Source organism: Modestobacter sp. NPDC049651 (genome assembly GCF_040659695.1).
In the GTDB taxonomy this organism is placed as follows: domain Bacteria; phylum Actinomycetota; class Actinomycetes; order Mycobacteriales; family Geodermatophilaceae; genus Modestobacter.
The window spans coordinates 225999-281233 of sequence record NZ_JBFAOG010000005.1 but is presented as its reverse complement, the minus strand read 5'-3'; the positions used below and the strand labels follow the sequence as shown (position 1 = coordinate 281233).

The 55235-nt window shown below is 74.5% G+C and carries 60 protein-coding genes and 1 other RNA gene (2 of these 61 cut by a window edge); 40 read left to right on the top strand and 21 right to left on the bottom strand.

What is annotated here, in order from left to right; translation table 11 throughout:
* Positions 1 to 1032 carry the 5' portion of an MFS transporter gene (locus tag AB0J00_RS10380; protein WP_357743765.1) on the bottom strand. 144 nt of this gene lie to the left of the window's left edge, so the window shows 1032 of its 1176 coding nt (coding positions 1–1032); it begins with the start codon at positions 1030 to 1032; its stop codon lies off the left edge, out of view.
* 44 nt (positions 1033 to 1076) lie between these two features.
* Here AB0J00_RS10380 and AB0J00_RS10375 point away from each other — a divergent pair, with 44 nt between their 5' ends.
* From AB0J00_RS10375 to AB0J00_RS10365, 3 genes are all read left to right on the top strand, one after another.
* A complete protein-coding gene (locus tag AB0J00_RS10375) occupies positions 1077 to 2201 on the top strand; it encodes an ROK family transcriptional regulator (protein ID WP_357743763.1) in 1125 nt (374 codons plus the stop codon).
* 62 nt (positions 2202 to 2263) lie between these two features.
* Positions 2264 to 3658 carry a M1 family metallopeptidase gene (locus AB0J00_RS10370; RefSeq protein ID WP_357743761.1) on the top strand — a complete coding sequence of 465 codons (1395 nt, stop codon included), beginning with the start codon at positions 2264 to 2266 and terminating at the stop codon, positions 3656 to 3658.
* 114 nt (positions 3659 to 3772) lie between these two features.
* Positions 3773 to 4105 carry a hypothetical protein gene (locus tag AB0J00_RS10365; RefSeq protein WP_357743759.1) on the top strand — a complete coding sequence of 111 codons (333 nt, stop codon included), beginning with the start codon at positions 3773 to 3775 and terminating at the stop codon, positions 4103 to 4105.
* Positions 4106 to 4115: 10 nt separating this feature from the next.
* On the opposite strand, the gene AB0J00_RS10360 is transcribed toward AB0J00_RS10365, so the two are convergent.
* Positions 4116 to 4940 (bottom strand): alpha/beta hydrolase, encoded by an 825-nt coding sequence (locus AB0J00_RS10360; protein WP_357743757.1) that lies wholly within the window; start codon positions 4938 to 4940, stop codon positions 4116 to 4118.
* A gap of 250 nt (positions 4941 to 5190) precedes the next feature.
* Between AB0J00_RS10360 and AB0J00_RS10355 the strand changes: the two genes are divergently transcribed.
* The 8 genes from AB0J00_RS10355 (at position 5191) to AB0J00_RS10320 (ending at position 10640) form a co-directional block, all read left to right on the top strand.
* Complete coding sequence (locus AB0J00_RS10355) at positions 5191 to 5448, top strand: hypothetical protein (protein ID WP_357743755.1); 258 nt, start codon at positions 5191 to 5193, stop codon at positions 5446 to 5448.
* A 29-nt stretch (positions 5449 to 5477) separates the two neighbouring features.
* Positions 5478 to 6287, top strand: a complete 810-nt coding sequence (locus AB0J00_RS10350; protein WP_357743753.1) for an IclR family transcriptional regulator — start codon at positions 5478 to 5480, stop codon at positions 6285 to 6287.
* A gap of 160 nt (positions 6288 to 6447) precedes the next feature.
* Positions 6448 to 7686 (top strand): ATPase, T2SS/T4P/T4SS family, encoded by a 1239-nt coding sequence (locus AB0J00_RS10345; RefSeq protein ID WP_357743751.1) that lies wholly within the window; start codon positions 6448 to 6450, stop codon positions 7684 to 7686.
* Positions 7683 to 8546, top strand: coding sequence for a type II secretion system F family protein (locus AB0J00_RS10340; RefSeq protein ID WP_357743749.1), 864 nt, complete (start codon positions 7683 to 7685; stop codon positions 8544 to 8546). Before AB0J00_RS10345 ends, AB0J00_RS10340 begins: the two co-directional genes overlap by 4 nt.
* A 70-nt stretch (positions 8547 to 8616) precedes the next feature.
* Positions 8617 to 9558 carry a type II secretion system F family protein gene (locus tag AB0J00_RS10335; protein ID WP_357743747.1) on the top strand — a complete coding sequence of 314 codons (942 nt, stop codon included), beginning with the start codon at positions 8617 to 8619 and terminating at the stop codon, positions 9556 to 9558.
* Between the two features lie 28 nt (positions 9559 to 9586).
* The gene (locus AB0J00_RS10330) at positions 9587 to 9793 is read left to right on the top strand and encodes a hypothetical protein (RefSeq protein WP_357743745.1); all 207 of its coding nucleotides are present in this window, start codon (positions 9587 to 9589) and stop codon (positions 9791 to 9793) included.
* Positions 9790 to 10191 carry a TadE/TadG family type IV pilus assembly protein gene (locus tag AB0J00_RS10325; protein ID WP_357743743.1) on the top strand — a complete coding sequence of 134 codons (402 nt, stop codon included), beginning with the start codon at positions 9790 to 9792 and terminating at the stop codon, positions 10189 to 10191. Before AB0J00_RS10330 ends, AB0J00_RS10325 begins: the two co-directional genes overlap by 4 nt.
* Complete coding sequence (locus tag AB0J00_RS10320) at positions 10188 to 10640, top strand: TadE family protein (RefSeq protein ID WP_357743741.1); 453 nt, start codon at positions 10188 to 10190, stop codon at positions 10638 to 10640. Before AB0J00_RS10325 ends, AB0J00_RS10320 begins: the two co-directional genes overlap by 4 nt.
* Positions 10641 to 10650: 10 nt before the next feature.
* Here AB0J00_RS10320 and AB0J00_RS10315 read toward each other — a convergent pair whose 3' ends face one another.
* The gene (locus tag AB0J00_RS10315; RefSeq protein WP_357743739.1) at positions 10651 to 10821 is read right to left on the bottom strand and encodes a hypothetical protein; all 171 of its coding nucleotides are present in this window, start codon (positions 10819 to 10821) and stop codon (positions 10651 to 10653) included.
* 187 nt (positions 10822 to 11008) lie between these two features.
* Here AB0J00_RS10315 and AB0J00_RS10310 point away from each other — a divergent pair, with 187 nt between their 5' ends.
* The 6 genes from AB0J00_RS10310 (at position 11009) to AB0J00_RS10285 (ending at position 15876) form a co-directional block, all read left to right on the top strand.
* Positions 11009 to 11761: an ABC transporter ATP-binding protein gene (locus tag AB0J00_RS10310; protein WP_357743737.1), complete on the top strand. Its 753-nt coding sequence runs from the start codon at positions 11009 to 11011 to the stop codon at positions 11759 to 11761.
* Positions 11758 to 13107: an ABC transporter permease gene (locus AB0J00_RS10305; protein ID WP_357743735.1), complete on the top strand. Its 1350-nt coding sequence runs from the start codon at positions 11758 to 11760 to the stop codon at positions 13105 to 13107. Before AB0J00_RS10310 ends, AB0J00_RS10305 begins: the two co-directional genes overlap by 4 nt.
* Before the next feature lie 70 nt (positions 13108 to 13177).
* Positions 13178 to 14431, top strand: a complete 1254-nt coding sequence (locus tag AB0J00_RS10300) for a histidine kinase (protein WP_357743733.1) — start codon at positions 13178 to 13180, stop codon at positions 14429 to 14431.
* Positions 14383 to 15024, top strand: a complete 642-nt coding sequence (locus tag AB0J00_RS10295; protein ID WP_357743731.1) for a response regulator transcription factor — start codon at positions 14383 to 14385, stop codon at positions 15022 to 15024. Before AB0J00_RS10300 ends, AB0J00_RS10295 begins: the two co-directional genes overlap by 49 nt.
* Positions 15025 to 15166: 142 nt before the next feature.
* Positions 15167 to 15427, top strand: coding sequence for a hypothetical protein (locus tag AB0J00_RS10290; RefSeq protein ID WP_357743729.1), 261 nt, complete (start codon positions 15167 to 15169; stop codon positions 15425 to 15427).
* Positions 15428 to 15561: 134 nt separating this feature from the next.
* A complete protein-coding gene (locus tag AB0J00_RS10285) occupies positions 15562 to 15876 on the top strand; it encodes a hypothetical protein (RefSeq protein ID WP_357743727.1) in 315 nt (104 codons plus the stop codon).
* Positions 15877 to 15929: 53 nt separating this feature from the next.
* On the opposite strand, the gene AB0J00_RS10280 is transcribed toward AB0J00_RS10285, so the two are convergent.
* Complete coding sequence (locus tag AB0J00_RS10280; RefSeq protein ID WP_357743725.1) at positions 15930 to 16163, bottom strand: hypothetical protein; 234 nt, start codon at positions 16161 to 16163, stop codon at positions 15930 to 15932.
* Positions 16164 to 16168: 5 nt separating this feature from the next.
* Positions 16169 to 16405, bottom strand: a complete 237-nt coding sequence (locus tag AB0J00_RS10275; RefSeq protein WP_357743723.1) for a hypothetical protein — start codon at positions 16403 to 16405, stop codon at positions 16169 to 16171.
* Between the two features lie 263 nt (positions 16406 to 16668).
* Between AB0J00_RS10275 and AB0J00_RS10270 the strand changes: the two genes are divergently transcribed.
* Both AB0J00_RS10270 and AB0J00_RS10265 read left to right on the top strand, forming a co-directional pair.
* Entirely contained in the window at positions 16669 to 18435 is a 1767-nt protein-coding gene (locus AB0J00_RS10270) for an EAL domain-containing protein (RefSeq protein WP_357743721.1), read from the top strand.
* Between the two features lie 46 nt (positions 18436 to 18481).
* Complete coding sequence (locus tag AB0J00_RS10265; RefSeq protein WP_357743719.1) at positions 18482 to 19465, top strand: hypothetical protein; 984 nt, start codon at positions 18482 to 18484, stop codon at positions 19463 to 19465.
* A gap of 1 nt (position 19466) precedes the next feature.
* Here AB0J00_RS10265 and AB0J00_RS10260 read toward each other — a convergent pair whose 3' ends face one another.
* Positions 19467 to 19793, bottom strand: a complete 327-nt coding sequence (locus tag AB0J00_RS10260) for a DUF6343 family protein (protein WP_357743717.1) — start codon at positions 19791 to 19793, stop codon at positions 19467 to 19469.
* 47 nt (positions 19794 to 19840) lie between these two features.
* Here AB0J00_RS10260 and prfB point away from each other — a divergent pair, with 47 nt between their 5' ends.
* From prfB to ftsX, 3 genes are all read left to right on the top strand, one after another.
* Positions 19841 to 20950 carry a peptide chain release factor 2 gene (gene prfB / locus AB0J00_RS10255; RefSeq protein ID WP_357743715.1) on the top strand — a complete coding sequence of 370 codons (1110 nt, stop codon included), beginning with the start codon at positions 19841 to 19843 and terminating at the stop codon, positions 20948 to 20950.
* A gap of 174 nt (positions 20951 to 21124) precedes the next feature.
* Positions 21125 to 21814 carry a cell division ATP-binding protein FtsE gene (gene ftsE / locus AB0J00_RS10250; protein WP_357743713.1) on the top strand — a complete coding sequence of 230 codons (690 nt, stop codon included), beginning with the start codon at positions 21125 to 21127 and terminating at the stop codon, positions 21812 to 21814.
* A gap of 40 nt (positions 21815 to 21854) precedes the next feature.
* Positions 21855 to 22739, top strand: a complete 885-nt coding sequence (gene ftsX, locus AB0J00_RS10245) for a permease-like cell division protein FtsX (RefSeq protein WP_357743711.1) — start codon at positions 21855 to 21857, stop codon at positions 22737 to 22739.
* 73 nt (positions 22740 to 22812) lie between these two features.
* On the opposite strand, the gene AB0J00_RS10240 is transcribed toward ftsX, so the two are convergent.
* Entirely contained in the window at positions 22813 to 23691 is an 879-nt protein-coding gene (locus AB0J00_RS10240) for a DUF559 domain-containing protein (protein WP_357743710.1), read from the bottom strand.
* A gap of 155 nt (positions 23692 to 23846) precedes the next feature.
* Between AB0J00_RS10240 and smpB the strand changes: the two genes are divergently transcribed.
* Together smpB and AB0J00_RS10230 are read left to right on the top strand one after the other, a co-directional pair.
* The gene (gene smpB / locus AB0J00_RS10235) at positions 23847 to 24323 is read left to right on the top strand and encodes an SsrA-binding protein SmpB (RefSeq protein WP_357743708.1); all 477 of its coding nucleotides are present in this window, start codon (positions 23847 to 23849) and stop codon (positions 24321 to 24323) included.
* Positions 24320 to 25243 carry an NADP-dependent oxidoreductase gene (locus AB0J00_RS10230; RefSeq protein ID WP_357743706.1) on the top strand — a complete coding sequence of 308 codons (924 nt, stop codon included), beginning with the start codon at positions 24320 to 24322 and terminating at the stop codon, positions 25241 to 25243. The genes smpB and AB0J00_RS10230 overlap by 4 nt, the downstream gene beginning before the upstream one ends.
* 42 nt (positions 25244 to 25285) lie before the next feature.
* Here the strand turns inward: AB0J00_RS10230 and AB0J00_RS10225 are convergent, their stop codons facing one another.
* From AB0J00_RS10225 to AB0J00_RS10190, 8 genes are all read right to left on the bottom strand, one after another.
* A complete protein-coding gene (locus AB0J00_RS10225; protein ID WP_357743704.1) occupies positions 25286 to 26158 on the bottom strand; it encodes a sugar phosphate isomerase/epimerase family protein in 873 nt (290 codons plus the stop codon).
* An 11-nt stretch (positions 26159 to 26169) separates the two neighbouring features.
* The gene (locus AB0J00_RS10220) at positions 26170 to 26958 is read right to left on the bottom strand and encodes an SDR family NAD(P)-dependent oxidoreductase (protein WP_357743702.1); all 789 of its coding nucleotides are present in this window, start codon (positions 26956 to 26958) and stop codon (positions 26170 to 26172) included.
* 86 nt (positions 26959 to 27044) lie between these two features.
* Positions 27045 to 27998, bottom strand: a complete 954-nt coding sequence (locus AB0J00_RS10215) for a sugar ABC transporter substrate-binding protein (protein ID WP_357743701.1) — start codon at positions 27996 to 27998, stop codon at positions 27045 to 27047.
* Between the two features lie 103 nt (positions 27999 to 28101).
* Positions 28102 to 29106 (bottom strand): ABC transporter permease, encoded by a 1005-nt coding sequence (locus AB0J00_RS10210; protein WP_357743699.1) that lies wholly within the window; start codon positions 29104 to 29106, stop codon positions 28102 to 28104.
* On the bottom strand, positions 29106 to 30623 hold the full coding sequence (locus tag AB0J00_RS10205) for a sugar ABC transporter ATP-binding protein (protein WP_357743697.1): 1518 nt from the start codon (positions 30621 to 30623) through the stop codon (positions 29106 to 29108). The genes AB0J00_RS10210 and AB0J00_RS10205 overlap by 1 nt, the downstream gene beginning before the upstream one ends.
* Positions 30620 to 31708, bottom strand: a complete 1089-nt coding sequence (locus tag AB0J00_RS10200) for a zinc-binding dehydrogenase (RefSeq protein WP_357743695.1) — start codon at positions 31706 to 31708, stop codon at positions 30620 to 30622. Before AB0J00_RS10200 ends, AB0J00_RS10205 begins: the two co-directional genes overlap by 4 nt.
* Before the next feature lie 30 nt (positions 31709 to 31738).
* Positions 31739 to 32719, bottom strand: coding sequence for a transketolase C-terminal domain-containing protein (locus AB0J00_RS10195; protein ID WP_357743693.1), 981 nt, complete (start codon positions 32717 to 32719; stop codon positions 31739 to 31741).
* On the bottom strand, positions 32719 to 33555 hold the full coding sequence (locus AB0J00_RS10190; RefSeq protein WP_357743691.1) for a transketolase: 837 nt from the start codon (positions 33553 to 33555) through the stop codon (positions 32719 to 32721). The genes AB0J00_RS10195 and AB0J00_RS10190 overlap by 1 nt, the downstream gene beginning before the upstream one ends.
* Positions 33556 to 33938: 383 nt before the next feature.
* Between AB0J00_RS10190 and AB0J00_RS10185 the strand changes: the two genes are divergently transcribed.
* The 8 genes from AB0J00_RS10185 (at position 33939) to AB0J00_RS10150 (ending at position 40845) form a co-directional block, all read left to right on the top strand.
* Entirely contained in the window at positions 33939 to 35438 is a 1500-nt protein-coding gene (locus AB0J00_RS10185) for an aldehyde dehydrogenase family protein (protein WP_357743689.1), read from the top strand.
* 161 nt (positions 35439 to 35599) lie between these two features.
* Complete coding sequence (locus AB0J00_RS10180; protein WP_357743687.1) at positions 35600 to 36076, top strand: MarR family winged helix-turn-helix transcriptional regulator; 477 nt, start codon at positions 35600 to 35602, stop codon at positions 36074 to 36076.
* 58 nt (positions 36077 to 36134) lie between these two features.
* Complete coding sequence (locus tag AB0J00_RS10175) at positions 36135 to 37025, top strand: amidohydrolase family protein (protein ID WP_357743685.1); 891 nt, start codon at positions 36135 to 36137, stop codon at positions 37023 to 37025.
* The gene (locus AB0J00_RS10170; protein ID WP_357743683.1) at positions 37022 to 37390 is read left to right on the top strand and encodes a VOC family protein; all 369 of its coding nucleotides are present in this window, start codon (positions 37022 to 37024) and stop codon (positions 37388 to 37390) included. The genes AB0J00_RS10175 and AB0J00_RS10170 overlap by 4 nt, the downstream gene beginning before the upstream one ends.
* 43 nt (positions 37391 to 37433) lie before the next feature.
* The gene (locus tag AB0J00_RS10165) at positions 37434 to 38420 is read left to right on the top strand and encodes a GNAT family N-acetyltransferase (RefSeq protein ID WP_357743681.1); all 987 of its coding nucleotides are present in this window, start codon (positions 37434 to 37436) and stop codon (positions 38418 to 38420) included.
* Positions 38421 to 38693: 273 nt separating this feature from the next.
* The gene (locus AB0J00_RS10160; RefSeq protein WP_357743679.1) at positions 38694 to 39833 is read left to right on the top strand and encodes a magnesium and cobalt transport protein CorA; all 1140 of its coding nucleotides are present in this window, start codon (positions 38694 to 38696) and stop codon (positions 39831 to 39833) included.
* A gap of 69 nt (positions 39834 to 39902) precedes the next feature.
* Positions 39903 to 40279: a transfer-messenger RNA gene (ssrA, locus tag AB0J00_RS10155) on the top strand.
* 137 nt (positions 40280 to 40416) lie between these two features.
* A complete protein-coding gene (locus AB0J00_RS10150; protein WP_357743677.1) occupies positions 40417 to 40845 on the top strand; it encodes a hypothetical protein in 429 nt (142 codons plus the stop codon).
* A gap of 25 nt (positions 40846 to 40870) precedes the next feature.
* Here AB0J00_RS10150 and AB0J00_RS10145 read toward each other — a convergent pair whose 3' ends face one another.
* Positions 40871 to 41224, bottom strand: a complete 354-nt coding sequence (locus AB0J00_RS10145; RefSeq protein ID WP_357743675.1) for a VOC family protein — start codon at positions 41222 to 41224, stop codon at positions 40871 to 40873.
* A gap of 75 nt (positions 41225 to 41299) precedes the next feature.
* On the opposite strand from AB0J00_RS10145, the gene AB0J00_RS10140 reads away from it, so the two are divergent.
* Positions 41300 to 41731, top strand: a complete 432-nt coding sequence (locus AB0J00_RS10140) for a MarR family transcriptional regulator (protein WP_357743673.1) — start codon at positions 41300 to 41302, stop codon at positions 41729 to 41731.
* A gap of 71 nt (positions 41732 to 41802) precedes the next feature.
* Positions 41803 to 42135: a PspC domain-containing protein gene (locus AB0J00_RS10135; RefSeq protein ID WP_357743671.1), complete on the top strand. Its 333-nt coding sequence runs from the start codon at positions 41803 to 41805 to the stop codon at positions 42133 to 42135.
* Between the two features lie 18 nt (positions 42136 to 42153).
* Here the strand turns inward: AB0J00_RS10135 and AB0J00_RS10130 are convergent, their stop codons facing one another.
* Entirely contained in the window at positions 42154 to 43827 is a 1674-nt protein-coding gene (locus AB0J00_RS10130; protein WP_357743669.1) for an FAD-dependent oxidoreductase, read from the bottom strand.
* A 198-nt stretch (positions 43828 to 44025) separates the two neighbouring features.
* Between AB0J00_RS10130 and AB0J00_RS10125 the strand changes: the two genes are divergently transcribed.
* Positions 44026 to 45027: an aldo/keto reductase family protein gene (locus tag AB0J00_RS10125; RefSeq protein WP_357743667.1), complete on the top strand. Its 1002-nt coding sequence runs from the start codon at positions 44026 to 44028 to the stop codon at positions 45025 to 45027.
* A gap of 61 nt (positions 45028 to 45088) precedes the next feature.
* Here the strand turns inward: AB0J00_RS10125 and AB0J00_RS10120 are convergent, their stop codons facing one another.
* Both AB0J00_RS10120 and AB0J00_RS10115 read right to left on the bottom strand, forming a co-directional pair.
* A complete protein-coding gene (locus AB0J00_RS10120; protein WP_357743665.1) occupies positions 45089 to 46585 on the bottom strand; it encodes a glycoside hydrolase 100 family protein in 1497 nt (498 codons plus the stop codon).
* A gap of 77 nt (positions 46586 to 46662) precedes the next feature.
* A complete protein-coding gene (locus AB0J00_RS10115) occupies positions 46663 to 48012 on the bottom strand; it encodes an APC family permease (protein WP_357743663.1) in 1350 nt (449 codons plus the stop codon).
* A 176-nt stretch (positions 48013 to 48188) separates the two neighbouring features.
* Between AB0J00_RS10115 and AB0J00_RS10110 the strand changes: the two genes are divergently transcribed.
* Genes AB0J00_RS10110 through AB0J00_RS10100 form a run of 3 tightly spaced genes read left to right on the top strand, consistent with a single transcriptional unit; the run spans position 48189 to position 51173 of the window.
* Positions 48189 to 49415, top strand: coding sequence for an EAL domain-containing protein (locus tag AB0J00_RS10110; RefSeq protein ID WP_357743661.1), 1227 nt, complete (start codon positions 48189 to 48191; stop codon positions 49413 to 49415).
* 26 nt (positions 49416 to 49441) lie between these two features.
* Complete coding sequence (locus AB0J00_RS10105) at positions 49442 to 49621, top strand: DUF1059 domain-containing protein (RefSeq protein WP_357743659.1); 180 nt, start codon at positions 49442 to 49444, stop codon at positions 49619 to 49621.
* Between the two features lie 55 nt (positions 49622 to 49676).
* On the top strand, positions 49677 to 51173 hold the full coding sequence (locus AB0J00_RS10100) for an adenylate/guanylate cyclase domain-containing protein (protein WP_357743657.1): 1497 nt from the start codon (positions 49677 to 49679) through the stop codon (positions 51171 to 51173).
* Positions 51174 to 51179: 6 nt separating this feature from the next.
* Here AB0J00_RS10100 and AB0J00_RS10095 read toward each other — a convergent pair whose 3' ends face one another.
* On the bottom strand, positions 51180 to 52229 hold the full coding sequence (locus AB0J00_RS10095) for an NAD-binding protein (RefSeq protein WP_357743656.1): 1050 nt from the start codon (positions 52227 to 52229) through the stop codon (positions 51180 to 51182).
* A 43-nt stretch (positions 52230 to 52272) separates the two neighbouring features.
* Positions 52273 to 53070: a thioesterase family protein gene (locus AB0J00_RS10090; protein WP_357743654.1), complete on the bottom strand. Its 798-nt coding sequence runs from the start codon at positions 53068 to 53070 to the stop codon at positions 52273 to 52275.
* Between AB0J00_RS10090 and AB0J00_RS10085 the strand changes: the two genes are divergently transcribed.
* Positions 53069 to 54019 (top strand): patatin-like phospholipase family protein, encoded by a 951-nt coding sequence (locus tag AB0J00_RS10085; protein WP_357743652.1) that lies wholly within the window; start codon positions 53069 to 53071, stop codon positions 54017 to 54019. The two genes, AB0J00_RS10090 and AB0J00_RS10085, sit on opposite strands and share 2 nt — an antisense overlap.
* Before the next feature lie 154 nt (positions 54020 to 54173).
* On the top strand, positions 54174 to 55235 hold the 5' portion of the coding sequence (locus tag AB0J00_RS10080; protein ID WP_357743650.1) for a glycerophosphodiester phosphodiesterase. The gene runs 78 nt beyond the window's last position; 1062 of the gene's 1140 nt are visible here — the first part of the coding sequence; its start codon is at positions 54174 to 54176; its stop codon lies beyond the right edge, outside the window.

Sequence of the window (55235 nt, the reverse complement as noted above, 5' to 3'; positions counted from 1 at the left end):
CAGCCCCGGTGCGGCGTCGCCGGCGTCCGGGGCCGCGCGCCGGGCCGCGGTCTGCAGCAGCGTGGGCTGCGCGCCGAACGCCACGCCCCACACCACCACGGCGACGACGACCAGCGCGGTCGCGGTGCCGGACAGCCCGATCGCGCCCAGCGTGAGCACGACGAGCAGGGCTGCCCCGACCAGCGCCGGGCGCGGGACGCGGTCGGCCAGCGCGCCGGCCAGCACCAGCCCGAGCGCGCCCGCGGCGCCGTAGCCGAACAGCACCAGGCTGACGTGGTCCTCGGCCACGCCGGCCGCCCGCAGGATCGGCGAGACGTAGGTGAACGCGGTGTAGTGCCCGAGGGTGAGCACCACGCTGATGACGGCGACCAGCAGCACCGGGCCGCGCCGCAGCACCTGGCGCACGGGCGCGGGCGCGCCGGCCGCCGGCGGGGGAGCGGCCGGCAGGAGCAGCGTCGCGAGCACGGCCAGCAGCAGCAGGACGGCGGCGATGCCGGCGACCGCCCAGCGCCAGCCGACCGCGGTGCCCAGCGCCGTGCCGGCCGGCACCCCGGCGGTGAAGGCGATCGTCACCCCGGCGAAGACCAGGGCGGTGACCCGGCCGGCGCGGGCGGGGGAGACCAGGCTGAGCGCGGCGCCGATGGCGACGGAGAAGAACCCGGCGTGCGCGAGCCCGGCCAGCAGCCGGGACACCAGGGCGATCCGGTAGTCGTCGGTGACGGCGAAGACGGCGTTGCCCGCCGCGTAGAGCACGAGCAGCGCGGCCAGGGCGCCGCGCCGCGGCCACCGGCTCAGCAGCGCGGTCAGCGGCAGCGAGCCGATCGCCACCACGACGGCGTAGCCGCTGACCAGCAGCCCGACCCGGGACTCGCTTGTGCCCAGGTCGCGGGCGATCATCGGCAGCAGGCCGACCGGCAGCGTCTCGGCGGTGACGGCGGCGAAGGTGGCCAGCGTCAGGACCGCGAGCGCGGCGGGGACCCGGGCTCCTCCGCGCGGGGGAGCCGGCGTGGTGGTCGGCGCGGCTGCGGTCACCGGGCCATTAAACTCCGACTCAGAGCAATTGGGGAGGTGGACGCGTGGACACGTTGCCGGACCGTGCGGTCGCGATGCTGGCCGCCGTCCACGCGCACCCCGGGCGCACCCGCGCGGAGGTGAGCCGGCAGCTGGGCATCGGCACCGGCGGGGCCACCGAGGTGGTCGGCCGGCTCGTCGCCGCGCGGCTGCTCGCCGAGGGCCCGGTGGCGCCGGCGGGCGGGCGAGGCCGGCCGACGCGGCAGCTGACCGCGCACCCGGAGGGGCCGCTGGTGCTGGCCGCGGTGATCACCCACGAGGACTGGCGGGTCGACGCCGTCGAGCTCGGTGGCGCCTCGGTCGGCAGCCGCACCGCCCGGCACGCCGGGGAGCCGGCCGACGTCGTCCTCGCCGGGCTGCGCAGCGCGGTGGCCGACCTGCGCGACCGGTTCGGCGGCCGGGTGCGCGGGCTGGGCGTGGCCGCGCCCGGCATCGTGCTCGACGAGCGCCGGCTCGACGCGACCAGCCTGGGCTGGACCGACGTCGACCTGTGGTCGCTGGCGCCGCCGGGCGAGTTGGTCGTCGCCGACAACGACGCCACGCTGGCCGCGGTCGCGGAGGCCCGGCGGGGTGCGGCGGGCGGCGCGGCGTCCGCGCTGCACCTGCTGGTGGAGGTCGGCCTGGGCGGCGCGCTGGTCGAGGGCGGCCGGCTGGTCGGCGGTGCGCGCGGCGCGGCGGGGGAGTTCGGGCACCTGCCGATGGGCGATCCGGCGGTGCGCTGCGCCTGCGGTGCGCTCGGCTGCTGGGGCACCGCGGTCGACGGCGGGGCGCTGGCCCGGGCGCTGGGCGAGCCGCCGCCCGCCGACCCGGTGACCTACGCCCGCCAGGTGCTCGCGCGCCGGGACGACGCAGCCCGGGCGGCGGTCGCAGGGGTCGCGGCCGCGCTCGGGCGGGGCGTGGCCGGCCTGGTCAACGCCCTGGACCCGGCGGTCGTCACCCTCGGCGGGCTGGCCGCCGACCTGCTCGCCGCGGCGCCGGACGCGGTCGACACCGCCTGCCGCGCCGGGCTGATGCGCTGGCGCGGCGGCACCCCGCCGCCGGTGGTGGCCGCCCGGCTCGCTGACGACGGACCGCTCACCGGTGCCGCCGAGCGGGTGTGGGACCGCTGGTGGGAGCTGCTGCGCCGGTGAGCCACCGGCGACGTGGTGCGGATCTCACACCCGGCTCCTAGGTTGCCTGCATGAGACGTTCCGTGCTCGCTTCGACAGTCGCGCTCGCGGGGATCCTGCCGCTGGTCGCGGCCACGCCCGCCGTCGCCGCACCCGCCCCGGGCAGCACGTCGGGCGGCGACCCGTACTTCCCGGCGGCCGGCAACGGCGGCTACGACGTCCGGCACTACGGGCTGGGGCTGGCCTACGAGCCGGGCACCGGCCGGCTCGACGGCACCGCGGTGATCACCCTGACCGCCACCACGGACCTGAGCAGTTTCAGCCTCGACCTGCGCGGCCTCGCGGTCGCGAAGGTCCTGGTCGACGGACGGAAGGCCGCCTTCACCCAGACGTCCGCGGCCGACGGGCGCGGCGGCGAGCTCGTGGTGCAGGCCCGGCTCGCGGCGCGCAGCACGCACCGGGTCACCGTCGTCTACGGCGGGGTGCCGGGGCGGCCGACCGACATCGGCGGCGAGCTGTACGGCTGGGTGAGCACCCCGGACGGTGCGCTGGTGGCCAACGAGCCGGAGGGTGCCTCCACCTGGTTCCCGGTCAACGACGTGCCGGGTGACAAGGCCACGTACGACTTCGTCATCTCCGTGCCGGCCGGGAAGACGGCGGTCGCCAACGGTGAGCTGGTCGGCCGGCCGGTCACCGCACACGGCCGCACGGTCTGGACCTGGCACGCGAAGGACCCGATGGCCAGCTACCTGGCCACGGCGTCGATCGGCGACTTCGAGCTGACCACCCAGACCGGCCCGCGCGGGCTGCCGATCAACGACTTCGTCGACCGCGACCTCGCCGGCGACGAGCGCGCCACCGCCCAGGCGTCGCTGGCGCAGGAGCCGGAGATGGTGGCGTTCCTCGAGACGGTCTACGGGCGCTACCCGTTCACCTCGTTCGGCTCGATCGTCGACGACGACAGCGTCGGGTACGCGCTGGAGACGCAGACGAAGCCGGTCTACTCGGGCGCGCCGGACGCCTCGACGGTGCTGCACGAGCTGGCCCACCAGTGGGTCGGCGACAGCGTCACCCCGGCGCGGTGGGCGGACATCTGGCTCAACGAGGGGCTCGCGACCTTCAGCGAGTGGCTGTGGGCCGAGCACACCGGCACCGGCAGGCTGCAGGAGTCCTTCGACGCGGTCATGGCGACCCCGGCCGACGACGAGTTCTGGCAGGTCGCGCCGGCCGACCCGGGAGCGGCCGACCTGTTCGCCGACGCCACCTACAACCGGGGGGCGGCGGCGCTGTACGCGCTGCGCGGCGAGATCGGGGAGCAGGCGTTCGGCACGCTGCTGCGCCGGTGGGCCACCGAGCACCGGTACGGCACGGTGACGACGGCGGACTTCACCGCGCTCGCCGAGCGGGTGAGCCACCGGGACCTGGACGACTTCTTCCGGACCTGGCTCTACACCCCGGCCAAGCCGACCACCTGGTGACCCCGTCTCCCTCGCGCGGGTGATCGTTGGCGGGCAACTCGGTTGCGCGCTGCCGGACGCGGGGACCGGTGACGATGCCGGCCACCAGGGGCCGGCACCGTCGGAAGGCTCCCCATGCGCACCCGCCTGCTCCTCGTCACCGCCGTCACCGGGCTCGCCCTCGGGCTGACCGGCTGCGCGTCCGGTGGGGACGCCGCGTCCGGGCAGGAGGCGCGCAACGCCGCGGCGCAGCAGCTGGCCGCCGCGCAGCGGGCGACGCTGGTGCCGGTCGCCGCGCGGATCGAGGCGCTCGGCCGGTCGGGGGAGGAGACCGCGGAACTGGACGCCTACCGCGCGCTGGCCCGGTCGGTGGCGGCGGCGGGCTCCGCGAGCGACGTCCGCGCGCTCGTCGCCGGCTCCGGGCTGGCGCTGGGCCGGTCAGCCGGCGACGTCCCCGCCGCCGGCTGAGCCGGGGTGCTCAGGAGCGGAGCCACTCCAGCAGGTCGGCGTTGATCGTCGCCGCCTCCGTGGTGGGCATCCCGTGCGGGAAGCCCGGGTAGGACTTCAGCGTGCCGTTCTGCACCAGCTCGGCCGACAGCGGGCCGGAGTCGGCGTAGGGGACGACCTGGTCGTCCTCGCCGTGCATGACCAGCACCGGCACCGTGATCTTCTTCAGGTCGTCGGTGAAGTCGGTCTGGGAGAAGGCGACGACGCCGTCGTAGTGGGCCTTCGCGCCGCCCATCATCCCCTGGCGCCACCAGTTCTGGATGACGGCCTCCTGCGGCTCGACGCCGTCCCGGTTGAAGCCGTAGAACGCCGTCGCGGGCAGGTCGCGGTAGAAGTTCGACCGGTTGGTGGCCACCTGCTCCTGGATGCCGTCGAAGACGCTCTTGGGCAGCCCGCCGGGGTTGGCCTCGGTCTGCACCATGATCGGCGGGACGGCGCTGATGAGGACGGCGCGGGCGACGCGCTCCTCGCCGTGGCGGGCGATGTAGTGCACGACCTCGCCGCCGCCGGTGGAGTGGCCGACGTGGATGGCGTCGTGCAGGTCCAGGTGCGCGGTGAGCGCGGCCAGGTCGTCGGCGTAGTGGTCCATGTCGTGGCCGTCGGCGACCTGGGTGGAGCGGCCGTGGCCGCGCCGGTCGTGGGCGATGACCCGGTAGCCCTGGGCCAGGAAGAACATCAGCTGGGCGTCCCAGTCGTCGGCCGACAGCGGCCAGCCGTGGCTGAAGACGATCGGCTGACCGGTGCCCCAGTCCTTGTAGAAGATCTCGACGCCGTCGGTCGTGGTGATCGTGGGCATGGTCTGCCTCCGTGGTGGTGCGGATGAGCGGATGGTGGATCGGACGCCGGGCGCCGCACATCGCCACGGTGCGATCCGGGTGCGGGCCGGGTCGTGATCATCCTGGCCGCACAGGCGGGAGGGGTGTCAAGGACTCCCGGCGTCCTCCCAGGAGACCGTGGCATTTCACGGAGTGAGAACACCTCTGCTCCACCGGGGCGTCACGGTGGTGCCATCACCTGGTCACGTCCGTGCCGAACAGGAGAGCCCGATGACCGAGCAGACGACGATCGACCCCGCCGCGGTGGACGCCGCGCTGCAGCAGTTCCGCGAGGTGCTCGCCTCCGACGGCTACCTGCTGCGCTGGACTCCGGCCGAGGCCGCGCAGGTGGTCGTGCACGTCGAGGCGGGCCCGGACGCGTGCGCCGACTGCCTGGTGCCGCTCCCGGTGATGGAGGCGATCATGAACGACGCGCTGGAGCAGACCCCGTACTCCGTCGACCACGTCGTGCTCCCCAGCTCGCACTGACGGTGCCGCCGGCACGGCAGGATGACCGGGTGACGGTCGACCCTCCCGCGGACCCGGGCACGCCCCGCCCCGCCCGCTCGGTGGTCGACCGCACCCTGGCCGTGATCGGCACGTTCTCCGGCGGCCGGGTGCGCCAGTCGCTGGCCGACATCGCCCGCCGGTCGGAGATCCCGGTGCCGACGGCGTACCGGATCGTCAAGCGGCTGACCGAGTGGGGCGCGCTGGAGCGCGACGAGGACGGCAAGTACCGGATCGGGCTGCGGCTGTGGGAGGTCGCCTCGCTCGCGCCCCGGTCGATGGGGCTGCAGCGGCTGGCCCGTCCCTACCTGCAGGACCTGTACGAGACGACGCACGGCACGGTGCAGCTGGCCATCCGCGAGGGCACCGAGCTGGTGAGCATCGAGCGGCTGGAGCACCCGCGGCACAAGCCGCCCCGCCCGCGGGTCGGCGGCCGGTACCCGCTGCACGCGACGGCGATCGGGCTGGTGCTGCTCGCGCACGCGCCCGAGGACGTGCGCGCCGAGGTGCTCGCCGGGCCGCTGCGCCGGTACACCCCGCGCAGCCTCGTGGAGCCCGCCGAGCTGCTGCGGGTGCTCGCCGACGTGCGCGAGCGCGGCTGGGCGGTCAGCGACCGTCAGGTGGACGACGAGTACGTCGGCGTGGCCGCGCCGGTGGTCGGCGCCGGGGGAGCGGTGGTGGCCGCCGTCTCGCTGGTGTTCCGGCACGGCGACGCCACGGCGCCGACGATGGTGCACCCGGTGCGGGTGACGGCGAAGGCGATCTCCCGGGCGCTGTCGGACGCCGGCGACCCGACCGTGAACCCCGGCTCCTGGGCCTGACCGCCCCGGTCCCGGCCTCCCTCCCCAGGAGGCGTCGCCTGGTCGGGTGAACCTGGCGGGTGGTTGTCCACAGAACGTCACCGGACCGCTGTCCGAACCTGTGCGGCACCTTTACCGTCACTGCACTCATCCGATCTCGGTGCAGCTCAACGGGGGTGTCGTGGCGTCAGCGACCACGGCCGTCGACCTGGTCGACGGCGAGGTGCGCGAGCTCATCCGCCGTCGCGGGCTCGACCCCTTCGCGGACCCGGCGCCGGTGCGGGTGCTCGTGCGGGACGTCGTGGCCGAGTACGGCGAGCGGTCGCTGGCGTCCGCGCTGCCGCCGCTCGCCGACCCGGAGGCCGTCGTCCGCGACGTGCTCGACCGGGTCGCCGGCTACGGGCCGCTGCAGCGCTGGCTCGACGACCCGGAGGTCGAGGAGATCTGGGTCAACGAGCCCGGCCGGGTGTTCGTCGCCCGCCGCGGCCGCAGCGAGCTGACCACGACCATCCTGGGTGCCGGGCAGCTGGCCGACCTGGTCGAGCGGATGCTGCGCACCTCGGGTCGACGGGTCGACATGTCGACGCCGTTCGTCGACGCGATGCTGCCGGACGGGTCGCGGCTGCACGTGGTGATCCCCGACGTCACCCGCCGGCACATGGCGGTCAACATCCGGAAGTTCGTGCTGCAGGCGCACAGCCTCGACGAGCTGGTCGCGCTGGGCACGCTCACGTCGCAGGCGGCCCGCTTCCTCGAGGCCGCGGTCGCCGCGGGGCTGAACATCCTGGTCGCCGGTGGCACCCAGGCGGGCAAGACGACGCTGCTCAACTGCCTGTGCGCCGCGATCCCCGCCCGCGAGCGGGTGGTCACGTGCGAGGAGGTGTTCGAGCTCCGCGTGCCGCTGCCCGACGTCGTCGCGATGCAGACCCGGCAGCCGAACCTCGAGGGCGCCGGGGAGATCCCGCTGCGCCGGCTGGTGAAGGAGGCGCTGCGGATGCGCCCCTCCCGGCTGGTCGTCGGCGAGGTGCGCCAGGAGGAGTGCCTCGACCTGCTCATCGCCCTCAACTCCGGGCTGCCCGGCATGTGCACGCTGCACGCCAACAGCGCCCGCGAGGCGGTCGTGAAGATGTGCACCCTGCCGCTGCTGGCCGGGGAGAACATCGGCCACGCGTTCGTCGTCCCGACGGTCGCCGCCAGCGTCGACCTGGTCGTGCACGTCGGCACCGAGGCCTCCGGTCAGCGCCGGGTCCGCGAGATCGTGGCACTGCCCGGCCGCGCCGAGGGCACCGTCGTCGAGACCGCCGACGTGTTCACCACCCGCGAGGGCCGGCTGGTGCGCGCCGACGGGTTCCCGCCGCACGCCGACCGGTTCGCCGCCGCCGGGTTCGACCTCGCCGCGCTGCTGGGTGACCGGTCGTGACCGTCTCCGGCGGTCTGCTCGGCCTGGCCCTCGGCGTCGGGCTGCTGCTCGCGTGGCGCTCCGGCCCGCGCGCGCCCCAGCGGCGGACGCCGGGGCGGCGTCCCGGGCGCCGGCAGCAGCTGCTCGCCGCGGCGGGGCTCACCGGCATCAACGCCGCCCAGCTGCTCGCGCTGCAGGTGGCGCTCGGCGTGGCCGCGCTGGTGCTCGTCCTGGTCACCACCCGCACGGTGACGATCAGCCTGGTCTTCGGGGTGTTCGGCGCCGCCGTCCCGTGGCTGCTGGTGCGCCGGCTGGCCGCCAAGCGGCGCGCGGACCTGCGCGAGGTGTGGCCGGAGGTCGTCGACAACCTCGCCTCGGCGGTGCGGGCCGGTCTGTCGCTGCCGGAGGCGCTGGGGGCGCTCGCCGTCCGCGGGCCCGAGGTGCTGCGGCCCACGTTCGCCCGGTTCGCCGCCGACCACCGCTCCTCGGGGCGGTTCAGCGACGCGCTCGACCGGCTGAAGGACGACCTCGCCGACCCGGTCGGCGACCGGATCGTCGAGACGCTGCGGGTCGCCCGCGAGGTGGGCGGCACCGACCTGGGCCGGGTGCTGCGCACGCTGGCGGCGTTCCTCCGCGAGGACGCCCGCACCCGCGCGGAGCTGGAGACCCGGCAGGGCTGGGTGGTGCAGGCCGCGCGGCTGGCGGTCGCCGCGCCGTGGGTCGTGCTGCTCCTGCTGGCCACCCAGCAGCAGACGCTCACCGCCTACGACACCGCCGCGGGGCTCGGGCTGCTGCTCGGTGGCGGCGCGGTCTGCCTGGTGGCCTACCGGCTGATGCTGCGGATCGGGCGGCTGCCCGAGGACGTGCGGGTGCTCCAGTGAGCGAGCATCGCCGCGAGCGCCAGCGAGCGAGGAGCGGAGCGAACGGGCCGCGGAGCGGCGGGGTGTCGTCGTGACGCCGGGTGTGCTCGGCATGCTGCTCGGGCTGGTCGCGGCCTGCGGGGTGCTGCTCGCCGTCCGGTACGCGCCCCCGTTCCGGCAGGTGCGGCTGGTCGACCGGCTCGCGCCCTACGTCCAGGACAGCCCGGCGCCGTCCCGGCTGCTGGGCACGGTCACCCAGCCGGGGATGCTCACCGCCGCCCGCCGGGTGTTCGGCCCGCTGCTGGCCGACGGCGCGCACCGCATCGACAAGCTGCTCGGCGGCCGCATCGCCGTCCGCCGGCGGCTGGACGCGCTCGGCGGCGACGGGACCGTCGAGGACTTCCGCGTCGAGCAGGTCGTGTGGGGCGGGGTCGGCCTGCTCGGCGCCACCGTCGTCGCGACCGTGGGCTCGGCGGCGGCCGGCGGGGTCAACGTGCTGTCGGTGGTCCTGCTGCTGGTCGCCGGAGGAGTCGGCGGCGTGCTGGGCCGCGACTGGTGGCTGACCCAGCAGGTGCAGCGGCGCGAGGAGCTGCTGCTCGCGGAGTTCCCGGTGGTCGCCGAGCTGCTGGCGCTGGCGGTGACCGCGGGGGAGAGCCCGACCGCGGCGATCGCCCGGGTGACCCGGCTGTCCGGCGGTGAGCTGGCCCGCGAGCTGGGCGGCGCGCTCGGCCGGGCGCGCGCCGGGGTGCCGCTGGTCGACGCGCTGCAGGAGCTCGCCGACCGGACCTCGCTCGACGCGCTGGCCCGCTTCGTCGACGGGCTGGTGGTCGCGGTCGAGCGCGGCACGCCGCTGGCGGAGGTGCTGCGCGCCCAGGCGGCCGACGTCCGCGAGGCGGGCAAGCGGCGGCTGCTGGAGGCCGGCGGCCGCAAGGAGATCCAGATGATGGTCCCGGTCGTGTTCCTGGTGCTGCCGGTCACCGTCCTGTTCGCCCTGTTCCCGGGCCTGATCAGCATCGTCTCGCTGGCGCAGTGACGCCGGCGACGGAGAAGGAGGACGACGGATGCGCGCCTACGCGTACCTGATGACCGCGCTCGCCGCGCTGGCGGAGCGCTCGCGGGACGACGATCCCGAGCGGGGCGACGTGCCCGGCTGGGTGATGATCACCGTGATGACGGCGGCGCTCGTGCTGGCCATCCTGATCCCGTTCCGGACGGCGATCGTCGACGCGGTGCAGAACGCGCTGAGCTCGGTCACCACCGCGCAGTGACCGCGGCGCCCGACGACCGGGAGCGGGGGAGCGCGGTCGTCGACTTCGTGCTGGTCTCCGTGCTGGTCGTCGCGCTGCTGCTGGCGGTGCTGCAGGTGGCGGTCTACGTGCACGTGCGCAACGTCGTGGTGGCCAGCGCCCAGGAGGGTGCGCGGTACGGGGCGAACGCCGACGTCCCGGCCGCGGCGGCAGCCGACCGGACGCTGGAGGTGGTCGCGCGGGCGACCACGGCGCAGACGGCTGCCGGGCTGGCGTGCACCGCCGGGCAGGAGGCCGACCCGAGCGGGCTGGCGCTGGTCGTGGTGCGCTGCGAGGGCGCGGTGCCGGCGCTGCTGGCCGGGCTGGGCAACCTGCTGCCGGTGCGGGTCACCGGGCGCGCGGTCGAGGAGGCCCCGTGACCCCCGACCGGGACGACGGCGAGCGCGGGTCGGCGATCGTCGAGTTCGTGTTCATCGCGCTGGTGGTGTTCCTGCCGCTGGTCTACCTGGTGGCCGGGTTCTCGGCGGTCCAGCGCGGGGTGTTCGCCGCGGACGAGGCGGCGCGGGAGGCCGGCCGGGCGCTGGGCACCGCACCGGACCTCGCCACCGGCCAGGCCCGGGCGGAGGCCGCGGTGCAGGTCGCGGTGGCCGACCAGTCGGTGGAGGCGACCGACGTCCGGATCGGCTACGCCGCGCCGGGCGGTGGCTGCGACGCCGCCGGCAGCTACCAGCCGACCCTGACGCCGGGGGAGACGTTCTCTGTGTGCGTGACGGTGACGGTGCGGATCCCGCTGCTGCCGGACTTCATCGACGCGAACACCGCCACCGGCCAGTTCGTCGTCGACCGCGACCGCTACGTCGACGGCTGAGCACCGGCCGTCAGAACGAGTGCGCCTCGTCGTAGCCGTAGTCGTCGCCCTGGTCCTCGGGCCGGGTCGGCGGTGCCGCACCGGAGGGCGTCGGCTGCGCCGGCCCGCCGGCGGGCTGCACGTCCCGGTGCACCTCGTCGTAGCCGTAGTCGCCGCCCGGTTGCTCGTCGCGCGGTTCCATGGGTGCCCCCTCCGCTGAGCTGGTGCGCCCCAGCGTCCACCCGCGCCGCGCAGCGGGCAACGGCCTCGACGGTGGGCCTTTCCCCACCCCGAAGACGCTGCTCAACGCCCTCGAACGCGGCTCAGCAGGTTCCTAGCGTCGTCGGTGTCGGCGCCACCGGGGCGCCGGGTTCACCCGGAGGACGACGATGAGCTCCCCGCCCCGCGCACTCGAACTGCGCGACCTCACCCGCGTCTACGGCGCCGCCGGTACCGAGCTGCGCGCCCTCGACGGCGTGGACCTCGTCTTCCCCGCCGGCAGCTTCACCGCCGTCATGGGCCCCTCGGGCTCGGGCAAGTCCACGCTGCTCAACTGCGCCGCCGGCCTCGACCGGTCCACCGGCGGCGACGTCGTCGTCCAGGGCGTCCCGCTCCCCGGCCTCGACGACGAGCAGCTCACCCGCTTCCGCCGCCGCACCCTCGGCTTCGTCTTCCAGCAGTCCAACCTGCTGCCCTACCTCACGGCCGCGCAGAACGTGGAGCTGCCGCTGCGGCTCGCCGGCCGGCGCACCTCCCGGGCGGTCGTCAACGACGCCCTCGCCGCTGTGGGCCTCGCCGGGCACGAGCACCGGCTGCCCGCTGAGCTCTCCGGCGGCCAGCAGCAGCGCGTCGCCGTCGCCCGCGCGCTGGTCACCGAGCCGGCGGTGCTCTTCGCCGACGAGCCCACCGGCGCCCTGGACTCCGCCGCCGCCCGCGGCGTGCTCGACCTGCTCCGCACCGCCGCCGACCGGCGCGGCCAGACGATCGTCATGGTCACCCACGACCCGGTCGCCGCCGCGGCCGCCGACACCGTCGTCTTCCTCGCCGACGGCCGGGTCGTCGGCACCATGCGGCAGCCCACCGCCGACGCCGTCGCCGGCCAGCTGGCGCACCTCGGCGAGCTCGCGGCGGTGGCCCGGTGACCGCGCTCGCCTGGCGATCGCTGCGCGCCCGCGGCCCCGCCTTCGCCGCCACCGCGCTGTCGGTGCTGCTCGGCACTGCCGTCCTGCTGGCCTTCCTCAGCCTGCTCGAGACCGGCCTCGCCGACGGCGTCGGCGCTCCCGACCGGGAGACGCTGGTGACCATGGCGCTGGTCGTCGGCGGCTGGGGGCTGGTCATCGTCGTCTTCTCGATCGCCTCGATGCTCGGCCTCACCGTGCGGCGCCGGGCCGAGGAGTTCGCGCTGCTGCGCACGCTGGGCACCAGCCGTCGGCAGGTGCGCCGGCTGGTGGCCGCCGAGGTCGGCCTGGTCACCGCCGCCTCCGCCGTGGCCGGGGTGCTGCCCGGCTGGCTGCTCGGCCGGCTCGTCGTCGCGCTGCTGCACCGCGGGGACGTCGTCGCCGACACCGTCGCGCACCGCACCGGCTGGCTGTCGGTGTCGCTCGCGCTGGGCGAGGTGCTGGTCGCCGCGCTGCTGGCCGGTGCGCTCGCCGCCCGGCAGGCCACCCGCGGCTCGGCTCAGGAGGGACTCACCGCCAGCCGGGTGCACCGCGCCCGGCTGGGCCGGTGGCGGATCGCCGGGGGCGCGCTGCTGCTGCTCGCCGGGGCGACCTGCTCGGTGCTCGCGCTCACCGTCCGCGACTCCGCCGACCCCTACGCGGCGATGAGCTTCGCCGGGCCCGCATCGGTGTTCTGGTCGATCGGTCTCGCCGTCTTCGCGCCGGTGCTGCTGCGCCTCACCGCCGCGGCGCTCGCCCCGCTGCTGCGCGCCGTCCCCGGCGGGGTGGCCGGCCACCTCGCCGCCGCGCACACCCGGCGGCGGGCGCACGAGCTGGCGGGGGTGCTGTCGCCGGTGCTGGTGTTCGTCGGCGTCGCCACCGGCACGCTGTACCTGATGCAGGTGCACAACGCCGCCGTGCCCGTGCGCACCCCGGAGGGCGACACCGTCGAGCTGCTCAACTACCTGGTGGTCGGCATGCTCGCCGCCTTCGCCGCGATCATGGTCGTCAACGGCACGCTCGCCGCGGTCGCCGACCGGCGCCGGGAGTTCGCCCAGCAGCGGCTGGCCGGCGTCACCCGCGGCGAGCTCACCACCACCGTCGCCGCGGAGGCCGCCGTCCTGGTGCTGACCGCGCTGCTGTTCGGCGGGCTCGCCGCGCTCGGCACGGTGGTGCCCTACAGCGTGGTCAAGACCGACGGCTGGCTGGCCGGCGACGGCCCCGGGCTGTTCCTCGGCGTCGCCGCGGTCGCCGTGCTGGTCACCGTCGGGACGGCGGTCGCGGCCACCCGGCGGGTCACCGCCGGCCCCGCGCTGCGCGCCGCCCGCTGACGGCCTCGACACGATGTCCGCGCAGGCCGGAGCCGTTCCACCGCCCGCCCGGCGGTGGGACGCTCTGCCCGTGACCGGCGCCGCCTTCCCGGGCCTGCTGCCCGCCGACGGGGCGGCGCTGCGGCGGCGGCTGGTGCTCAGCGGCCGGGCGTTCCAGACCCTGGCCGCCTCCGTCGGGTCGCTGGTGCTGTTCCAGCTCACCACGGTGGCCATCGCGCTCACCCCGGTGCTCGCCGGGGGAGCTGCGCTGCTCGGCCTGGTGCCGCTGGACGCCCGGGTCACCGGTGCGCACCGCCGGCTGCTGGGCCGGGTGCTCGGCTCGCCGCTGACCGCCCGCTACGCCCCGGCGCCCCGCGACCCGTTGCGGCGGCTGGGCGCCTGGGCCCGCGACAGCACCCGCTGGCGCGACTACGCCTACCTCGCGTTCGACGGCACCGGCGGGCTCGTGATGTCCGGTGTCGTCACGCTGCTCACCGTGCTGCCGGTCTGGTACCTGGTCGCGCCGGTCGTGCTCGGCGGCGGGCTGTGGTGGTGGCTGCTGCCGCTGTCGCCGGTCACGTTCGGCCTGTGGTGGCTGCTCACCCCCGTCCTGCTGCGCGCCCGGTTCGTCGCCGGCGCCTCCGTGCTCGGCTGGTCGCCGACGGCCGCACTCGAGCGGGAGGTCGACAGGGTCACCGCCTCGCGGGCGGCCAGCGTCGACTCCGCCGCCGCGGAGCTCCGCCGGATCGAGCGCGACCTGCACGACGGCGTCCAGGCCCGGATCGCCTCGCTCGGCATGAACCTCGGGCTCGCCGAGGTGCTGCTCCGGCAGGACCCGACCGCCGCCGAGGCGCTGCTCGCCGAGGCCCGGCAGGCCACCACGACCGCGCTCGCCGACCTGCGCGGCGTGGTGCGCGGCATGCACCCGCCGGTGCTCGCCGACCGCGGGCTGGCCGGCGCGGTCGAGGCGCTGGCGCTGGACGTCGCCGTCCCGGTGACCGTGTCGGCGGCCCTGCCCGGCCGGGCGCCCGCGCCGGTGGAGAGCGCCGTCTACTTCGCCGTCGCCGAGGCGCTGGCCAACGTGGTCAAGCACAGCGGCGCGACCCGCGCCTGGGTCGCGCTCGGGCACCGCGGCGGCGTGCTGCACGCCGTCGTCGGCGACGACGGCCGCGGCGGCGCCGACCCCGCCGCGGGCACCGGCCTGACCGGGGTGGCCCGCCGGCTGGACGCCTTCGACGGCACGCTGCGCCTCACCAGCCCGCCCGGCGGGCCGACGACCGTGGAGATGGAGGTGCCGTGCGCGCTGTCGTCGTCGAGGACAACGCCCTCCTCCGGGACGGCCTGACCCGCATCCTCGAGGCCCACGGCTGGTCGGTGACCGCGCTGCCCGACGCCTCAGGGCTCGGCGAGCAGCTGGCCGGCGCGGACGTCGCCGTCCTCGACGTGCGGCTGCCGCCCACGCACACCACCGAGGGGCTGGTCGCCGCCGTCGGGCTGCGCCGGGACCGCCCGGGCTTCCCGGTGCTGGTGCTCAGCCAGTGGGTCGAGCAGCTGTACGCCCGGGAGCTGATGGCCTCCGGCGACGGCGCGATGGGCTACCTGCTCAAGGACCGGGTCGCCGACGTGCGCTCGTTCGTCGCCGCGGTGCACCAGGTGGCCGACGGAGGCACCGTGCTGGACCCGCAGGTGGTCTCCGCCGTGCTCGCCGCCGCCGACCGGCGCTCGGCCATCGACGTGCTCACCCCGCGCGAGCGGGAGGTGCTCGAGCTGATGGCGCAGGGGCGCTCGAACGCCGCGATCGCCGGGCTGCTGGTGGTCACCGAGAAGGCCGTCGGGAAGCACATCAACAACATCTTCAGCAAGCTCGGGCTGCCGGTCGACGCCGAGGACAACCGCCGGGTGCTCGCCGTCCTGCGCTGGCTGCAGGCTCGCGGCTGACCGCGGGACCACCGACGCGGGGGCAGGGACCTCCGGCCCCGGTCCGGTCCCGGCCGGGGTCCCTAGCGTCGGGGTGCGGGCCCGCCGCAGGGCCCGTCGGCCGACCGGCCGACCGGCCGGCCGGGGCAGGAGGGAGCGGGCCGTGAGCGTCATCGAGCACAAGCCGCCGACCACGGAGCAGATCACCCGGCCCGACGTCGAGCCGGACGTCGTGGCGCCGATCGCGCCGGAGCCGGCCGCGCCGGAGCGGGTCACCGAGCACCCGGTCATGGAGAAGCTCGGCCTGGAGGAGCGGCCGTGGCTGTTCCTCGTGGTCGGCGTGCTCGCCGTGGTCCTCGCGTTCGCCGCGATGCTCGTGCTGACCGTCGCAGCCGGCGGCGGCAACTTCCCGCCGGCGGGATGACCGCGGCGGGCAACTCGGGAGTGAGCGAGCGGGTCAGGCGCGCCCGGCGGGGGTAGGAGTCGCGCACGGGACCCCGACAGCGGGGCTCGTCCGGACGTCGGCAGCCGCGCCGACCGACCTCAGGGAGCGACCCCATGAGCCCACGTACCCGGGCCGGCGGCGTCGCCGGCACGCGCACCACGGCCGCGACCGGCCACGAGCCGAACGTGACCGCGTCCCAGCCCCCACTCCACTACGGGCACAACATGGACCACCAGCGCCACCAGGCCAGCCAGACCTCCGCGATCGAGGGCATCCGGGACGAGGCCGACGCCGGCGAGAAGGTCGGCGTCTTCGAACGCCACCACTGGCTGGTCCCGGCCACCGTGGTGGCCGCGATCGTCGGCGCGTTCCTGCTGATGTTCATCCTCACCTGGGTCGCCGGCGGCGAGATGCCGTTCACCGACTGACGGCCGGCGGCGGGGCGGGCGCGGCACCGGCCGCACCCGCCCCGCCGCCGCGCTCACTGCCCCAGGTCGCGGCTCTGGGTGTGCTCGCTCAGCTGCGGCTCGCCGTCGGCCGGCGGGGGAGCGGGGACGTCGGCGTCGGTCAGCCGCGCCCAGCACAGCCGGCACAGGTGGTGCGGCTCCGGCGGGTGCAGCAGGTGCCCGCCCAGCGGCCGCACCTCCACCCAGCCGACGGCCTCCTCGGCCCCGGCCTCGGCGCCGCACCGGTCGCAGCGGTAGCGGAGGCTCACGGTGCTCAGGCGCCCCGGTCGACCTCCGCGCGCACCACGCCCAGCAGCGCGGTCTGCAGCGTCTGGTCGGTGTGCTCGCCCCGCTCCAGCGCGTCCTGCGCCGGGCCGGGCAGCGCGGACACCTCGATGTCGTCGAGCCAGGTCGTCTCGCCGCCCACCTCGCGCCCCAGCCGCAGGGTGCCGCCCTCCCGGGCCACCAGGTACTGCTCGCCGCCGAGCTGGATCGTCGTCGATTCGCTCATGCCGCCGCCCTACCCCAGGAGCGGTGGCCGTCACACCCGCCCGACACGCCGACGCCCGCGACACGCCTCGGGGTGGGCAAGGACACGTCGGCGCTTTCACCCGTCCCACCTGCACGGACTCACCCGTTCCGGTCGTCCCGGCCCCGACGGGGTGTGACCGGCCGCTTACGTGCGAATGGTGGGATGGGAGAGGGGCGGCACCCGCGCGCCCCGATGGACCAGCCGGGAGGTGCTGCGTGCCGCAGACCAGGGTGGGTGCGCCCGTGCCCCAGACGCTCCGGCGTCCGGACGACGACGAGGCGGCCGACGCGGGCGCCCTGGTCGCCGGCGTGCTCGACGCGCTGCCGTCGCCGACCGTCCTGCTGGACGCCGACGGCACGGTGCTGCTGACCAACCCCGCCTGGTCGGCCGCCGCCGCCGCGATGGACGACGAGCGGCTCCGGGTCGACGTCGGCGGCAACTACTTCGCGCTCGTGCGGAGCCTCGGCGACGGCCCGGACAACCGGTCCCGGGTCGCGGAGCTGCAGCGGCTGTCCCGCGGCGAGCTGCGCACGGTGGCGGTCGACTACGCGCTGCCCTCGCCGACCGGCCGGCGCTGGTTCCACCTGCAGGCCTCCCGGGTCGACGCCGCCGGCCGGGTGGTGATCACCCACACCGACGTCACCGACCGGGTGCAGGCCGAGCAGGCGTCGGCCTGGCAGGCCCGCCACGACCACCTGACCGAGCTGCCCAACCGCGCGCACCTGCACGAGCTCATCGACGACGCGCTGCAGCGTCCGGGCCGCGGGCCGCTCGCCGTCCTGTTCCTCGACGTCGACGGGTTCAAGGAGGTCAACGACAGCCTCGGCCACGAGGTCGGTGACCACCTGCTGCGCGACCTGGCCCGCCGGCTCACCGGCAGCACCCGCGCCGCGGACACCGTCGGGCGGCTGGGCGGCGACGAGTTCGTCGTCCTGTGCCGCGACTGCGACGTGCCCGGCGCGCTCACCCTCGCCGAGCGCTTCCAGCGCACGTTCGACGAGCCGTTCGACCTCGGTGAGCGCCGCACCCGGCTGACCGTGAGCATCGGCGTCGCGACCACCGAGGCCACCGGCCCGGCCGCGCTGCGCAGCGCCGACCTGGTGCGCGACGCGGACCTGGCGATGTACGCGGCCAAGGCCGCCGGCCGCAACCGCGTGCGGGTGTTCACCCCCGACCTGCGCTCGGCCGCCCAGCAGCGCGCGCTCGTCGCGGCCGAGCTGCCGCCGGCGATCGAGCAGGGGCAGCTGGTGCTGCACTACCAGCCGATCGTCTACCTGCCCACCGGCCAGGTGTCCGGCGTGGAGGCGCTGGTGCGCTGGCAGCACCCCACCCGCGGGCTGCTGCAGCCGGCCGAGTTCATCCCGCTCGCCGAGCGCAACGGCAGCATCCGGCAGCTGACGACCTGGGTGCTCACCGAGGCCACCCGGCAGGCCGCGGCCTGGCAGGACGCCGGCCTGCCGCTGGTCATGTGCGTCAACGTCAGCGCGGCCTGCTGCGCCACCGGCACCCTCGTCGACGAGGTCGGCGCGGCGCTCGAGACCGCCGGGCTCGCGCCCGACCGGCTGCTGCTCGAGCTCACCGAGACCAGCGTCGCCGAGGACCCCGAACGCGCCGCCGCGCAGTTCGCCCAGCTGCGGGTCTCCGGCGTCGAGGTCAGCATCGACGACTTCGGCAGCGGGTTCTCCTCGCTCAGCCAGCTGGTCACCATCCCCGCCGGGGTGCTGAAGATCGACCGCTCGCTGGTCGTCGGCATGGACGGCCCGCACAGCCAGTCGGCCGCCGCCGTCGCCGCGGTGGTCGGGCTGGCCCGCGCCTGCGGGATGCGCAGCCTGGCGGAGGGCGTCGAGACCGCCGAGCAGGTGGCGCTGGCCGCCGAGCTCGGCTGCACCTACGCGCAGGGGTACGCCGTGGCCCGGCCGATGCCGGCCGCCGAGCTCGCCGAGTGGGTCCGCACGCACCGGTCCGCTGACGGGCAGCGGGCGGCCCTCCGGCAGCTGCAGCCCGCCTGACCACTGCACTTGCCGCGCTCCGCCGTGCTGGGCAGGATCGGGTCGCATGCGCCGCTCCCGCCTCCTGCTGAGCGCGGCCGTGGCGGCCCTGCTGGCCACCGCCGGCTGCTCGTCCGCCCAGGGCTCCGACCAGGACTCCGCCGACCCGTCAGCGACCTCCGCGGCCCCGTCGAGCGGGGCGTCGTCCGCCCCGGCGTCCAGCTCCAGCGCGCCCGCCACGTCGTCCGAGCCGAGCCCGCCCCAGCTGCCCGGCGGCGGCACCCGGGTGTTCCCCGACCACCGGCTGGTCGGCTTCGCCGGCGCGCCGAGCTCGCCGGCCTTCGGGCGGCTGACCGGGGACCTGACCGCCGCGGCCGACCAGCTGCGCCAGCAGGCCGCCGGCTACGGCGGTGACCGGCCGGTGCTGCCGGTGTTCGAGCTGATCGCCACCGTCGCCCACGACAAGCCCGGGCCGAACCGGAACTACGCCACCTCCGCCGACGACGCGGTCGTGCAGCAGTACCTGGACGCCGCCCGCGCGGCCGGCGCGCTCCTGCTCATCAACATCCAGCCCGGCACCGGCGACTTCCTGCCCGCCGTCCAGTACTACGAGAAGTGGCTGGAGCAGCCGGACGTCGGCATCGCGCTGGACCCGGAGTGGGCCGTCGAGCCGGGCCAGGTGCCGGGCAACGTCTTCGGCCACGCCACCGGCGCCGAGATCGACGCCGTCGCCGCGTACCTCGACGGGCTGGTCACCGAGCACCGGCTGCCGCAGAAGGTGCTGGTCTACCACCAGCTCAAGGTGCAGATCGTCACCGGCGAGGACGCGCTCGTCGACCGGCCGGGCGTCGCCCTGGTGAAGGTGGTCGACGGCATCGGCGCCGAGGCCGACAAGATCGGCACGTACCAGCGGGTGGTCGCCGGCATGCCGCCGTTCGTGCACGCGGGCTTCAAGCTCTTCTACGAGGAGGACGCCCGCTCCGGCCCGCTGATGGAGCCGGCCGCGGTGCTCGGCCTCACCCCGCAACCGGAGTACGTGCTGTACGAGTAGGTCAGCCCGGTTCGCCGCGCAGCTTCCGCCGGGCGACCACCACGAGGTCGACGAGCGCTGTCGCGGCCAGCACGAACAGCACGACCGGGAACCACAGCGGGGCGCCGGCCAGCAGGACGACGACGCCGCCGGCCACGCAGACCAGCAGGCCGAAGGCCGCGAGCACCAGGCGCAGGGTGAGCGCGCTCTGCGCGGGCGCCGCCCCGCCGAAGCCCGCGGTCGGGTCGTGGTGGTCGGGCAGGCCCTGGCGGTGGTCAGGTCCCTGGCGGTGGTCCGGTTCCGGGCGGCCGCGAGGGTGCCCGGTGCGCTTGCGGCCGGCGGCGCTCATGCCGTGCTCGCGTACCCGGGTGGCGGAGCCGACTACCCTCGATCGACGTGGCCGAAGACTTCTCCGCTGTCCTGGACAACCTCGACGGGACCTTGAAGTCCATCGAGGCGGTCATGCGCGTCGACGACCTGCGCAAGGAGATCGCCGAGCTGGAGGAGAAGGCCGCCGCGCCGGACCTCTGGAACGACGTCGAGGCCGCGCAGGCGCTCACCTCCAAGCTCTCCTACCTGCAGGGCGACCTGCGCCGGGTGGAGGAGCTGCGCAGCCGGCTCGACGACGTCGGCGTGCTGCACGAGATGGCCGCCGAGGAGGAGGACGCCGCCACCGCCGAGGAGGCGCAGCGGGAGCTCGACAGCATCCGCAAGGCCATCGACGAGCTCGAGGTCCGCACCCTGCTGTCGGGGGAGTACGACGAGCGCGAGGCGCTGGTGACCATCCGCGCCGAGGCCGGGGGCGTGGACGCCGCCGACTTCGCCGAGATGCTGCTGCGCATGTACCTGCGCTGGGCGGAGCGGCACGGCTACCCGACCGAGGTCTACGACACCTCCTACGCCGAGGAGGCCGGCATCAAGTCGGCCACCTTCGCGGTGAAGCAGCCCTACGCCTACGGCACGCTCTCGGTCGAGCAGGGCACCCACCGGCTGGTGCGCATCTCGCCGTTCGACAACCAGGGACGCCGGCAGACCTCCTTCGCCGGCGTCGAGGTGCTGCCGGTCGTGGAGCAGACCGACCACGTCGACATCCCCGAGAACGAGATCCGCATCGACGTCTTCCGCTCGTCGGGCCCCGGTGGGCAGAGCGTCAACACGACCGACTCCGCCGTCCGGATCACCCACCTGCCCACCGGCATCGTGGTGTCCTGCCAGAACGAGAAGAGCCAGATCCAGAACCGGGCGGCCGCGATGCGCGTGCTGCAGGCCCGGCTGCTGGCGGTCCGCCAGCAGGAGGAGCGGGCGGCGATGAACGCCCTCAAGGGCGAGGGGAGCAGCTGGGGCAACCAGATGCGCTCCTACGTGCTGCACCCGTACCAGATGGTGAAGGACCTGCGCACCGAGGTGGAGACCGGCAACCCCAGCGGCGTGCTGGACGGCGACATCGACACCTTCATCGAGTCCGGCATCCGGTGGCGGCGGCAGCAGGAGTCCGCCGACAGCTGATCCGGCGGCGCTGCGAGACCCGCCACAGCGGCCCCGCGTGTCCCAGCCGTCGCAACGCTTCGTGAGCGCGCCGCCCAGCGTTTCCGCCGCGTCGTCACGCTCCGCGCACAGACTTGCGGGGCGCGCCGACGAGAGGGCTCAGCGGGGGCGCTCCGGCAGGTACCGTCGTCCCTCGTGATCGAATTGCAACACGTCACCAAGGTGTACCCGGCGAGCGCTCGGCCGGCCCTGGATGACGTCTCCATGCAGATCGACAAGGGCGAGTTCGTCTTCCTGATCGGCTCCTCCGGCTCCGGGAAGTCGACCTTCCTGCGGCTGCTGCTGAAGGAGGACAACCCGACCAAGGGCGTCGTCACGGTCAACGGCAAGAACCTGGGCACGATGAGCCGCTGGCAGGTGCCCAAGCTGCGCCGCACGATGGGCTGCGTCTTCCAGGACTTCCGCCTGCTGCGCAACAAGACCGTCGCGGAGAACGTCGCCTTCGCCCTCGAGGTGATCAACAAGCCGCAGCGCACGATCAAGCGCGTGGTCCCCGAGGTGCTGGAGATGGTGGGCCTCGACGGCAAGGAGAACCGGCTGCCCAACGAGCTCTCCGGTGGTGAGCAGCAGCGCGTCGCGATCGCCCGCGCGTTCGTCAACCGGCCGCTGGTGCTGCTGGCCGACGAGCCCACCGGCAACCTCGACCCGGAGACCAGCCAGGACATCATGCTGCTGCTGGAGCGGATCAACCGCACCGGCACCACCGTCGTGATGGCCACGCACGACTACCACATCGTCGACTCGATGCGCCGGCGCGTGATCGAGCTCAACGACGGCGTCGTCAGCCGCGACCAGTCGCGCGGCGTGTACGGCGTCGGCCGCTGAGCCGCGCGCTGCCACCCGAGCCGGACACGACAGGGAACTGATGCGCGTCAACTTCGTCTTCTCCGAGGTCGCCGCCGGTCTGCGGCGCAACCTCACCATGACCGTGGCGATGATCCTGACCACCGGGATCTCGCTCGGGCTCATGGGCACCGGGCTGCTGATCGCCCACATGATCAGCGACATGCGGGAGATCTACTACGACAAGGTCCAGGTCTCGATCTTCCTCAAGGACGACGTCACCGACCAGCAGCGGGACGCGATCGCCGCGCAGCTGGACTCCTCGCCCGAGGTCAAGGACTACATCTACGAGTCCAAGGACGAGGCGTTCAAGCGGTTCACCCAGCAGTTCAAGGAACAGCCGGCGCTGATCGCGAACACCCCCGCGGACGCACTGCCGGAGAGCTTCCGCATCGAGCTGGTCAACCCGGAGCGGTACGAGGTCATCGCGCAGCAGTTCCCGGCCGGGCAGAACGGCGTGGACGACGTCCGCGACGAGGGCGACTTCCTCGACCGGCTGTTCAGCCTGCTCAACGGCGCGCGGAACGCGACGATCGCGGTGGCCGTCGTGCAAGCCCTGGCCGCGTTGCTGCTGATCTCCAACACGATCCAGCTCGCGGCGTTCAACCGGCGGAACGAGACCAACATCATGCGGCTGGTCGGCGCCTCGCGCTGGTACACGCAGCTGCCGTTCATCCTCGAGGCGGCGCTGGCCGGCCTCATCGGTGCGGCGCTCGCGGTCGGCGGGCTGGTGCTCACCAAGGTGCTGTTCGTCGACAAGACGCTCGCCGGGCCGATCAAGGCGGGCATCATCCCGCCGGTCGACTGGTCGGCGATCGCGGCCATCTCGCCGGTCATCGCCGCCGTCGGCGTGGGCCTGGCCGCCGTCGCCGCCGCCGTCACGCTGCGGCTGTACGTCCGCCTCTGACACCAGGCTGACGGGCGAGATCTGCGCTCTTGTGGCTTCCCGGGCTGGGAGGCCACGAGAGCGCAACACTCACTCAGCGGGTGAGCGCCTGACGGACGGCGGCGACCACCGCGGCCGGGCGCCCCAGCACGTCGGCAGAGCTGAACCGCAGCACGATCCACCCGGCCAGCACCAGCCGGTTCTGCCGCCGCAGGTCCGCGACGAAGACGTCGCGCCGCCGGTGCACCTCGCCGTCGAACTCGATCACCACGCGGAGTTCCGGCCAGGCCAGGTCGCCGAAGCCGATCTGCCGCCCGCGCTCGTCGCGGATGCGGTGCTGCTGCAGCGGCCGCGGGAGCCCGGCCTCGTGCAGCAGCCACCGGAGCACCGATTCCATGGGGGAGTCGACCAAGGGGTTGGCGACCGGCAGCACTGCCCGCGCCCGGGCGGACCCCCGTCCCGACGGTCGGTGCGCCAGCTCGGCCGCCAGGTCCGCCGGGGTGCACAGGACGTCGAGCAGCTGGTCGGTCACTGCCAGCAGCGCCGCGGGTGCGAGCACCGCGGCCAGGTCGCGCCACGTGCGGGCCGGCGTCGTCGTCGCGACTCCCCATCGCCGCGTCACGTCCGGCCGACGCAGCGCCGCGCGGTGCAGCTGCCGGTCCGCCCGGTTCCGCGCCGTGCAGCCGGGTGCGACCGTGAGGTGGACGCGCTCCTCGTCCGGGGCCAACGGGATCTCCACCTGCCACATCGCGGCGGCCGTCTGGTGGCTGACGACCGCCCCGGGCGGCGCCGTCATCAGCACCGCGGGCAGCCGGGTCCGGAGCGAGCCGGCGTGGGCCCGGGGCAGGTACGTGTCGCGGGACAGCCGGACGACGTCGCGGTGGCGGAGCTCCCAGTCGCTGAGGCCGCGGCCGCGAGCGTCGGTGCGGGTCGTCGGGGCGCGCAACCGGGACGGCGCTGGGCGGCGGGGCACCGGGGGAGGGTGGCCGATCCGGCGCCGACCGCGCTGCCGTCGTCCACAGGCCCGGTGAGATCTGCGTACCGGTGCGTTCCCGGGCCGGGAGGCCACCAGTTCGCAGACCTCGTCGGGGGCCGTGATCGTTTGCGCGGCCTTCGTAGACTGGGGGCATGCCGCGGGAACAGGGGCGCAAGCTGATCGCCCAGAACAAGAAGGCGCGGCACGACTACTCGATCCTGGACACCTACGAGGTGGGCCTGGTGCTCACCGGCACCGAGGTGAAGAGCCTGCGTGCCGGCCGTGCGTCACTCGTCGACGGCTTCGCCACCGTCGACAACGGTGAGGTCTGGCTGCAGCACGTGCACATCCCCGAGTACGCCGAGGGCACGTGGACCAACCACGCCCCGCGCCGCAAGCGCAAGATCCTCATGCACCGGGCCGAGATCGAGAAGCTGATCGGCAAGACCAAGGAGGGCGGGCTGACGCTCGTCCCGCTGGACCTGTACTTCAAGGACGGCAAGGTCAAGGCCACCCTCGCGCTGGCCAAGGGCAAGAAGACCTACGACAAGCGGCAGGACATGGCCGAGCGCGACTCCCGCCGGGAGATGGAACGCGCCTTCGGCCGCTACGTGAAGGGCCGCCGGTGAAGGGGATCGCCTACGACCGGTTCGGCGGGCCGGAGGTCCTGGAGCTGCGCGACGACCTCCCCGAGCCCCCGGTCGGCCCCGACACCGTGCTGGTGCGCACGCACGCCGCCGGCGTGAACCCGGTCGACGTCGGCATCCGCGAGGGGCACCTGGCCGGGGCCTTCCCGCACCACTTCCCGATCGTCCCCGGATGGGACCTCGCCGGCACCGTCGAGGCGGTCGGCCCTGCCGTCGTCGACTTCGCCCCCGGTGACGAGGTGTTCGGCTACCTGCGCCGGGACGACGTGCAGTGGGGCACCCAGGCCGAGCTGGTGCCCGCGCCGCAGCGCTGCCTGGCGCACAAGCCGGAGTCGCTGTCGTTCACCGAGGCCGCGGCGCTCCCGCTGGCCGGGCTCACCGCCTACCAGGCGCTCACCGAGGCGCTCGACGTCGGCGAGGGCGACCGGGTGCTGGTGCACCGCGCCGCCGGCGGCGTCGGTTTCTTCGCCGTGCAGATCGCCGTCGCGCTCGGCGCGCACGTCATCGGCACCGCCAGCCCGCGCAACCACGGCTTCCTGCGCGAGGCCGGGGCCGCCGAGGTGCTCGACTACGCCGCCGGACCGATCTCGGGTCAGCTCACCGAGCCGGTCGACGCGGTGCTCGACCTCGTCGGCGGGCCGGCGCTCGGTGATGCACCTGACCAGGTGCGGGACACGTCGCGCATCGCCAGCACCGTCGACCCGGCGGTCAACGACCTCGGTGGCCGGTACGTGTTCGTCCGGCCGGAGCGGCACGACCTGGAGGAGCTCGGCCGGATGGCCGACGCCGGGCAGCTGCGGGTCGCGGTGGCCAAGGCGTTCCCGCTGGCGCAGACCGCCCAGGCGCAGGAGCTGGTCAGCGCCGGCCACGTGCGGGGCAAGGTCGTCGTCACCCTCCGCTGAGCGATCCGGGGGCGGGGCCGCACGGCTCCGCCCCCGGCACCGTCAGCCGGCCGGCGCGGCCACCTGGGACTCGGCGCTGCGCACCAGCGCGATCGCCTCGGCGGCCAGCGCCGCCCCGTCGGTGTACGTGTCCCGCCAGATCGCCAGGCCGCTGCACGCCTCGGGCGTCAGCACCGCGGCGGAGAACGCCTCGACGCCGATCCGCCCCCGGTAGCCGGCCTCCAGCGCCGCCCGGACGACGGCGGCCGCGTCGACGGCGCCGGTGGCGAGCGGGCCCCGCCCGGACTGCCCGAGCTCCAGGTAGCCGAGCAGCGGGGCGGTCGTGCGGACGGCGTCCAGCATGTCGGTCTCCTCGACCGCCATGTGGAAGGTGTCCAGGTGCACCCGCAGGTGCTCCGACCCGCTGGCGGCGACGAGGTCGCGGGCCTGCTGCGCGGTGTTGACCGCCGCGGTCTCGTAGCGGTTGAGCACCTCGAACGTCAGCGTGACCCCGCGCTCGTGCGCGTGGTCGGCGACCTGGCCGACCAGCGCGGCCGCCCGTTCGACGGCCGCCGGGGACGGCGCCGCCGCGGCCCGCCCGAACAGTCCGTACGGGACGCCGTTGAGCTGGTCACCGCCCAGCGCGACGGTGACGTCGACCAGCCGGCGCAACGCGGCGGCCCCGCGCTCGCGTTCGGCCGGGTCGTCGGAGGACACGTCGGCCCCCGGCGCCTGGCCGGCGATCGGGATCGGCACGAGCCCGTGCTCGCGGAAGACCGCGGCCCACTGCTCGACCGGCGCGGTGTCCGGGTCGATCGGCGGCAGGACGACGTGGGTGTACCCGAGCCCGGCCAGGGTGCCGAGCGCCTGCTGGAGGCCGGGCTCGGCGAGGTCGGGGACGAGGACGTTGAGGTGGCAGGCGACGTCGATCGGCATCTCCGCGCCCCTCAGAACACGGGCAGGTCGAGGCGCTGCTTGAACACCGAGTACCCGTCGTCGACGTGCACGACGGTCCCGTTGATCGCGCTCGCCTCGTCGGAGGCCAGGAACGCGACGGTGTTCGCGATCTCCTCGGGCTCGGTGAGCTTGTTGCGCAGCTGCTCGGACGCGAACGTCGCCCGCAGCTCGTCGCTGAACTGGTTGATGATCGGCGTGCCCACCCGGCCGGGGGTGATCGCGACGGCCCGGATCCCGTGCTCGGCCAGCTCGTAGGCCGCGGAGCGGGTGAAGGAGATGACCGCCGCCTTCGCCGCGCTGTAGCTGAACGACAGCTCGGCGGCCTGCTCGCCGTAGATGGACGAGGTGCTGATGATGACCCCGCCGGTGCCCTGCTGCCGGAACTGGCGGCCGGCGGCGAGGATGCCGTAGTACACGCCGTCCATGTCCACGCGCATCATCGGCACGTAGTCGACCGCGGGGTCGTGCTCGAGCAGCGGCTTGCCGCCGGCGATGCCCGCGTTGTTGAAGATGACGTCGAGCTTGCCGAAGACCTCGACCGCCCGCGCGACCGTGGCCTCGACCTGCTCGTACTTCGAGACGTCGACCTGCGCGGGCGCGGCGGCACCGGCGTGACCGTCGGCCTCGAGCTCGGCGACGACCTTCTCGGCCCGCTCGAGGTCGATGTCGGCGACGACGACCTTGGCGCCCTCGGCGACGAACTTCCGCACCGTCGCCAGGCCGATGCCGCTGGCCCCGCCGGTGATGATCGCGACCTTGCCGTCCAAACGCTTGTCCATGCGCGTGCTCCTGCCTTCCGCTGGGATGAGCTGGGGCGCGGTCGGGGACGGGGGGCGCAGCCGCCCCGTCCCCGACCGTCCGCGGGCTACTGCAACTTGTCGGACGGCGTGATGGTCGACGCGTTCTTGGCGTCGACGATCGTGGTGTCGACCGCCTCGTAGTTCTTCTTCGGGAGGTCGCCGTTGTCCTGGAACTTCTTCACGGCGTCGATCACCGAGTCGAGGACCTCGGGCCACGGCTGGTTGGCGGTGGCCACGAAGGCGCCGCCGGCCTGGATCTGGGCGACGGCCTCGCTGGTGGCGTCCGAGCCGGTCACCTTGGCCTTGGCACCGGCCTCGGTGATCGCCTGCGAGGCGCCGAGCGCCGCGTCGTCCCAGCCGACCCACACGGCGTCGAGGCCGTCGGGGTGCGCGGTGAGGTAGTCCGAGACCAGGGCCAGCGCCTCGGTGCGGCCGGTGGCCGGGGACTTCACCTTCTGCACGTCGCCGCCGGCGATCGTGGCGCCCGCGGCCTTGAGGTCCTTGAGCGCCAGGTCGGCGCGCAGCCGGATGCCGGGGTGCGGGTCGTGGCCGATGACCATGACGTTCTTGCCCTGCAGCCCGCCGATGGAGTCGCCGAGCACCTTGAGGGTGCCGTCGACGATGCCCTGCTGGTCGGTGGTGATGTTCAGCGCGAACGCGTCGCTGGCCTTGGTGGCGCTGTCCATCGCGAAGATCGGGATGTCGGCGTCCTTGGCGGCGGTGACGATCGACCCGATCGAGGCGACGTCGGTGTAGCCGTCCAGGATCACGTCGGCGCCCTGGCCGATCGCGCTCTCGACCTGGGGGTTCATCTTCTGGAAGTCGAAGTCCCCCTGGATCATCTTCAGGTCCCAGCCGTTCTCCTTGGCCTTGGCCGTCACGGCCTTGACCCACCAGGCGCCGATCGGGGTCTGGTTGCCGGAGGTGAAGGCGACGACCTTGAAGTCGTCCCCCTTGCCGCCGCCACCCCCGCTGCCGCCGCCGCTGTCGGACCCGCAGCCCGCGAGGGTCAGGGTCACGGCCGCCAGGGTCGCAAGGACCGCGGCGGGCCCTCTCCTTCTGTGCATCTTCTACTCCTTTGTAGGGGGTGCCGTGCGGGGTGGGAAAAGGGGAGGGGCGCGGTCAGCGCGCGCGCATCCGGACGGACGAGAGCGTCACGGCGGCGATGATGATCAGGCCGGTGACCACCTGCTGGACGTACGAGTTGACGCCCAGGATGTTGAGCCCGTTGCTCATCACGCCGATGATCCCGACGCCGACCATCGTGCCGACGAGGTTCGCCTGACCGGACCGGACGACGGTCATGCCGAGGAACACCGCGGCCACCGAGAACAGCAGGTTGTCGCTGCCCTGGACGGCGCTCGCGCTGCCCAGCCGGGCGGCCAGCAGCGTGCCGGCGATCGCCGCGATCAGCCCGGCCGCGGTGAACGCCAGCAGCCGGCCGCGGGAGACGTTCACGCCGGACAGGCGGGACACCTCGACGTTGCCGCCGATCGCGTACCACTTGCGGCCGGTGGTGGTGAACCGGAGCAGCGCCCAGAGCAGCACGCCCAGCACGATCGCCACGTACACCGGGCCGGGGATGTTGAGCAGCCGGCCCTGGCCGAGGGAGTTGAAGCCCGAGGGCAGGTCGAACAGCGTCGTCCCCGAGGTGACCAGGTAGGCCGTGCCGGTCACCGACGTCATCGTGGCCAGCGTCGCGACGAACGCGGTCAGCCCGACGTAGGCGACGAGCAACCCGTTGGCCAGGCCGATGGCCAGGCCCACGGCCAGCGCGATGACGATCGCCAGCCAGGTCGGGGTGCCCTTGAGCATCAGCGAGGCGGCGACCGAGCCGGCCAGGGCGGCGGTCGCGGCGAGCGAGAGGTCGAAGTCGCCGACCACCATGACCAGCGTCTGCGCCCCGGAGATGATCGCCAGGATCGAGATCTGGAAGAGGATGTTCCGGACGTTGGTGAACGTCAGGAACACGTCCGGGCGCATCGCGAAGAAGAAGACGATCAGCGCGATGAGGGCGATCGTCGTCCCGCCCTGGACCAGGAACTTCCCGATGGACCCGCGGGTCGGCCGGCGCCGGCCGACGGTCTCGTCCGGTGCAGGCGTGGGCGCCTTGATCGTCGTCGACATCAGATCGTCTTCCCGTAGCAGTAGGCGAGGAGGAGCTCCTCGTCGGCTTCCTCGGAGCGGGCCTCTCCGGAGATGCGGCCCTCGTGCATGATCAGCACCCGGTCGGTCATCCCGATGAGCTCCGGCAGCTCGGAGCTGACCGCGATGACGGTCGTGCCCTGGGCGGCGAGCATCCGGATGAGCCGGTAGATCTCGGCCTTGGTGCCGACGTCGATGCCGCGGGTCGGCTCGTCCATCAGCAGCACCGCCGGGTTGCGGGCCAGCATCTTGGCGAGCACGACCTTCTGCTGGTTGCCGCCGGAGAGCTCGCCGACCGGCTGCCGCGGGCTGCGCGCCTTGATCTGCAGGTCACCCATCCCGCGCTTGGTGATGTCGGCGATCCGCCCGCCGGAGACCATGCCCAGCGAGCTGACCGTGGCGATGTTGGCCAGCGCGACGTTGTCCTGGATCGAGGCGCTGAGGATCACGCCCTGGCTGCGGCGCTCCTCGGGCACCAGCGCGATGCCGGCGTCCAGCGCCTTCGCGACGCCGGGGGAGTGCGGCAGGGTCACCCCGTTGACGGTGACCGTGCCCTCCTTGTGCTTCTGCGCGCCGGCCAGGATGCGCAGCAGCTCGCTGCGGCCGGACCCGGCGAGACCGCCGATGCCCAGCACCTCACCGCGGTGCGCGGTGAACGAGACGTCGGTGACCCGGCGGCCGGTGAGCCCCTCGACGGTGAGCGCCACGTCGCTCGTGGCGGTGCCGCGGTCGGGGAACAGGTCGCCCGGCGAGCGGCCGACCATCGTGGAGATGACCTCGTCGATGGTGGAGTCGGCGACGTCCTTGGTGAGCACGGTCTGCCCGTTGCGCATGATCGTGATCCGGTCGCAGAGCTCGAAGACCTCCTCGAGCCGGTGCGAGACGTAGACGATCGCCACGCCGTCGGCGCGCAGCGAGCGCAGGACGGCGAACAGCTCCTGGATCTCGGTGTCGGTCAGCGACGCGGTCGGCTCGTCGAGGATGAGGATCCGGGCGTCGTTGGCCAGCGCCCGGGCGAACGAGACCATCGTCTGCTGGACCGGCGACAGCTCGCCGGCCAGCTGCCGCAGCGGGATCCTCTGGTGCAGCCGGTCCAGCTGCTCCTTCGCGCGGCGGCGCAGCGTCGACCACTGCACGATCCCGCGGCGGCTGGGCGTGCGCTCGCCGAGCAGGATGTTCTCGGCCACGCTGATCGTCGGGATGATCGACAGCTCCTGGTAGAGCGCGACGACGCCGGCCCGGTTGGCGACCCGGACGTTGGCGAACTCCACCTCCTCGCCGTCGCGGCGGATCGTCCCGTCGTCCGGGGCGTACACCCCGGTGAGCACCTTGACCAGCGTCGACTTGCCGGCGCCGTTCTCGCCGAGCAGCGCGTGGATCTCACCCGGTTGCACCGACAGCCGGGCCCCGTTGAGCGCGAACACCCCGTCGAAGTGCTTGGAGACGCCCACGGCCTCCAGCGCGGGGGCCTGCGCCGGGGCGTGCACCGCGGTGCTCACGCGCCGGCCCCCTCGTCGAGGTCCCCGTCGATGTCCCCGTCGATGTCGTTGCAGCGGATGAGCACCTTGGGGTGCCGGCCGGACATGTGCTCGGCGAACGCCTCCACGGCCTGGTCGAACGGGAAGACGGTGCCGGTGAGCGCGGCCAGGTCCAGCCGGGGGAGCAGCTGCAGGGCGCGGGGGAACGCGTACGGCGAGACGAAGACCCCGGTGAGCGTCAGCTCCTTGAGGTACAGGAAGTCCGACAGGTTCAGCGGCATCTCGAAGTCGTGCGGGTACATCGCCCCGTAGACGACCGTGCCGCCCTTCGCGGCCAGGTCGAGCAGGCCGCGCACCGCCCGCGGTGAGCCCGACGCGTCGATCACCACGTCGAAGCCGCGGCCCTCGGTGATCTCCGCCGTGCGGGCGACCTGGTCCTCGGCCGTCGGGTCGATCACGTGGTCGGCGCCGGCGGCCAGCGCCATGTCCCGGCGGTCGGCGATCGGCTCGATGAGGGTGAGCGAGGTGGCGCCGTACAGCTTCATGACCTGCAGCGCGAGCTGCCCGATCGGGCCGCCGCCGCAGATCGCCACCCGGTCACCGACCCGCACCCGGGTCTTGTCCGCGATCCGGACGGCGACCGACGTGGGCTCGAGCAGGCAGCCCTCGCGCAGGCTGACCGACTCCGGCAGCCGGTACGCCTGCGACTCGTGCCAGGTGACCGTCTCGGCCATGCCCGGCCGGTTGTAGTCCTGGATGTTCTCGCAGAACTGCTGGCGGCCGTCCCGGCAGGGGCCGCAGCTGCCGCAGAACCGCAGGAAGTTGCCGGCGACCCGGTCGCCGACGCGGATGCCGGTGCGGACGCCGTCGCCCACCGCCTCGACCACGCCGGAGAGCTCGTGGCCGAGGCCGATGGGGACGTCGGTGCCGAAGAACCCCTCGGCCAGGTGCGGGTCCGAACCGCAGATCGCCGAGTAGGCGACCCGGATCCGCACGTCCTCGGGGCCCAGCGGCTGGTCGGGCAGGTCGACGATGCCGATCCGCCCGCGGGCGGACTCGTCGGCGTCCCGCAGGCTGCCGATCTTGGTGACGGCGACTGTTCTCATGCGTCTCTCCGTTGAGCGCTCACGGGTGTCTCAGTGGGAGGTGGGCCAGGCCGGCTGGGCGATGGCCCGGCGGGTGGCGGCCACCGTGGCGGCGAGGCCGTAGCCGTGCTTGTCGCGCAGCTGCTCGTCCTCGCCGAAGCCGGCGTAGACCTGCGGGATGCCGAGCCGCTCGAAGGCGCTGAGGTGGATGCCCCGGTCGGCGACGACGTCGGCGATCCGGCTGGCCAGACCGCCGTAGGCGAGGTGGTCCTCGAGGACGACGAACCGGCCGTGGGTCTCCTCGGCGCACTGCGCGATGAGCTCGGCGTCGATCGGCTTGAGGGTGAACATGTCGACCACCCGCACCGACCGGCCGTCCTTGGCCAGCTCGTCGGCCGCGTCGAGCGCCTGGGCCACGGTGGTGCCGTGGGTGAAGATCGTGGCGTCGGTGCCCTGCCGGGCGACGATGCCCTTGCCGATGCGGATGTCGTGCTCGCCCTCGGCGTAGAGCACCTTGTCCTTCTTGCCGACCGCGAGCCGGATGTACAGCGGCCCGGCCATGGTCATCGACTGCCGGATGACCTCGCCGACCATGGCCGGGTCACCGACCGAGGTGACGGTCATGTTGGTCAGCGCGCACATCAGCGCCAGGTCCTCGACGGCGTAGTGCGTCGAGCCGCCGTTGCCCACCAGGCCGCCGTGCGTACCGATGATCTTGACCGGCAGGTTGGGGTAGCAGACGTCGCTGCGGATCTGCTCCAGCGCCCGCATGCTGAGGAACGGCAGCATGCCGGAGACGACGGGGATGTTGCCGTCGTAGGCCAGGCCGGCGGCGATGCCGACGCAGGCCTGCTCGGCCAGGCCGACGTCGAGGAACCGGTCGGGGTACTTGTCCCGGAACTCGACCAGGGTGGCGCCGATGTCGGGGGTGAGCACCCACAGGTTGTCGTGCGTCTCGCCGAGCTCGGCCAGCGTGGTGCCGATGACCGACCGCGCCGAGAGCATCTCGCCGAACGTGAACGTGACCGGCATCAGACCGTCTCCTTCTTCCGGGAGGCCGCGAGGGCGGCCATCGCCCGCTCGAGGTCGGCGGCGCCCAGGGAGCCGGCGTGCCAGGCGAGGTTGTGCTCCATGAAGTCGACGCCCTTGCCCTTGACCGTCTCGCAGATGACGACGGTCGGGCGGTCGCTGTCGGTGGCCGGCAGGGCGTCGATGGCGCCGACGAGCTGGCCCATGTCGTGGCCGTCGACCTGGACGACGTCCCAGCCGAACGCGCGCCACTTGTCGGGGTAGGGCTCGAAGACCACGCGCTCCTCGGCGAAGCTGGTCATCAGCTGCCGGTTGCGGTCGACGAAGGCGACCAGGTTGCCCAGCTCGTTGCTGCGGGCGGCCATCGCCGCCTCCCAGACCGAGCCCTCGCCGGTCTCGCCGTCGCCGAGCAGGCAGACCACCCGGTGCTGCTCACCGCGGTGCCGGGCGCTCAGCGCCATGCCCACGGCCAGCGGCAGGCCGTGGCCGAGCGAGCCGGTGGAGGCCTCGACGCCGGGCAGCTGCACCTTGCACGGGTGCATGCCGTAGGCGCTGTCGAGCTGGCCGTAGGTGTCGACGATCCCGTCGTAGGAGAAGAAGCCGCGCATCGACATCGCGATGTACATGCAGACCGCGGCGTGGCCCTTGCTCAGGACGAACCGGTCGCGCCGCGGGTTGCTGATGTCGTGCGGGTCGACGTTCAGACCGTGGTGGAACAGGGCGGTGAAGATGTCCGCCGCCGACAGGTCCCCGCCGATGTGGACGGCTCCCTCGTAGGTGCCGCAGAGGTGGAGGAGCTTGGACCGGAGCTCGTACGCCCGGTCCTCGAGCTCGGCCACGGATGGGTCGTCGTCCGTGAGCCAGACGGCAGGGTCGCGCACTGGGGCCTCCTCGTTGATGGCGGTGGGAGCCCGGCCTGGACCGGGCCCCCCTTCCCTCGGCCCGGGCGTCGCGAGCGCCGGGTGGGCCAGTGGTGGCGGTCACAGTATCGAGGGTGTCTTTACTTGTAAACACCCTGGGATCAGCTGTTTACAGGTGAACACCGACCTGGCCATACTCGCCTTCGACCGACGGCGGAACGGGGCCGTCGCCGGCCCTGGCCGGAGCGCGGGAGCGCAGGTCAGCGAGCCGATGCCGCACCGGGACACGGGCCGTTCCCGTCCGGCGCGGTGAGGTCGGTGCACCGCACGTCAGGCCAACACACAGAGAGGTGGCGATCGGCATGACCGAGACGATGGACAGGACCACCCCGGTGACGACCGGGCTCTACATCGGCGGGCAGGAGCGCTCGACGGCGGACACCCTGGAGGTCGTCGACCCGGCGCTGCCCGGCGTCGTCGTCGGCCACGCGGCCGCCGCGACCAAGGACGACGTGGCCGACGCCGTGGCCGCGGCCAAGGCCGCCCACCCGGCGTGGTCGGCGCTGCCGGCGACCGAGCGCGCCGCCCGCATGGCCGCCGCCATCGAGGGCATCGCCGACGACCGCGACGAGGACGCCCGCGTCCTGTCGCTGGAGAACGGCAAGGTCCGGATGGAGGCCCGGGTCGACGCCCTCGTCTTCGAGATCCGCTGGCAGCTGGCGCTGTCGCTCGCCGACGAGGTGGAGCAGACCAAGGTCCTGCCGCCGGCGCCGGGCATCCCGGTGCAGACCACGATCGCCCACCAGTCGCTCGGCGTCGTGACCGTCATCGTCCCGTTCAACTGGCCGCTGGCCATCCTGGCCGCCGCGCTGCCGCACGCGCTGCTGGCCGGCAACACCGCGATCGTGAAGCCCCCGCCCTCGGCGCCGCTGGCGACCGCCCGGCTGGTGCAGCGGGTCGCCGAGAAGCTGCCGCCGGGCGTGCTCAACGTCGTCACCGGCCGGGACGCCGACATGGCCGGCCTGATCGACAACCCCGACGTCGCGAAGGTCTGCTTCACCGGCAGCGTCAACGGCGGCAAGCGGATCATGGAGATGGCCGCCCGCAGCCTCACCCGGGTCACCCTGGAGCTGGGTGGCAACGACCCGGCGATCATCCGGGAGGACGCCGTCCTGGACGACGACCACCTGGACCGGCTGTTCGGCGCGATCTACGACAGCACCGGCCAGATCTGCATGAACGCCAAGCGGCTCTACGTGCACCGCTCCCGCAAGGACGAGCTGGTGTCGGGGCTCTCCGCGCGGCTGGAGAAGGTCGTGCTGGGCCACGGCCTGGCCGAGGGCACCACGATGGGCCCGCTGCACCAGCCCGCGCAGAAGGCGTTCGTGGCCGAGCTGATCGAGGAGGCGAAGGACGCCGGCGCGACCGTGCTGGAGTTCGGCGAGCTCCCCGACGGCGAGCTGGCCGGCGGCAACTTCCTGCGCCCCGCGCTCGTCGTCGACCCCGACCCGTCGCTGCGGGTGGTCACCCAGGAGCAGTTCGGCCCGGTGGTGCCGGTGATCGCCTACGACGACGACGCCGAGGCCGTGCGGATGGCCAACGACACCTGGGGCGGCCTGTGCGCCTCGGTGTGGACCGCCGACGACGCGGCCGCCGACCGGCTCGGCGGGCAGCTGGAGTGCGGCTACGTCTGGGTCAACGACCACGGGGCCGCGCGGCTGGACCTGCGCGCGCCGTTCGGTGGCATGAAGCAGTCGGGCATGGGCCGCGAGCAGGGCATCGAGGGGGTCCGGGCGTTCCAGGACACCCGCTCGATCGCGCACGCCGCGGACGAGACCGCGCAGGCCGGCGCGGCCGGCTGATCCGCACCGGCCGGATCGGGACGGGTGTCCCGATCCGGCCGGGCTGCCCGTGTCGTCACGTAGAGTTGCCGCTGGTGAACCCGCAGCGCGGGGGCGCCCGTCGTGCCACCCCGGTTGAGGAGTCGACCATCGAACCACCGCCGGATGCCATCCGCACGCCCATGCCGACCGTCATCGACAGCGACAACTTCACCCCCCGGCTGCTGGCCCTGCTGTCGAACAGCCTGGTGTGGCGTGAGTCGCGGGCGCTGCGCGCCCGCTTCGGGCTGGGCACCAACGACTGGCGGGTCATCTCCGCCATCGGCATGCGCCCGGGCACCACGGCGTCCGAGATCTCCGAGTTCATCGCCGTGAACAAGGCGATCGTGTCCAAGAGCGTCGGGATCCTGACCGACCGCCGGCTCATCGTGCAGGCCGAGGACGTCGGGCGGGCCCGGCAGCTGTTCCTCACCCAGGCCGGCGCGGACATGCACGACGCGATGCTGCCGATCTCGATGCGCGGGCAGGACATCATCCTGGCCGACCTCCCGCCCGAGGACGTCGACCGGCTCAACCAGCTGCTGCGCCGGCTCGTGTCGCGGGTGCGCGAGCTGCAGGCGGAGGACGTCCTCGAGGAGCTGGAGGCCGGGCGGGGCTGAGGCGGTGACGCGGCCGCCGCCGGTGCGCCGACCGCGGGCCGGCCCTAGGGTCGCAGCCGTGGTCCCCGCCCCGGCCGACGACGCCGACGTCCCCCGGTTCTGGCGGGCGCTCGGCCTGCCCGGGCTGGTCGACGTGCACGTGCACTTCCTGCCCGACTCGGTGCAGCGCAAGGTGTGGCAGTACTTCGCCGACGCCGAGACGCACTACGGGGTGGCCTGGCCGGTGCAGTACCCGCTGCCCGTCCCCGAGCGGCTCGCCGTCCTCGAGCGGCTCGGCGTCCGGGCGTTCCCGACGCTGCCCTACCCGCACAAGGCGGGGATGGCCGCCTGGCTCAACGACCAGGCCGCCGCCTTCGCCCGCGAGCACCCGCAGGTGCTGCACTCGGCGACCTTCTACCCGGAGCCGGAGGCGCCGGTCCACGTGGCCGAGGCGCTCGCCGCCGGCGCCCGGGTGTTCAAGGTGCACGTGCAGGTCGGCGACTTCGACCCGCGCGACCCGCTGCTGGACGCCGTCTGGGCGCGGCTGGAGGAGACCGGGACACCGGTCGTCATCCACTGCGGCTCCGGCCCGCTGGCCGGCGAGCACACCGGGCCGGCGCCGATGAGCGGTCTGCTGGAGCGGCACCCCCGGCTGCAGCTGGTGATCGCCCACCTCGGCATGCCCGAGTACGCGGCGTTCATCGAGCTCGCCGAGCGCTACGAGCGGGTGCACCTGGACACCACGATGTTCGCCACCGACTTCATCGAGCGGCGCACCCCGTTCGACCGCGGCTGGCTGCCTCGGCTGGCCGGGCTGCGCGACAAGGTGCTGCTGGGCAGCGACTTCCCGACCATCCCGTACCCCTACGCCCACCAGCTGGCGGCGCTGCACGGGCTGGGGCTGGGGGAGGAGTGGCTGCGCGCGGTGCTCTGGGAGAACGGCGCCCGGCTGTTCGGGGTGGCGGCGTGAGGCTGACCGCCGCCGTCCTCGGCACCCCCGACCCGCGCGGCCTGGCCCGCTTCTACCAGCGGCTGCTCGGCTGGCCGCTGCGCGACGACACCGACGAGTGGGCCACGTTGCGGCCCGCCGACGGGAGCACCGGGCTGTCGTTCCAGCTGGAACGCGACCACCTGCCGCCGGTGTGGCCGCCGGGACCGGGCACCCAGCAGATGCAGCAGCACCTCGACCTCGAGGTCGACGACCTGGCCGCCGCCTGCGCGCTGGCCGAGGAGGCGGGGGCGCGGCGGATCGGCGGCTACGAGGACGACGACGAGGTGGTGCGCGTGTTCGCCGACCCGGCCGGCCACCCGTTCTGCCTGTTCACCAGCCGTTGAACCCGGTGGCCCGCCGGGGCGCGCTTCTCTAGCCTCGGGCGCCGTGACGCTCCCCGACCTGCCCTCCGGCCTGACCGCCCGACCGCTGGAGCCCGGTGACCTGCCCGCGGTCGCCGCGCTGCTGGCCGCCGCCGAGGAGGTCGACGACACCGGCGAGCACGAGGACGCCGACGACCTGGCCGAGGCGCTGCTCAACGACCTCGTCGACCTGGCCCGCGACACCCGGGTGGTGCTCGACGGCGACCGGGTGGTGGCCTACGGCGACGTGGTCGCCCCGCCCACCTTCCGCGGCGCGTTCGGGGTGCAGCTCGGCGGCCGGGTGCACCCCGGCCGGCGCGGCCGGGGGATCGGCCGGGCGCTGCTGGGCTGGCAGCTGGCCCGGGCCGCGGAGGTGCACGCCGAGCGGCATTCGGGGATGCCGGCCCGGGTGTCGACGTCGCTGAGCACGGCGATGACCTCGGCCGAGGCGCTGGCCCGCCGGGCCGGGCTGGCACCGCAGCGCTGGTTCTCCGCCATGGAACGGCCGCTCAGCGACCTGCCCGCCCGCCGGGAGGTGCCCGGCGTGCAGCTCGTGCCGTTCACCTGGGACCGGGACGACGAGGTGCGCCGCGCGCACAACGCCTCGTTCACCGAGCACTACGGGTCCTCCGAGCGCGACGAGACCAGCTGGCGCACCTGGTTCACCGGGCGGCGGGCGTTCCGCCCCGACCTGTCGGTGCTCGCGGTCGAGGACGGCGCGGTCGTCGGCTACGTGCTCGCCTACGTCCACGACTCCGACACCCGGGCCACCGGCGTCGCGACGACGTACCTCGGGCAGATCGGCGTGCTGCCCGCGGCCCGCGGCCGGGGGCTGGCGACGGCCTCGATCGCCGCCGCCCTGCAGGTCGCGGCCGAGCACGGCTGCGGCGGAGCGGCGCTCGGCGTCGACAGCGAGAACAGCAGCGGCGCGCTGCGGCTGTACGAGGGGCTGGGCTTCCGGACCCGCCGCACGCACGTCACCTGGGTGCGGGAGCTCGACCCGGTGGGCTGACCCCCCTCGTTCGCGCGGCGTTCACCCCACCCGGGTGGGCAGCCGCGGCACGGCGTGTCACCATGGACGACGGCCCGCGGACACGCACGCCGGCCCAGGGACTCCGGGAGGTGGCAGGGACATGCGCACCGAGCCCCCCAGTCACAGTCCCGAGGTCCCCACCCGCTGACAGCTCCGGTCGCCCGCTGACCGGGGCGGCGCTGCGCGCGGGGACCTCACCGGCGTCCCACCCCAGCGTCCCTCCCGGGAGTCGTCGTGTCCGACCGTCGCCGCATGCACCGCACCGCCCCGCGCGCTGCGCTCTCCACCCTCACCCGCCGTCCCCGCCCGGTGGCCGTCGTGCCCCGCGTCGAGCGCCCTGCGCCGTCGCCCGGCCCGGTCACCCTGCAGTCGCGGATGGTCGACAACGCCGTCTACTCCGCCGGCCGGCGGATCGCCACGCCCGGCACCGCGGCCGACAGCCACGAGTGGCTGACCGAGGGCTTCGACGACCGGATGGTGTGGCTGGGGCTCTACCGCCCGGAGCCCGCCGAGCTCGGTGAGCTGGCCGAGCTGTTCGACCTGCCGGAGCTCGCCGTCGAGGACGCCATCCAGGCGCACCAGCGGCCGAAGTTCGAGCGCTACGGCGACACGCTGTTCGTCGTCCTCAAGGCCGCCCGGTACCTGGACGCGGCGGAGGAGGTCGACTTCGGCGAGCTGCACCTGTTCCTCGGCAAGGACTTCGTGATCACCGTCCGGCACAGCGAGTCGCCGGACCTCTCCCGCGTGCGGCGCCGGCTGGAGAGCGAGCCGGAGCTGCTGGAGCGGGGGAGCGAGGCGGTGCTCTACGCGATCCTGGACGCCGTCGTCGACGGGTACGCGCCGGTGGTCGCGGGGCTGGAGAACGACATCGACGAGATCGAGGTCGAGGTCTTCCGCGGTGACCCGCAGGTCTCCCGGCGCATCTACGAGCTGTCCCAGGAGGTCGTGGACTTCCAGCGGGCCGCGCAGCCGCTGAGCGGCATCCTCGCCGCGATCACCGCCGGGTTCGAGAAGTACGGCGTCGACGAGGAGCTGCGCAGCTACCTGCGCGACGTCGCCGACCACGTCACGTCGATCACCGAGCGCGTCGACGGCTTCCGGCTGCAGCTGCGCGACATCCTCACCGTCAACGCGACCCTGGTGGCGCAGCGGCAGAACGAGGAGATCCGGGAGCTGACCGAGACCTCGATCGCGCAGGGCGAGGAGGTCAAGAAGATCTCCGCCTGGGCGGCCATCCTCTTCGCCCCGACGCTGGTCGGGACGGTGTACGGGATGAACTTCGAGCACATGCCGGAGCTCGCCTGGCACGGCGGCTACCCGTTCGCGCTGTTCCTGATGCTGATGGTCAGCGTGGTGCTCTACCTGGTCTTCAAGCGCCGCGACTGGATCTAGCCGGAGCGGTGACGTGGCGGGGAACATCCGGCTGGACGCTGCCGTTACCCTGACTGCACAACTACACAGGGGGGCGATTGGTCTCGACTGCGGTCGGGTCACCAGGGGAAGCGAGCCGAGGAAGGCAACGATGAGCTCGTTAACCACGCGTTGCAAACAACACAAGCGCCGACTCCAGTCAGCGCGACTTCGCCCTCGCTGCCTGATAGCAGCGTAGGCGGGTCTGTCAGCCCGGGTTCGTCATCGGCCCGGTCCCTGGCATCAGCTAGATGACTCACTGCACGCACCGGTCACGGATGCGTGCGGGACACCAAACAGTGACTGGGCCCGTCATCCCGACTCGTTCGTGAGATCGGGAGGGTCGAGCAGAGACAGAGCGGACTGCGCTCGGAGAAGCCCTGGTCGCGCGTCGCAGGACGCGGGTTCGATTCCCGCCGCCTCCACCCCACACGAGAACCCGGCAGGTCACCGACCTGCCGGGTTCTCGCACGTCCGGGCCCGGCAGGCGCGTCGTCGGCCGGGGCGCCGGTGGGAGACTGGCCGTACCCGCCGCCGACGGGCGGCCACCCCACCGGAGGACGCCATGCGCAGGTGGACGGTGATCGTGGTGGCCGCCGGAGCTGCGATGCTCGTCGCGGTGGCGGCCTTCACCCTCGGACGGGCGACCGCACCGGCCGGGTACCCGCCCGTCGCGGGGTCCTACCTCGACGGCCTGCGCGAAGGGCAGGCGCAGGGCCGCCTCGAGGGCCGTGCGGAGCAGGAGGGCGCGCAGCTGCCGCCGAACGTCCGTGCGCTGGTGCAGCAGGCCTTCACCTCCGGCTACGTCACCGGGATGAACGACGCCTTCGGGCAGTACGACGGCGGCTGGGTCCTCGGCGTCCCCTGGATCGTCGTGCTGGAGCGCGGTGCCGGCCAGGTCGCCTACCGCTTCGCCCAGCGGACGCCGGTGGAGCCCGGCGTCGACTACGCGCTCTGCGCCGACGGCCGCACGCTGTGCCGCCACCGCCGCTGAGTCGCCGGAGAGCCGGCGGCCGGGCTCAGCCGTGCAGGGTCACCACGTAGCCGTCGGGGTCGCGGAAGGAGAACGTGCGGCCGAACGGGCCGTCGAACGGCTCGGTCACGATCGGCACGCCGTGCGCGGCCAGGTCGGCGTGCACGGCGTCCGGGTCCTCGGCCTTGAGCCACAGCACCATGCCGACGCCGAGCGGGTCGCCGTCGAGGTCGGCGATCGGCTCCCGGACCGCGAACGAGATGGGCTCGGTGGCGAACACGACGGCGTGCGGCGGGCTGACCGGCGCCGGCCGCAGGCCCAGCCGCTCGGTGTAGAACGCGGCGGAGGACACCAGGTCCCGCACCTGGAGGGCGATGAAGTCGGGGCCGATGACGGTCATGGCGGAGCCTCTCTGCAAGAATCAGTACGCCTGACAACATGTCAGGTGTACTGATAACAGTCAAGGGGGCCCACCGTGGCGGACTCGACCGACCGGATCGGCTGGCTGCTCAAGCGCGCGCAGGGGGCGCTCAACGCGGCGATGGGGGAGGCGCTCGCCGAGCACGGCCTCACGCTGTCGCAGTACGCCGTGCTCACCGCGCTGCTGGAGCAGCCGGGCCTGTCCAACGCCGACCTGGCACGCCGGGCGTTCGTCACCCCGCAGACCATGAACCAGGTGCTGCGCGAGCTGGAGACCCGCGGCCTGGTCGCCCGCCGTCCGCACGCCGTGCACGGCCGCGTGCTGCAGGCGCACCTCACGCCGGACGGCGAGCGGTCGCTGCGCGGCTGCACCGCCGGTGTCGACGCGGTCGAGGAGCGGATGCTCGCCGGCCTCCCCGCCGCCGACCGGCAGCGCGTGGCCGATGCCCTCCGGATGTTCACCGAGGCCCTCACCCCGAGCGCCTGACCTCGCGGTTCAGGGTCGGATCCGGGTCCTGCCCGATGTACCGGGGCCCTGCCGCGGGGCAGGCTCGGTGCATGACCTCGACGACCTCCACCCCCCTCGACGGCACCCCCACCGGCCAGCAGCCGACTCCCGGCCGCCCGGCGCTCCAGCGCAGCGGCTCCGACGTGATGCTCGGCGGCGTCTGCGGCGGGCTCGCCGAGTACACCGGCGTCGACGCGCTGCTCTGGCGCGTGGGCGCGCTGGTGTTCGCGCTCGCCGGCCCCGGCGTCCTCGTCTACCTGCTGCTGTGGCTGCTCATGCCGCAGGGCCCGGTCGCCCCCGACCGGCAGCCCAACGCGGCCGAGCGCGTCATGGACCGGCTGCGCGGCGCCCTCACCGGCAAGCGGAGCACGCCGGCCGCCTGACCCGCGGGCCGGGCGGGCTCACGCGGCGAGCAGGCGGTGCACCAGCTGGACGGCGATCGACCCCTCGCCGACCGCGGAGGCGACCCGCTTGACCGACCCGTGCCGCACGTCCCCGGCCGCGAGCACCCCGCGGAGGCTGGTCTCCAGGTGCAGCGGCGGACGGCCCAGCTCGTCCGCCGCTGCGGCGCCCAGGTCCGCGCCGGTGAGCACGAACCCGTCGGCGTCGCGCCGCACGGTCGGCGGCAGCCAGTCGGTGTGCGGGCTGGCGCCGATCATGAGGAACAGTGCCTGCGCCTCGACGGTCTCCTCGACGCCGCTGGCCCGGTCGCGGAGCACCAGGTGGTCCAGCCGCCCGTCGCCCCCGCCGCCGACCACCTCGGTGCCGGTGCGCACCTCGACGTTGCGCGTGGCCCGGACCTGCCGCACCAGGTAGTGCGACATCCCGGCCTCCAGCAGCGGCCCGCGCACGACCAGGGTGACGTGCCGGGCGTAGTGAGCCAGGTGGACGACGGCCTGCCCGGCCGAGTTGGCCCCGCCGACCACCACGACGTCCTGGCCGGCGACGAGCAGGGCCTCCGACGCGGCCGCGCCGTAGACGACCCCGGACCCGCGCAGCGCCTCCAGCGCCGGCACCCCGAGCCGGCGGTAGCTGGCACCGGTGGCCAGCAGCACCGCCGGCGTGACCACCACGCCGCCGGTCTCCAGCGACACCACGACGCCGTCGTCCGCGCGGGCCAGGTGCGCCACCCGCTGCATGAACGCGAACCGGGCGCCGAACAGCCAGGCCTGCTCGTGGGCCCGGCGGGCCAGGTCGGCGCCGCCGATGCCGCGCGGGAAGCCCAGGTAGTTGCGGATCGACGAGCTGGTGGTCGCCTGCCCGCCCAGCGCGCCCTCGTCGACGACCAGCGTGCGCAGCCCCTCCGACGCCCCGTACACGCCGGCCGACAGCCCGGCCGGTCCGCAGCCGACGATGACCAGGTCGTAGCGGTCGCGGTCGGGCGCCACCGCGGTGCCGGCCGCCCGGGCGATGTCGACGTCCGTGGGGTCCTCGTAGACCACGCCGTCCGGCATCACCATCACCGGGAACCGCTCCGCCCCGGTGCCGGCCAGCGCGGCCCGGCCCGCCGCCGACGTCGCCAGGTGGAACCGGTGCGGCATCGCGCAGCGCTCGAGCGTCGCCCGCAGCTCGTAGGAGCGCCCCGACCAGGTGTCGCCGACGACCTCGATGGTGTGCGGGGCGTTGTGCCGGGCCTCCGCCCAGGTCAGCAGGAAGCTCGCCACGGCCTGGTGGAACTGCTCGTCCGGCGGCCGTGCCGGGCGGATCAGGTGGTGGTCGATGCGGCCCTGCCCGATCGCCTCGCGGATGGTCTCCGCGGTCTCCTCGTCACCGCGCTTCCCCCACGGGACCAGCAGCACCCGCCGGGCGTGCGGGTAGCGCGCGGGCACCTCGGCCAGCAGGTCGGTGCCGGGTGCGCCGTCCAGCGTCTCGGCGGCCAGCACGAGGGCGACCTCCCGCCCGTCCGCCGCGAGGCTCTCCAGCGTGCGCCGGGCCTCGTCCGCCGAGGTGGGGAGGCAGACCTCGTAGTCGGTCGTGTACCGGGTGCGCAGCTCACGCTCGACGGGGGCGCGCAGGTCGGCGTCCTCGTCGACGGCGAGCACGACCGGGCGCTGCGGGAGCGGGTCCAGTGGCATGTCGGGTCCCGGGGTGGCGGCGGCTCCCCGGCGTCCGTGCCCGTGGGGAGCGACGCCGCACTGTGGCACGGTCCGCTCGCCGCCGACCCTGGTGCGCCGGGCGCGGGCGAGCGCCCCAGCGTGGCATCACCGAGGGGAGGCGGCCGGTGCCGCACCCCGGGGCGTGCGGACGCCGGGACGTCGGGTAGGACCAGCGCCATGGAGTTCCGACACCTGGGCCGCAGCGGCCTCAAGATCAGCGAGATCACCTACGGCAACTGGATCACCCACGGCGGCCAGGTCGAGGCCGACGCCGCGACCGCCTGCGTGCGGGCCGCGCTGGACAACGGCATCACCAGCTTCGACACCGCCGACGGCTACGCCGAGGGCCGGGCCGAGCAGGTGCTGGGCAAGGCGCTGGCCGGCGAGAAGCGCAGCAGCATCGAGATCTTCAGCAAGGTCTACTGGCCGACCGGGCAGGGCGCCAACGAGCGCGGGCTGTCCCGCAAGCACATCCGCGACTCGATCGAGGGTTCGCTGCGCCGGCTGGGCACCGACTACCTCGACCTCTACCAGGCCCACCGGTACGACTACGAGACGCCGCTGGAGGAGACGATGCTCGCCTTCGCCGACGTCGTCCGCAGCGGCAAGGCGCTCTACATCGGCGTCTCCGAGTGGCGGGCCGAGGAGATCCGGGCGGGCAAGGCGCTGGCCGACGAGCTGAAGATCCCGCTGGTGTCCAACCAGCCGCAGTACTCGGCGCTGTACCGGGTGCCCGAGGCCGAGGTCATCCCGACCTCCCGCGAGCTGGGCCTGAGCCAGATCGTCTTCTCGCCGATCGCCCAGGGCATCCTCACCGGCAAGTACCTGCCCGGTCAGCCGGCGCCCGAGGGCTCCCGGGCCACCGACGAGAAGGGCGGCGGCGCGAGCTTCATCTCCCGCTGGATGACCGACGACGTCCTCTCCCGGGTGCAGGAGCTCAAGCCGATCGCCGACGACCTCGGCCTGTCGATGGCCGCGCTGGCCGTCGCGTGGGTGCTGTCGGAGGAGAACGTCGCCGCGGCGATCGTCGGCGCCAGCCGGCCCGAGCAGGTCGTCGACAACGTCAAGGCCAGCGGCGTGCAGCTGGACGGCGGGGTGAAGGCGCGCATCGACGAGGTGCTCGCGCCGATCGCCGTCACCGACCCGGCGCTGACCCAGAGCCCGAACCCGCGCCCCTGACCCGCTGAGGCACAGGAAGCTCTGCACCCGCATCCCGCCGGGAAAGCGGGTGCAGAGCTTCCTATGCCTGGGGGCGGGTCGGGGGGCCGTGCCGGTGGCCGGCGAGGTGGCCGGGGTGCGCGGCGTGCCCGCCCGGTCGCTGGGCCGGCGTGATCCGCGGCAGCTCGCTGGTCAGCCAGCGCACCGGACGCCGCTGCGCCGGGCGCCGCGCGGCCAGGAAGTCCAGCGCGATCGCCGCCGTCCACGACTGGTCGCGGCTGCCCAGCACCTCGCCGGTGACCGGCTGGTAGTACTCCGCGAAGTCGCAGTCGACGAGCTGGGACAGCCCGGCCAGCCGCAGCTGGTTGGCCGCCTCCTGCTCACCCGACCGGTTCAGCGCCCAGGCCATCAGCCAGTTGAGCACCGGCCACTGCGGTCCGCGCCAGTAGGTGCGCTCCCGGAAGGACGGCGAGGCGGGGGAGACCGAGGGGACGACCGGCCAGCGCAGCCGCGAGTGGCCGCACCAGCGGGGGCCGAGCAGCAGGTCGCGCTGCCGGCGGGTGAGGTGCTCGTCGCCGCCGCAGAGCAGCGGGGCGAACCCGGCGGCGCTCTCGACGTCCAGCCACCGGCCGGTGCGCAGGTCGAGGTCCCGGGCCAGGCCGGTGTCCGGGTTGACCGACCGCAGCACCCCGGTGCGGAACCGCCGGGCGATCGCCCGCGACTGCTCCACCCCGCCCGCCGCGCCGCCGCCGATGCCCAGCTCCTCGCCCATGTCGGCGAGCAGGTCGCTGGCCGCGGCCAGCAGCGCCGACACCAGCACGTCGCCGACGACGAAGTCGCCGGTCGACCGGTAGGCCGCGTCGTCGTAGCGGGCGCGCACCTTCTGCTCGAGCAGCCACAGGTAGCGGGCGTACTCCTCGTCGGTGGGCCGCTGCGAGGGGTCGCTGACGTGCGCGAGGTCGGCGCGCACGAACGGCGGCATGTCCGGCTGGGGGCGCACGTTCGCGTAGGGCTCGTCCCAGCGCGGCGAGTCGTCCATCCCGGACTCCCAGCCGTGGTGGATCTCCACCAGCCCGTAGGTGTACGGGTCGCGGGCGGTGGCCAGGTACTGGTGCCAGGCCAGCCACTGGTCGAACGTCTCGACCACGAACTGCTCGGCCAGCTCCTGGTCCGCACCGCCCTTGCGGCGCGCGTCGTGCAGGATCCGGGACAGCGCGATCACGTGGATCGGCGGCTGGCAGATGCCCGAGGTGAGCACCCCGGCCGGGCGGGCCGCGGCGACCTGGGTGCGCCACCGCTCGGGGCCGGGGAAGTAGTCGCTGGGCTCGTGGAACAGGATGTGCGGGATCATCCCGGTCGCCCACTGGCCGGTCAGCAGCGTGCGCAGCTCCGCGAGCGCCCGGGGCACCGAGACCGTCGCGATGCCCAGCGCCACGAACCCGGCGTCCCAGCTCCACATGTGCGGGTAGAGCGTCGGCGAGGCGACGGTGAACGAGCCGCGGTCGTTGGCGCGCAGCACGTAGCCCGCCCGCCCGGACATCAACCCGATCTCGACCGCGCTCGGCTGGGACACCGACATCTGCCGATCAGCTCCTCTCGGTCCTGCCGGTGATCCTCCCCCGAGCAGGCCGGTGGCGCGGGCAGTTCACCCAAACGTCACGCAGCGGGTGTTGACCGGCGCCACCACGGCGCCTGGGCCAGCAGGTACAGCGCCACGCCGACCAGCAGCATCACGCCGGCCCACAGCCACGTCCGGGCCTCCTGCTGCCACAGCAGCAGCACGCACGAGGCGATCGCGAGCACCGGCACGACCACCGGGATCGTGAAGTGGTCGGCGGCGACCCGGTCGCGGCGCAGCACCAGCACCGCGGTGTTGGTGCTCAGGAATACCAGCAGGAGCAGCAGGACGACGATGTTCGCCAGGTCGCCCAGGTCGCCGTTGAGGGTGAGCCCCATGGCCACCGCGGTGGTCACCACGATCGCCACCCACGGGGTGCGCCGCCCGGGCAGCACCGCGCCGAGCACCGGGGGCAGCAGCCGCTGCTCGGCCAGCCCGAACACCATCCGGCTGGCCATGATCATCGTCAGCAGCGCGCCGTTGGCGACGGCGATGAGCGCCACCGCGCTGAACAGCCGGTCCGGGATGCCGATGCCGCTGGCCTGCACCACGGCCAGCAGCGGGCCGGAGGACGCGGACAGCTCGTCGGCCGGCAGCACCACCGCGGCCACCAGACCGACCAGCACGTACACCACCCCGGCGGTGAGCAGCGCGCCGAACAGCGCCCGCGGGTAGACCCGGCGCACGTCGCGCACCTCCTCGGCGACGTTGGCCGAGGTCTCGAACCCGACGAAGGAGTAGTAGGCGAGCAGCGCGGCCGCCAGCACGGCCGAGCCGGCGGAGACCCCGTCGGGGAACTCGACGACGCGGCCGGCGTCGCCGTCGCCGCGGCCCAGCACGATCGCGCCGACGACCACCACCAGCAGCAGCCCGGACACCTCGATCGCCGTCATCACGACGTTGGCCCGCACCGACTCCTTGATGCCGCGGGCGTTGACCAGCGCGACCACGAGCAGGAACACCAGCGCGGCCGGGACGGCGGGCACGTCGAGGAACACCGAGAGGTAGTCGCCGGCGAACGCCAGCGCCAGCCCCGCGGCGCTGGTGACCCCGGCGGCGAGCATGCAGTAGCCGACCAGGAACGACACGACCGGACGGCGGAACGCCCGCTCGGCGAAGACCGCCGAACCACCGGCCTGCGGGTACTTGGTGACCAGCTCGGCGTACGAGCCGGCCGTCAGCAGCGCCAGCAGCAGGGCGACCAGCATGGGCACCCAGACCGCGCCGCCGACCTCGCCGGCGATCTCACCGACCAGCGCGTAGATGCCGGCGCCCAGCACGTCGCCGAGCACGAAGACGTACAGCAGCTTGCCGGTGACCGCCCGTCGGAGGGTGCCGCCCTGCTCGTCGGCGGACGTCGTGGTCTGCGTGTCGGTCGGCCTGCTCACCGCAAGATCCTCACCAGCTGGGCCGACCGCGGCAACCGCGCGCCTGCCCCGGGCGGGTGACAGGAGCCCGCCGGCCGCCTCCCGGGCGGTGCCCGCGGGCCCAGGATGACGGCACAGCTCCCGCCACGGAGGCCCGAGCCCACCCGGTGCCCAGCACCACCAGGACGGAGCACCGGATGACCGCGGTCGAGCGCGCGCCCGCTCCGCCCCAGGGCTGGGCCGCCGCGCTCGTGGAGGTGCTCGCCGACCCGGCCCGCCCCGCGCTGGTCTTCCAGCCGATCGTCGACCTGCGCCGCGGCCTGGTCTGCGGCTACGAGGCGCTGTCCCGGTTCGGGGACGACGCCGCCTGCGGGCCGGACCGCTGGTTCGCCGCCGCGGACGAGCTGGGTCTCGGCGCCGCGCTGGAGGCCCGCGTCGTCTGCGCCGCCCTCTCCGCCCGCGCCACCCTGCCGGCAGACTGCTTCCTGACCGTCAACGTCAGCCCGCACCTGCTCACCGAGCCCGAGCTGGCCGACCTGCTGCTCTCGGCCGGCGACCTCTCCCGGGTGGTGCTCGAGCTGACCGAGCACGTGCCGGTCGACGACCACCAGCGGCTCACCGGCCTGCTCGACCAGCTCCGCGCCGCGGGGGCGGCGATCGCGCTGGACGACGCCGGCTCGGGCTACTCGGGGCTGCAGCAGCTGGCGCTGCTCCGCCCGCAGTTCGTCAAGCTCGACCGGGCGCTGGTCGACCACGTCGACCGGGACGAGGCGAAGCTCGCGCTGGCCGAGCTGCTGGGCACCTACGCCGGCCGGCTGGACGCCTGGCTGCTGGTCGAGGGCGTCGAGCGGTTCGAGGAGCTGGACGCGTTCGTCCGGATGGGCGTCCCGCTGGCCCAGGGGTACCTGCTCGCCCGGCCGGGCCCGGGCTGGCCGCAGCTCGACCCCGAGCTGGCTGCCCGGCTGCGGGCCATGACCGAGCGGGCCCGGCAGGGCGAGTCGGTCGCCGGGCTGGTGGAGCGGGTGCCGACCGTGCCCGCCGGCCCCGACCTCCGCGCCGACCTCGCCGCCGCACGGCGGCTGCTCGCCGCGGACCCGGGCCTGGACCTGGTCGCCGCCGTCGACGAGCGCGGCTGCCCGACCGCTCTGGTGCGTCCCGGGCTGCGGGGCGGTGACCGGGACCTGCAGGTGCTCCCGGTCAGCCTGCGGGTGCGCCCGGCCACCCCGGTGGTCGACGTGGCCGTGCGGGCGATGACCCGGGTCGCCGCGCGGCGGTTCGACCCGGCGGTCTGCGTCGACGCCAGCGGCGCGCTGCTGGGCGTCGTCCGGCCCGAACGGATGACGCTGCGGCTGGCCGACCTCCACTCCGGTGGCGCGGCCGCCGATGCCACCGGGGACGGAACGACCGACCCGGACGCCGCGTAGCGTTCCGGGGGACGAGGAGGAACCCGGTGAAGGAGTTCGACTGCGCGGACGTGGTGCCCGGCTGCGGCGCCAGCTTCCGCGCGCCGACGGCCGAGGAGCTGCTGGCGCACGGGCGGGTGCACGCCCAGTGGGGCCACGGCAGGAGCGAGGCCGACCTGCCCGCCGTCGACGTGGCGGTGGGCCGGGCGATCCGCGACGCCGGCTGACCACCCCGGGCCGCTCCGCCGCCTCCCGGCGCGGAGCCGCCCGTCGGACCAGGACGTGACGACCTCCGCGGTGCCGCCGCTGCTGGCCGGTGGACGGCGCACGGTCGTGCGGCTCCTCGGGCTGGTGGTCGGCGCCAACCTGGTCGGCGCCGTCACCGTGGCGCTGCTGCTGGTCGGTCTCTCCGGCGGGCGCAACCCTCAGGAGCCGGGCACCCGCACGGTGCTGCTGCTGGTCGTGATCGGCTACGGGGTGCTCGCGCTGCCGCTGGGCATCGCCGCCGGGCTGCAGCGGCAGCGGGTCACCCGGGCGTGGCTGGCGGCCGGCCGGCCGCCCAGCCGCACCGAGGCGGCGCACGCCCTGCGGCTGCCGCTGGACACCGCGCTGGTCGCCGCCCTGACCTGGCTGGTCGGCGCGGTCCTCGCCGGGGTCGTCGCCGGTGTCGTCTCCCCGGACCCGGCCGTGGGCCTGCGCACCGGGCTGTCCTCGGTGCTCGGCGGGATCGTGACCACCGGCGTGAGCTACCTCCTCGTCGACCGCGCTGCCCGCCCGGTCACCACCCGCGCGCTCGCCGCGCACCCGCCGACCGGTTCGCTGCTGCTCGGCGTCCGGGTCCGGATGTTCCTCGCCTGGGGTCTCACCAGCGGTGTCCCGCTGCTGGGCCTGGTCTCGCTGTTCCTCGACCCGAGCCTGCACGGCCGGGTCAGCGACGCGGCGGTGGTGTTCCTCGCCGTGGTCGCGCTGGTCGTCGGGGGACTCGCCACCCTGCTCACCGCCCGCGCCGTCGGCAGCCCGCTGCGCGAGCTGCGCCACGCGGTGCAGGAGATCGGGCAGGGCGACACCTCGGTGCGCGTCGTCGTCGACGACGCCGGCGAGATCGGCCTGCTCCAGGACGGCGTCAACACGATGGCCGCCGGGCTGGGGGAGCGGGAGCGGCTGCGCGACCTGTTCGGCCGGCACGTGGGGGCGACGGTCGCCCAGCAGGCGCTGGACCGGGGCATCGCGCTGGGCGGTGAGGAGCGCACGGTCGCGGCGCTGTTCGTCGACGTCACCGGCTCGACGGCGCTCGCGCAGCACGCCGGCGCCGAGGCGATGGTCGGCCTGCTCAACCGGTTCTTCGCGGTCGTCGTCGAGGCCACCTCCGCCGAGGGCGGGCTGGTGAACAAGTTCCAGGGCGACGCGGCGCTGTGCGTGTTCGGCGCGCCCGCCGACCACCCCGACCCGGCGGGCGCCGCGCTGCGCGCCGCCCGGGCCGTCGTCGCCGCGGTGGCCGCGGCCGGCGAGGTCGACATCGGCGTCGGCGTGGCGTTCGGCCCGGTCGTCGCCGGACAGGTGGGGGCCCGCTCGCGGCTGGAGTACACGGTGATCGGCGACCCGGTGAACGAGGCCGCCCGGCTGACCGAGCTGGCCAAGGCGCTGCCCGGGCGGGTGCTGGCGACCGGACGCGCGGTGCGCGCCGCGGCCGGCGACGAGGCCGCCCACTGGGTGCCCGGCGAGGTGCTCACGCTGCGCGGCCGCGCGCAGCCGACGCCCACCTGGGTGCGCGCCGGCTGAGCGGTGTCAGACGTCCGGGCCGAGCCGCCGCCCGGGGTCGACGCCGAGCTTCTGCCGGGCCCGGACGACGACCAGCACGTCCTGGTTCTGCAGCGTGCCGATCACCGGGTCGTCGAACCGCAGGTGCCGCCCGCCGCGGTTCACCGACAGCACGATGTCGCGCAGCTGGCGGGGCGCCAGCCCGACCTCGGACTGGGTGACCGGCCGCTCGGCGAGGTCGAGGCCGTGCCCGGTGGTCAGCAGGTCCTCCACGACGGCGACCACGCCGGGCTGGTCGGTGCTCAGCCCCAGCAGCCGCCCCGACGTCGCCGAGGAGACGATCACCGAGTCGGCACCGGACTGCTTGAGCAGGCTCGCGTTCTCCTCCTCGCGGACGCTCGCGGTGATCGGCGCGTGCGGGTTGAGCTGGCGCACGGTCAGCACGATGAGCACCGCGGTGTCGTCGCGGTTGGCCGCCACCAGCACCGCGCGGGCCCGCTCGACCTGGGCCTTGCGCAGCACCTCCGTGCGCGACGCGTCGCCGAGCACGGCCGTGAAGCCGGCGGCGTTGGCCTCGTCGACCGACCGCTGGTCGCTGTCGACGACGACGATCTCCTGGGCGGTGCAGCCGGTGCTGAGCAGCGAGCGGATGGCGCTGCGGCCCTTCGTCCCGTACCCGCAGACGACGACGTGCTGGCGCAACGAGGACCTCCAACGACGGATCCGGAACTCCTCGCGGGAGCGCGCCGTCAGCGCCTCCAGGGTGGTCCCGATGAGCACGATCAGGAACATGATCCGCAGTGGCGTGATCACGATGATGTTGACCAGGCGCGCGCCGGCGGTGACCGGCACGATGTCGCCGTACCCGGTGGTGGAGAGGCTGACGGTCGCGTAGTAGGTGGCGTCGAGCAGGCTGAGCTGCCCGCCGCTGTTGTCCCGGTACCCGTCCCGGCCGATGTAGACCAGGAAGACGGTCAGCACCAGCAGGCTCAGCGCGATGACCACGCGCCGCCACACCTGCCGGGCCGGGCCCTCCTCGACGTGGGCCAGCTGCACGCCCCCGTGGTCGGTCAGCACGCCGTCCTCACCGCCCGGACGATAGCGACCGCCGCGCTGCCGGTCACCGCGAGCGGACCAGCAGTGGCTGCGCGACCTCGCCGACGACGCCGTCGGCGTCCGACAGCACGCCCGAGCACAGCCCCAGCCCGTCGTCGGCCAGCGTGCTGCGGCAGGACAGGTGCACCCACTCGCCGGCCGGCTCGCGCAGCAGGTGGGTGGTCATCCCCGGCGGGATGGACAGCCAGTCGGCCAGCGGCAGCTCGGCCGACAGCCCGTTGGCGGCGTCCGCGACCACCAGCACCCGGGCCAGCGGGGACAGCGGCTCGCCGGCGACCAGCGGCAGCAGCAGCCGGGTCCAGACGTCGGCCGGGCCGGGCCCGTCCGGGGTGCCCCCGGTCCACCGCCACTCGACGGCCCGGCCGTAGCCCCAGTCGTCCAGGTGCGGCAGGAACGACAGCGCGGACCCCTCGGCCGGCAGCGGCGGGGGAGCGGTCGGCGGGGTGACCACCGGCGGGGTCGGCCCGGTGGCCAGGTGCCAGACGCGGGCCACCGCCACCGCGCGCCCGTCGACGCTCATCCGCGCCTCGCTCAGCGAGACCAGCCGGCCGGGCCGGACCGGGGCGACCTCGACGGTCAGCTCCCGGCGGGGGACGGGGCCCAGGAAGTCGACCGAGACCCGGGCGGCCCGCTGCCCGGGGGCGGCGGTGGCCGCGGCGAGCGAGGCCAGCAGCGCGGACGGCGGGCCGCCGTGCTGGGCGGTGGTGTCCCACGGGCTCTCGGTGGCCTTGGTCGGCGCGTACCGACCCTCCCCGAGCGGCAGGTAGAAGGCCTCGCCGAGGTCGCTGGCGGTGTCGGTCATGACGTCCTCTCTCCGCGGCCGGCACCGGTGCCCGCCGCTGGACATCCTGCTGGACACCCCGGTGCTGCGCGCCGTGCCGGGCCGGGGCCAGGATCACCCGGTGACTGCGCGCACGGCACTGGTCCTCGGCGGCGGGGGCGTCACCGGCATCGGCTGGGAGCTCGGCGTGCTCGCCGGGCTGGCCGGCGCCGGGGTCGACCTGTCCACCGCCGACCTCGTCGTCGGCACCTCGGCCGGGTCGGTGGTCGGCGCCCAGCTGACCAGCGGCACCCCCGTCGAGGAGCTGTACGCCACCCAGCTCGCGCCGCCGGACGCCGAGCGGGTGGCCCGACTCGGCCGGGCCACGCTGGCCCGCTACGGGCTGGCGGTGCTGCTGTCCCGCCGGGACGACGAGGCGTTCCGCCGCCGCATCGGCGCGCTGGCGATGCGTGCGGCGGACACCGGGCGCACCCCGACCGAGGACGAGCGGCGGGCCGCCATCGCCTCCCGGCTGCCCTCGGCGGAGTGGCCCGACCGCCCCCTCGTGCTCACCGCGGTCGACGCGGAGACCGGTGCCTCCACCGAGTTCACCCGCGACTCCGGTGTCGAGCTGGTCGCCGCGGTGGGCGCCAGCTGCGCCGTCCCCGGCGTGTACCCGCCGGTGCGCATCGCGGGCCGCCGGTACATGGACGGCGGGATGCGCTCCCCGGCCAACGCCGACCTCGCCGCCGGGTACGACCGGGTCGTCGTCCTCGCCCCGCTGCCGCGCGGGGCCGGCCCGATGACCAGCGTCGACGCGCAGGTCACCGGGATGGCCGCCCGGGTCGCCGTCGTGTCCCCGGACGCGGCCGCGCGGCAGGCGATCGGGCGGAACGTGCTCGACCCCGCCGCCCGGGCCGCCGCTGCGCGGGCCGGCCGGGCACAGGCCGCCGCCGCGGCCGCGCGGGTCGCGGAGGTCTGGCAGGGCTGAGCAGGCCACGCCGTCCGGAAGAACTGCGCAGCGTGGCGGCGCGCGGGGTTCACGAGGCGTTCTGCAACCGTTGGCTGAGCAACGCCTGGGCGCACGCTGAGATCGGGCGGTGGGCCGGTGGCGACCGTCGCGACCGGAGCCCGCGGGAGCACCGATGCGCACAGTCCTCCGGCTGCCGGGTGTCGCGGTCGCCGTCCTCCTCGCCGTCCTGCTGACCGTGCTCGTGCCGGCGTCCGCCGGTGCCGCACCGGCCGGTCAGGGCGCGGGCCCGTCGCAGGAGCTGCTGGTCATCGGTCACCGCGGTGCCGCCGGCTACCGGCCCGAGCACACGCTGGCGTCGTACGAGCTGGCCGCCCGGATGGGCGCCGACTTCATCGAGTGCGACGCGGTGTCCACCCGCGACCACGTGCTGGTGTGCCGGCACGAGCCGGAGATCGGCGGCACCACCGACGTCGCCGAGCACCCGGAGTTCGCCGACCGGCGCACCACCAAGACCGTCGACGGGGTGGCGCTGACCGGCTGGTTCACCGAGGACTTCACCCTGGCCGAGCTCAGGACGCTGCGGGCGGTGGAGCGGCTGCCCGAGGTGCGCCAGGAGAACACCCTCTACGACGGGCTCTTCCGGGTGCCCACGGTCGACGAGTACCTGCAGCTGCGCGCCCGGCTCAGCCGTGAGCTGCACCGCGAGGTCGGCGCCTACATCGAGACCAAGCACCCGACCTACTTCGACGGGCTCGGGCTGTCGCTGGAGGAGCCGCTGGTGGCCGACCTGCGCGAGGCGCACCTGCTCTCCCCGCACGCGCCGGTGTTCCTGCAGTCGTTCGAGACCACCAACCTGCGCGAGCTCGACGCGGCCGGGGTGCCCGTGCCGCTGGTCCAGCTCCTGTCGGCCACCGGCGCGCCCGCCGACCTGGTCGCGGCCGGCGACCCGCGCACCTACGCCGACCTCTCCACCGCCCGCGGGCTGGCCGGGATCGCGGAGTACGCCGATGCGGTCGGGCCGGACAAGGCGCAGGTGATCCCGCTGGCCGCGGACGGGACGCTCGGGCAGCCCACGTCCTTCGTGCCGGACGCGCACGCCGTCGGGCTGCTGGTGCACCCGTACACGTTCCGCGACGAGAACACCTTCCTGCCCGCCGACCTGCGCCGGGGGACCGACCCGGCCGGCTACGGCGACGCGGTGACCGAGCAGCTGCGGTTCTGGGAGGCCGGGGTC

What these genes read in the sequence shown, in the direction of transcription:
- AB0J00_RS10365 (WP_357743759.1), top strand. Translation starts at nt 3,773, where the DNA reads ATGCGCACCCGCCTGCTCCTCGTCACCGCCGTCACCGGGCTCGCCCTC.
- AB0J00_RS10360 (WP_357743757.1), bottom strand. Translation starts at nt 4,940, where the DNA reads ATGCCCACGATCACCACGACCGACGGCGTCGAGATCTTCTACAAGGAC.
- AB0J00_RS10355 (WP_357743755.1), top strand. Translation starts at nt 5,191, where the DNA reads ATGACCGAGCAGACGACGATCGACCCCGCCGCGGTGGACGCCGCGCTG.
- AB0J00_RS10330 (WP_357743745.1), top strand. Translation starts at nt 9,587, where the DNA reads ATGCGCGCCTACGCGTACCTGATGACCGCGCTCGCCGCGCTGGCGGAG.
- AB0J00_RS10315 (WP_357743739.1), bottom strand. Translation starts at nt 10,821, where the DNA reads ATGGAACCGCGCGACGAGCAACCGGGCGGCGACTACGGCTACGACGAG.
- AB0J00_RS10310 (WP_357743737.1), top strand. Translation starts at nt 11,009, where the DNA reads ATGAGCTCCCCGCCCCGCGCACTCGAACTGCGCGACCTCACCCGCGTC.
- AB0J00_RS10285 (WP_357743727.1), top strand. Translation starts at nt 15,562, where the DNA reads ATGAGCCCACGTACCCGGGCCGGCGGCGTCGCCGGCACGCGCACCACG.
- AB0J00_RS10275 (WP_357743723.1), bottom strand. Translation starts at nt 16,405, where the DNA reads ATGAGCGAATCGACGACGATCCAGCTCGGCGGCGAGCAGTACCTGGTG.
- AB0J00_RS10265 (WP_357743719.1), top strand. Translation starts at nt 18,482, where the DNA reads ATGCGCCGCTCCCGCCTCCTGCTGAGCGCGGCCGTGGCGGCCCTGCTG.
- AB0J00_RS10260 (WP_357743717.1), bottom strand. Translation starts at nt 19,793, where the DNA reads ATGAGCGCCGCCGGCCGCAAGCGCACCGGGCACCCTCGCGGCCGCCCG.
- ftsX (WP_357743711.1), top strand. Translation starts at nt 21,855, where the DNA reads ATGCGCGTCAACTTCGTCTTCTCCGAGGTCGCCGCCGGTCTGCGGCGC.
- smpB (WP_357743708.1), top strand. Translation starts at nt 23,847, where the DNA reads ATGCCGCGGGAACAGGGGCGCAAGCTGATCGCCCAGAACAAGAAGGCG.
- AB0J00_RS10225 (WP_357743704.1), bottom strand. Translation starts at nt 26,158, where the DNA reads ATGCCGATCGACGTCGCCTGCCACCTCAACGTCCTCGTCCCCGACCTC.
- AB0J00_RS10220 (WP_357743702.1), bottom strand. Translation starts at nt 26,958, where the DNA reads ATGGACAAGCGTTTGGACGGCAAGGTCGCGATCATCACCGGCGGGGCC.
- AB0J00_RS10210 (WP_357743699.1), bottom strand. Translation starts at nt 29,106, where the DNA reads ATGTCGACGACGATCAAGGCGCCCACGCCTGCACCGGACGAGACCGTC.
- AB0J00_RS10200 (WP_357743695.1), bottom strand. Translation starts at nt 31,708, where the DNA reads ATGAGAACAGTCGCCGTCACCAAGATCGGCAGCCTGCGGGACGCCGAC.
- AB0J00_RS10195 (WP_357743693.1), bottom strand. Translation starts at nt 32,719, where the DNA reads ATGCCGGTCACGTTCACGTTCGGCGAGATGCTCTCGGCGCGGTCGGTC.
- AB0J00_RS10185 (WP_357743689.1), top strand. Translation starts at nt 33,939, where the DNA reads ATGACCGAGACGATGGACAGGACCACCCCGGTGACGACCGGGCTCTAC.
- AB0J00_RS10180 (WP_357743687.1), top strand. Translation starts at nt 35,600, where the DNA reads ATGCCGACCGTCATCGACAGCGACAACTTCACCCCCCGGCTGCTGGCC.
- AB0J00_RS10160 (WP_357743679.1), top strand. Translation starts at nt 38,694, where the DNA reads ATGCACCGCACCGCCCCGCGCGCTGCGCTCTCCACCCTCACCCGCCGT.
- AB0J00_RS10150 (WP_357743677.1), top strand. Translation starts at nt 40,417, where the DNA reads ATGCGCAGGTGGACGGTGATCGTGGTGGCCGCCGGAGCTGCGATGCTC.
- AB0J00_RS10145 (WP_357743675.1), bottom strand. Translation starts at nt 41,224, where the DNA reads ATGACCGTCATCGGCCCCGACTTCATCGCCCTCCAGGTGCGGGACCTG.
- AB0J00_RS10135 (WP_357743671.1), top strand. Translation starts at nt 41,803, where the DNA reads ATGACCTCGACGACCTCCACCCCCCTCGACGGCACCCCCACCGGCCAG.
- AB0J00_RS10130 (WP_357743669.1), bottom strand. Translation starts at nt 43,827, where the DNA reads ATGCCACTGGACCCGCTCCCGCAGCGCCCGGTCGTGCTCGCCGTCGAC.
- AB0J00_RS10125 (WP_357743667.1), top strand. Translation starts at nt 44,026, where the DNA reads ATGGAGTTCCGACACCTGGGCCGCAGCGGCCTCAAGATCAGCGAGATC.
- AB0J00_RS10120 (WP_357743665.1), bottom strand. Translation starts at nt 46,585, where the DNA reads ATGTCGGTGTCCCAGCCGAGCGCGGTCGAGATCGGGTTGATGTCCGGG.
- AB0J00_RS10110 (WP_357743661.1), top strand. Translation starts at nt 48,189, where the DNA reads ATGACCGCGGTCGAGCGCGCGCCCGCTCCGCCCCAGGGCTGGGCCGCC.
- AB0J00_RS10085 (WP_357743652.1), top strand. Translation starts at nt 53,069, where the DNA reads ATGACGTCCTCTCTCCGCGGCCGGCACCGGTGCCCGCCGCTGGACATC.
- AB0J00_RS10090 (WP_357743654.1), bottom strand. Translation starts at nt 53,070, where the DNA reads ATGACCGACACCGCCAGCGACCTCGGCGAGGCCTTCTACCTGCCGCTC.